At 69.4% G+C, this 53674-nt stretch carries 62 protein-coding genes (2 of these 62 running past the window's edge); 34 read left to right on the top strand and 28 right to left on the bottom strand.

What is annotated here, in order from left to right:
• On the top strand, window positions 1-768 hold the 3' portion of the coding sequence (locus tag SACGLDRAFT_RS01095) for a Gfo/Idh/MocA family protein (protein ID WP_005461051.1). It extends 279 nt beyond the left edge of the window; the window shows 768 of its 1047 coding nt (coding positions 280-1047); the start codon falls outside the window, past its left edge; its stop codon occupies window positions 766-768.
• Window positions 769-1656, top strand: coding sequence for a DegT/DnrJ/EryC1/StrS family aminotransferase (locus SACGLDRAFT_RS01100; protein ID WP_232284043.1), 888 nt, complete (start codon window positions 769-771; stop codon window positions 1654-1656). It begins immediately after the preceding gene.
• Here SACGLDRAFT_RS01100 and SACGLDRAFT_RS01105 read toward each other — a convergent pair.
• The 3 genes from SACGLDRAFT_RS01105 to SACGLDRAFT_RS01115 all read right to left on the bottom strand — a co-directional run bounded on the left by SACGLDRAFT_RS01105 (window position 1587) and on the right by SACGLDRAFT_RS01115 (window position 4250).
• Window positions 1587-2012, bottom strand: coding sequence for a hypothetical protein (locus SACGLDRAFT_RS01105; RefSeq protein ID WP_005461053.1), 426 nt, complete (start codon window positions 2010-2012; stop codon window positions 1587-1589). The two genes, SACGLDRAFT_RS01100 and SACGLDRAFT_RS01105, sit on opposite strands and share 70 nt — an antisense overlap.
• A gap of 61 nt (window positions 2013-2073) precedes the next feature.
• Window positions 2074-3603, bottom strand: coding sequence for an asparagine synthase (glutamine-hydrolyzing) (gene asnB, locus SACGLDRAFT_RS01110; RefSeq protein ID WP_005461054.1), 1530 nt, complete (start codon window positions 3601-3603; stop codon window positions 2074-2076).
• A 65-nt stretch (window positions 3604-3668) separates the two neighbouring features.
• The gene (locus tag SACGLDRAFT_RS01115; RefSeq protein WP_040918355.1) at window positions 3669-4250 is read right to left on the bottom strand and encodes a TetR/AcrR family transcriptional regulator; all 582 of its coding nucleotides are present in this window, start codon (window positions 4248-4250) and stop codon (window positions 3669-3671) included.
• Between the two features lie 103 nt (window positions 4251-4353).
• Here SACGLDRAFT_RS01115 and SACGLDRAFT_RS01120 point away from each other — a divergent pair, with 103 nt between their 5' ends.
• Window positions 4354-5355 (top strand): LLM class flavin-dependent oxidoreductase, encoded by a 1002-nt coding sequence (locus SACGLDRAFT_RS01120; RefSeq protein WP_005461056.1) that lies wholly within the window; start codon window positions 4354-4356, stop codon window positions 5353-5355.
• A gap of 9 nt (window positions 5356-5364) precedes the next feature.
• Here SACGLDRAFT_RS01120 and SACGLDRAFT_RS01125 read toward each other — a convergent pair whose 3' ends face one another.
• Window positions 5365-6036, bottom strand: coding sequence for a YdcF family protein (locus tag SACGLDRAFT_RS01125; RefSeq protein ID WP_005461057.1), 672 nt, complete (start codon window positions 6034-6036; stop codon window positions 5365-5367).
• Window positions 6037-6286: 250 nt separating this feature from the next.
• Between SACGLDRAFT_RS01125 and SACGLDRAFT_RS22610 the strand changes: the two genes are divergently transcribed.
• The gene (locus SACGLDRAFT_RS22610) at window positions 6287-6679 is read left to right on the top strand and encodes a GNAT family N-acetyltransferase (RefSeq protein ID WP_332306645.1); all 393 of its coding nucleotides are present in this window, start codon (window positions 6287-6289) and stop codon (window positions 6677-6679) included.
• Here SACGLDRAFT_RS22610 and SACGLDRAFT_RS01135 read toward each other — a convergent pair.
• Complete coding sequence (locus SACGLDRAFT_RS01135; RefSeq protein ID WP_005461058.1) at window positions 6676-7050, bottom strand: hypothetical protein; 375 nt, start codon at window positions 7048-7050, stop codon at window positions 6676-6678. The genes SACGLDRAFT_RS22610 and SACGLDRAFT_RS01135 overlap by 4 nt on opposite strands.
• A 117-nt stretch (window positions 7051-7167) precedes the next feature.
• On the opposite strand from SACGLDRAFT_RS01135, the gene SACGLDRAFT_RS01140 reads away from it, so the two are divergent.
• Window positions 7168-7611 carry a MerR family transcriptional regulator gene (locus SACGLDRAFT_RS01140; protein ID WP_005461059.1) on the top strand — a complete coding sequence of 148 codons (444 nt, stop codon included), beginning with the start codon at window positions 7168-7170 and terminating at the stop codon, window positions 7609-7611.
• 145 nt (window positions 7612-7756) lie between these two features.
• Here SACGLDRAFT_RS01140 and SACGLDRAFT_RS01145 read toward each other — a convergent pair whose 3' ends face one another.
• Window positions 7757-8698, bottom strand: coding sequence for an ADP-ribosylglycohydrolase family protein (locus SACGLDRAFT_RS01145; RefSeq protein WP_005461060.1), 942 nt, complete (start codon window positions 8696-8698; stop codon window positions 7757-7759).
• Between the two features lie 93 nt (window positions 8699-8791).
• Here SACGLDRAFT_RS01145 and SACGLDRAFT_RS01150 point away from each other — a divergent pair, with 93 nt between their 5' ends.
• Together SACGLDRAFT_RS01150 and SACGLDRAFT_RS01155 are read left to right on the top strand one after the other, a co-directional pair.
• Window positions 8792-10408 (top strand): peptide chain release factor 3, encoded by a 1617-nt coding sequence (locus tag SACGLDRAFT_RS01150; RefSeq protein WP_040918358.1) that lies wholly within the window; start codon window positions 8792-8794, stop codon window positions 10406-10408.
• 47 nt (window positions 10409-10455) lie between these two features.
• Entirely contained in the window at window positions 10456-11343 is an 888-nt protein-coding gene (locus SACGLDRAFT_RS01155) for a spermidine synthase (protein WP_005461062.1), read from the top strand.
• 183 nt (window positions 11344-11526) lie between these two features.
• Here the strand turns inward: SACGLDRAFT_RS01155 and SACGLDRAFT_RS01160 are convergent, their stop codons facing one another.
• Window positions 11527-11721, bottom strand: a complete 195-nt coding sequence (locus SACGLDRAFT_RS01160) for a hypothetical protein (protein ID WP_005461064.1) — start codon at window positions 11719-11721, stop codon at window positions 11527-11529.
• 490 nt (window positions 11722-12211) lie between these two features.
• On the opposite strand from SACGLDRAFT_RS01160, the gene SACGLDRAFT_RS01165 reads away from it, so the two are divergent.
• From SACGLDRAFT_RS01165 to SACGLDRAFT_RS01180, 4 genes are read left to right on the top strand one after another with little or no spacing between them, the layout of a single operon-like run.
• Window positions 12212-14977 (top strand): sensor histidine kinase, encoded by a 2766-nt coding sequence (locus tag SACGLDRAFT_RS01165; RefSeq protein ID WP_005461065.1) that lies wholly within the window; start codon window positions 12212-12214, stop codon window positions 14975-14977.
• 8 nt (window positions 14978-14985) lie between these two features.
• Entirely contained in the window at window positions 14986-15396 is a 411-nt protein-coding gene (locus tag SACGLDRAFT_RS01170; RefSeq protein WP_005461067.1) for a roadblock/LC7 domain-containing protein, read from the top strand.
• A complete protein-coding gene (locus SACGLDRAFT_RS01175) occupies window positions 15393-15764 on the top strand; it encodes a DUF742 domain-containing protein (protein ID WP_005461069.1) in 372 nt (123 codons plus the stop codon). Before SACGLDRAFT_RS01170 ends, SACGLDRAFT_RS01175 begins: the two co-directional genes overlap by 4 nt.
• Complete coding sequence (locus tag SACGLDRAFT_RS01180) at window positions 15745-16338, top strand: GTP-binding protein (RefSeq protein ID WP_005461070.1); 594 nt, start codon at window positions 15745-15747, stop codon at window positions 16336-16338. The genes SACGLDRAFT_RS01175 and SACGLDRAFT_RS01180 overlap by 20 nt, the downstream gene beginning before the upstream one ends.
• A 72-nt stretch (window positions 16339-16410) precedes the next feature.
• Here the strand turns inward: SACGLDRAFT_RS01180 and SACGLDRAFT_RS01185 are convergent, their stop codons facing one another.
• From SACGLDRAFT_RS01185 to SACGLDRAFT_RS01200, 4 genes are read right to left on the bottom strand one after another with little or no spacing between them, the layout of a single operon-like run.
• Window positions 16411-17040: a class I SAM-dependent methyltransferase gene (locus tag SACGLDRAFT_RS01185; protein ID WP_005461071.1), complete on the bottom strand. Its 630-nt coding sequence runs from the start codon at window positions 17038-17040 to the stop codon at window positions 16411-16413.
• 37 nt (window positions 17041-17077) lie between these two features.
• Window positions 17078-18361, bottom strand: a complete 1284-nt coding sequence (gene glcF / locus SACGLDRAFT_RS01190; protein ID WP_005461072.1) for a glycolate oxidase subunit GlcF — start codon at window positions 18359-18361, stop codon at window positions 17078-17080.
• On the bottom strand, window positions 18358-19476 hold the full coding sequence (locus SACGLDRAFT_RS01195) for an FAD-binding oxidoreductase (RefSeq protein WP_005461073.1): 1119 nt from the start codon (window positions 19474-19476) through the stop codon (window positions 18358-18360). The genes glcF and SACGLDRAFT_RS01195 overlap by 4 nt, the downstream gene beginning before the upstream one ends.
• Window positions 19473-20924: an FAD-linked oxidase C-terminal domain-containing protein gene (locus tag SACGLDRAFT_RS01200; RefSeq protein ID WP_040919478.1), complete on the bottom strand. Its 1452-nt coding sequence runs from the start codon at window positions 20922-20924 to the stop codon at window positions 19473-19475. Before SACGLDRAFT_RS01200 ends, SACGLDRAFT_RS01195 begins: the two co-directional genes overlap by 4 nt.
• A gap of 169 nt (window positions 20925-21093) precedes the next feature.
• Here SACGLDRAFT_RS01200 and SACGLDRAFT_RS01205 point away from each other — a divergent pair, with 169 nt between their 5' ends.
• Window positions 21094-21285, top strand: coding sequence for a hypothetical protein (locus SACGLDRAFT_RS01205; protein WP_005461076.1), 192 nt, complete (start codon window positions 21094-21096; stop codon window positions 21283-21285).
• Here SACGLDRAFT_RS01205 and SACGLDRAFT_RS01210 read toward each other — a convergent pair.
• Window positions 21258-22589, bottom strand: a complete 1332-nt coding sequence (locus tag SACGLDRAFT_RS01210; RefSeq protein WP_005461078.1) for a cytochrome P450 — start codon at window positions 22587-22589, stop codon at window positions 21258-21260. The genes SACGLDRAFT_RS01205 and SACGLDRAFT_RS01210 overlap by 28 nt on opposite strands.
• Window positions 22586-22795 (bottom strand): hypothetical protein, encoded by a 210-nt coding sequence (locus SACGLDRAFT_RS01215; protein WP_005461080.1) that lies wholly within the window; start codon window positions 22793-22795, stop codon window positions 22586-22588. Before SACGLDRAFT_RS01215 ends, SACGLDRAFT_RS01210 begins: the two co-directional genes overlap by 4 nt.
• 198 nt (window positions 22796-22993) lie before the next feature.
• On the opposite strand from SACGLDRAFT_RS01215, the gene SACGLDRAFT_RS01220 reads away from it, so the two are divergent.
• Window positions 22994-23470, top strand: coding sequence for a hypothetical protein (locus tag SACGLDRAFT_RS01220; protein WP_005461081.1), 477 nt, complete (start codon window positions 22994-22996; stop codon window positions 23468-23470).
• Window positions 23471-23659: 189 nt separating this feature from the next.
• On the opposite strand, the gene SACGLDRAFT_RS01225 is transcribed toward SACGLDRAFT_RS01220, so the two are convergent.
• The 5 genes from SACGLDRAFT_RS01225 to SACGLDRAFT_RS01245 all read right to left on the bottom strand — a co-directional run bounded on the left by SACGLDRAFT_RS01225 (window position 23660) and on the right by SACGLDRAFT_RS01245 (window position 28877).
• On the bottom strand, window positions 23660-24373 hold the full coding sequence (locus tag SACGLDRAFT_RS01225; RefSeq protein WP_005461082.1) for a DUF998 domain-containing protein: 714 nt from the start codon (window positions 24371-24373) through the stop codon (window positions 23660-23662).
• A gap of 35 nt (window positions 24374-24408) precedes the next feature.
• Window positions 24409-25194 carry a protein phosphatase 2C domain-containing protein gene (locus SACGLDRAFT_RS01230; RefSeq protein WP_005461083.1) on the bottom strand — a complete coding sequence of 262 codons (786 nt, stop codon included), beginning with the start codon at window positions 25192-25194 and terminating at the stop codon, window positions 24409-24411.
• Between the two features lie 8 nt (window positions 25195-25202).
• On the bottom strand, window positions 25203-25832 hold the full coding sequence (gene yczE / locus SACGLDRAFT_RS01235; RefSeq protein ID WP_005461084.1) for a membrane protein YczE: 630 nt from the start codon (window positions 25830-25832) through the stop codon (window positions 25203-25205).
• A gap of 509 nt (window positions 25833-26341) precedes the next feature.
• Window positions 26342-27538, bottom strand: coding sequence for a hypothetical protein (locus SACGLDRAFT_RS01240; RefSeq protein ID WP_005461086.1), 1197 nt, complete (start codon window positions 27536-27538; stop codon window positions 26342-26344).
• A gap of 178 nt (window positions 27539-27716) precedes the next feature.
• On the bottom strand, window positions 27717-28877 hold the full coding sequence (locus SACGLDRAFT_RS01245) for a pyridoxal phosphate-dependent aminotransferase (protein ID WP_005461088.1): 1161 nt from the start codon (window positions 28875-28877) through the stop codon (window positions 27717-27719).
• 29 nt (window positions 28878-28906) lie between these two features.
• Between SACGLDRAFT_RS01245 and SACGLDRAFT_RS01250 the strand changes: the two genes are divergently transcribed.
• A complete protein-coding gene (locus SACGLDRAFT_RS01250) occupies window positions 28907-30202 on the top strand; it encodes a DUF445 domain-containing protein (protein WP_005461091.1) in 1296 nt (431 codons plus the stop codon).
• 55 nt (window positions 30203-30257) lie between these two features.
• Here SACGLDRAFT_RS01250 and SACGLDRAFT_RS01255 read toward each other — a convergent pair whose 3' ends face one another.
• Complete coding sequence (locus tag SACGLDRAFT_RS01255) at window positions 30258-30752, bottom strand: CGNR zinc finger domain-containing protein (protein ID WP_040918361.1); 495 nt, start codon at window positions 30750-30752, stop codon at window positions 30258-30260.
• Between the two features lie 72 nt (window positions 30753-30824).
• Between SACGLDRAFT_RS01255 and SACGLDRAFT_RS01260 the strand changes: the two genes are divergently transcribed.
• The 9 genes from SACGLDRAFT_RS01260 to SACGLDRAFT_RS01300 all read left to right on the top strand — a co-directional run bounded on the left by SACGLDRAFT_RS01260 (window position 30825) and on the right by SACGLDRAFT_RS01300 (window position 35941).
• On the top strand, window positions 30825-31208 hold the full coding sequence (locus SACGLDRAFT_RS01260) for a VOC family protein (protein ID WP_005461095.1): 384 nt from the start codon (window positions 30825-30827) through the stop codon (window positions 31206-31208).
• 36 nt (window positions 31209-31244) lie between these two features.
• The gene (locus SACGLDRAFT_RS01265; RefSeq protein ID WP_005461098.1) at window positions 31245-31646 is read left to right on the top strand and encodes a TFIIB-type zinc ribbon-containing protein; all 402 of its coding nucleotides are present in this window, start codon (window positions 31245-31247) and stop codon (window positions 31644-31646) included.
• An 8-nt stretch (window positions 31647-31654) separates the two neighbouring features.
• On the top strand, window positions 31655-32305 hold the full coding sequence (locus tag SACGLDRAFT_RS01270; RefSeq protein WP_005461100.1) for an AAA family ATPase: 651 nt from the start codon (window positions 31655-31657) through the stop codon (window positions 32303-32305).
• Between the two features lie 56 nt (window positions 32306-32361).
• Window positions 32362-32796, top strand: coding sequence for a helix-turn-helix domain-containing protein (locus SACGLDRAFT_RS01275; RefSeq protein WP_005461102.1), 435 nt, complete (start codon window positions 32362-32364; stop codon window positions 32794-32796).
• A gap of 6 nt (window positions 32797-32802) precedes the next feature.
• Complete coding sequence (locus tag SACGLDRAFT_RS01280) at window positions 32803-33540, top strand: hypothetical protein (protein ID WP_005461104.1); 738 nt, start codon at window positions 32803-32805, stop codon at window positions 33538-33540.
• 61 nt (window positions 33541-33601) lie between these two features.
• Window positions 33602-33898, top strand: a complete 297-nt coding sequence (locus SACGLDRAFT_RS01285) for a DUF2516 family protein (protein ID WP_005461106.1) — start codon at window positions 33602-33604, stop codon at window positions 33896-33898.
• 31 nt (window positions 33899-33929) lie between these two features.
• Window positions 33930-34469 (top strand): YbaK/EbsC family protein, encoded by a 540-nt coding sequence (locus SACGLDRAFT_RS01290; protein WP_005461108.1) that lies wholly within the window; start codon window positions 33930-33932, stop codon window positions 34467-34469.
• A 30-nt stretch (window positions 34470-34499) separates the two neighbouring features.
• Window positions 34500-34940 (top strand): SRPBCC family protein, encoded by a 441-nt coding sequence (locus tag SACGLDRAFT_RS01295; RefSeq protein WP_005461109.1) that lies wholly within the window; start codon window positions 34500-34502, stop codon window positions 34938-34940.
• Between the two features lie 2 nt (window positions 34941-34942).
• A complete protein-coding gene (locus SACGLDRAFT_RS01300) occupies window positions 34943-35941 on the top strand; it encodes an NADP-dependent oxidoreductase (RefSeq protein ID WP_005461110.1) in 999 nt (332 codons plus the stop codon).
• 60 nt (window positions 35942-36001) lie between these two features.
• Here the strand turns inward: SACGLDRAFT_RS01300 and SACGLDRAFT_RS01305 are convergent, their stop codons facing one another.
• The gene (locus SACGLDRAFT_RS01305) at window positions 36002-36958 is read right to left on the bottom strand and encodes a methionyl-tRNA formyltransferase (protein WP_005461111.1); all 957 of its coding nucleotides are present in this window, start codon (window positions 36956-36958) and stop codon (window positions 36002-36004) included.
• A 165-nt stretch (window positions 36959-37123) separates the two neighbouring features.
• On the opposite strand from SACGLDRAFT_RS01305, the gene SACGLDRAFT_RS01310 reads away from it, so the two are divergent.
• Both SACGLDRAFT_RS01310 and SACGLDRAFT_RS01315 read left to right on the top strand, forming a co-directional pair.
• Window positions 37124-38521: a lysine N(6)-hydroxylase/L-ornithine N(5)-oxygenase family protein gene (locus SACGLDRAFT_RS01310; RefSeq protein ID WP_005461112.1), complete on the top strand. Its 1398-nt coding sequence runs from the start codon at window positions 37124-37126 to the stop codon at window positions 38519-38521.
• Between the two features lie 40 nt (window positions 38522-38561).
• Window positions 38562-38756 (top strand): MbtH family protein, encoded by a 195-nt coding sequence (locus tag SACGLDRAFT_RS01315; protein WP_005461113.1) that lies wholly within the window; start codon window positions 38562-38564, stop codon window positions 38754-38756.
• 92 nt (window positions 38757-38848) lie between these two features.
• Here the strand turns inward: SACGLDRAFT_RS01315 and SACGLDRAFT_RS01320 are convergent, their stop codons facing one another.
• Entirely contained in the window at window positions 38849-39574 is a 726-nt protein-coding gene (locus SACGLDRAFT_RS01320) for an alpha/beta fold hydrolase (RefSeq protein WP_005461114.1), read from the bottom strand.
• Window positions 39575-39667: 93 nt separating this feature from the next.
• Here SACGLDRAFT_RS01320 and SACGLDRAFT_RS01325 point away from each other — a divergent pair, with 93 nt between their 5' ends.
• The 4 genes from SACGLDRAFT_RS01325 to SACGLDRAFT_RS01340 all read left to right on the top strand — a co-directional run bounded on the left by SACGLDRAFT_RS01325 (window position 39668) and on the right by SACGLDRAFT_RS01340 (window position 43457).
• Window positions 39668-40258 (top strand): TetR/AcrR family transcriptional regulator, encoded by a 591-nt coding sequence (locus SACGLDRAFT_RS01325; RefSeq protein WP_005461115.1) that lies wholly within the window; start codon window positions 39668-39670, stop codon window positions 40256-40258.
• A 150-nt stretch (window positions 40259-40408) separates the two neighbouring features.
• A complete protein-coding gene (locus SACGLDRAFT_RS01330; protein ID WP_005461116.1) occupies window positions 40409-41488 on the top strand; it encodes a FecCD family ABC transporter permease in 1080 nt (359 codons plus the stop codon).
• A complete protein-coding gene (locus tag SACGLDRAFT_RS01335) occupies window positions 41485-42579 on the top strand; it encodes a FecCD family ABC transporter permease (RefSeq protein ID WP_005461117.1) in 1095 nt (364 codons plus the stop codon). Before SACGLDRAFT_RS01330 ends, SACGLDRAFT_RS01335 begins: the two co-directional genes overlap by 4 nt.
• A complete protein-coding gene (locus SACGLDRAFT_RS01340; RefSeq protein ID WP_005461120.1) occupies window positions 42576-43457 on the top strand; it encodes an ABC transporter ATP-binding protein in 882 nt (293 codons plus the stop codon). Before SACGLDRAFT_RS01335 ends, SACGLDRAFT_RS01340 begins: the two co-directional genes overlap by 4 nt.
• On the opposite strand, the gene purU is transcribed toward SACGLDRAFT_RS01340, so the two are convergent.
• The 6 genes from purU to SACGLDRAFT_RS01370 form a co-directional block, all read right to left on the bottom strand.
• On the bottom strand, window positions 43410-44216 hold the full coding sequence (purU, locus tag SACGLDRAFT_RS01345; protein WP_232284183.1) for a formyltetrahydrofolate deformylase: 807 nt from the start codon (window positions 44214-44216) through the stop codon (window positions 43410-43412). The two genes, SACGLDRAFT_RS01340 and purU, sit on opposite strands and share 48 nt — an antisense overlap.
• On the bottom strand, window positions 44108-44761 hold the full coding sequence (locus tag SACGLDRAFT_RS22615; RefSeq protein ID WP_332306646.1) for a DedA family protein: 654 nt from the start codon (window positions 44759-44761) through the stop codon (window positions 44108-44110). Before SACGLDRAFT_RS22615 ends, purU begins: the two co-directional genes overlap by 109 nt.
• Before the next feature lie 196 nt (window positions 44762-44957).
• Entirely contained in the window at window positions 44958-45626 is a 669-nt protein-coding gene (locus SACGLDRAFT_RS01355) for a lysophospholipid acyltransferase family protein (RefSeq protein ID WP_232284051.1), read from the bottom strand.
• Window positions 45627-45700: 74 nt separating this feature from the next.
• On the bottom strand, window positions 45701-46459 hold the full coding sequence (locus SACGLDRAFT_RS01360; protein WP_005461124.1) for a GNAT family N-acetyltransferase: 759 nt from the start codon (window positions 46457-46459) through the stop codon (window positions 45701-45703).
• Between the two features lie 108 nt (window positions 46460-46567).
• Complete coding sequence (locus tag SACGLDRAFT_RS01365; RefSeq protein ID WP_005461125.1) at window positions 46568-47392, bottom strand: class I SAM-dependent methyltransferase; 825 nt, start codon at window positions 47390-47392, stop codon at window positions 46568-46570.
• On the bottom strand, window positions 47377-47871 hold the full coding sequence (locus tag SACGLDRAFT_RS01370; RefSeq protein WP_005461126.1) for a DUF2505 domain-containing protein: 495 nt from the start codon (window positions 47869-47871) through the stop codon (window positions 47377-47379). The genes SACGLDRAFT_RS01365 and SACGLDRAFT_RS01370 overlap by 16 nt, the downstream gene beginning before the upstream one ends.
• Window positions 47872-47896: 25 nt before the next feature.
• Between SACGLDRAFT_RS01370 and SACGLDRAFT_RS01375 the strand changes: the two genes are divergently transcribed.
• Window positions 47897-48952, top strand: coding sequence for a UDP-N-acetylmuramate dehydrogenase (locus tag SACGLDRAFT_RS01375; RefSeq protein WP_005461133.1), 1056 nt, complete (start codon window positions 47897-47899; stop codon window positions 48950-48952).
• Window positions 48953-48967: 15 nt separating this feature from the next.
• Here SACGLDRAFT_RS01375 and SACGLDRAFT_RS01380 read toward each other — a convergent pair whose 3' ends face one another.
• Window positions 48968-49699 carry an SDR family NAD(P)-dependent oxidoreductase gene (locus SACGLDRAFT_RS01380; protein ID WP_005461134.1) on the bottom strand — a complete coding sequence of 244 codons (732 nt, stop codon included), beginning with the start codon at window positions 49697-49699 and terminating at the stop codon, window positions 48968-48970.
• 87 nt (window positions 49700-49786) lie between these two features.
• Between SACGLDRAFT_RS01380 and SACGLDRAFT_RS01385 the strand changes: the two genes are divergently transcribed.
• The 4 genes from SACGLDRAFT_RS01385 to SACGLDRAFT_RS01400 form a co-directional block, all read left to right on the top strand.
• A complete protein-coding gene (locus tag SACGLDRAFT_RS01385) occupies window positions 49787-50632 on the top strand; it encodes an alpha/beta fold hydrolase (RefSeq protein ID WP_040918366.1) in 846 nt (281 codons plus the stop codon).
• Between the two features lie 4 nt (window positions 50633-50636).
• Window positions 50637-51932 carry a D-inositol-3-phosphate glycosyltransferase gene (gene mshA, locus SACGLDRAFT_RS01390; protein WP_005461136.1) on the top strand — a complete coding sequence of 432 codons (1296 nt, stop codon included), beginning with the start codon at window positions 50637-50639 and terminating at the stop codon, window positions 51930-51932.
• Window positions 51929-52465 carry a type III secretion system chaperone family protein gene (locus SACGLDRAFT_RS01395; protein WP_005461137.1) on the top strand — a complete coding sequence of 179 codons (537 nt, stop codon included), beginning with the start codon at window positions 51929-51931 and terminating at the stop codon, window positions 52463-52465. The genes mshA and SACGLDRAFT_RS01395 overlap by 4 nt, the downstream gene beginning before the upstream one ends.
• Before the next feature lie 490 nt (window positions 52466-52955).
• A protein-coding gene (locus SACGLDRAFT_RS01400; RefSeq protein WP_005461139.1) for a phosphoglyceromutase crosses the window boundary here: on the top strand, window positions 52956-53674 show its 5' portion. The gene runs 40 nt beyond the window's last position; the window shows 719 of its 759 coding nt (coding positions 1-719); the start codon lies at window positions 52956-52958; its stop codon lies off the right edge, out of view.

Consider the following 53674-nt stretch of genomic DNA (forward strand, 5'->3'; position numbering starts at 1 on the left):
GATGCTGGACGGCAGATCATCGAGGCCGCGGCCAGCCGAGGAATTCATGTGCTCAAGGAAAAGCCCTTCGCAACGACCTTGTCCGAGGCCAAGGAGCTCGCGAAGGAATGTGAGCGCGCCGGCATTCATCTCATGGTGACGCTTCAGCGGCGGTTCAATCCCATCTATACGAGTTTCCACCAACTCGCGGACCAGATCGGCACCCCGTTCGTGGTCGATGCGGCGTACACACTGCACATCGCCGACCCGTCCGAAGGTTGGCGCGGCCATGTCAACCGAGCGGGCGGCGGGTGCGTGATCGACATGGGCTATCACCTGGTCGACATGCTGCTGTGGTACTTCGGTCTCCCCGACCGAATCCTCGCGGACATGTCGATCAACGCGCGTCCGGACCGTGACTACGACGCCGAGGACACCGCTCTCATCCACTTCTCCTACGACAGCGGCCTCTACGGATCACTCCTGCTGTCCCGGTTCATCGGGCCGAAGACCGAACAGATCAGGCTCGTCGGCTCGAAAGGGATCGTGCACCTCGAACGCGGACGTATCCAGCGGCTCACCAACGACGGCGAGGTCGTGGAGTCACTGGCACGCGAGCAAGCGTGGCCATCGGCGGCCGTGTCCCAGGTCAACCACTTCTGCCGTGTCGTGGAGGGGCTGCGACCGAACGTCAGCGGCCCTCGCGAAAACCTCGCCCACCTGAGTTTCATCCAGGGCTGTTACGAGTCCGCCCGCACCCGAACCCACGTGAACCCGAAGGAGCTGTGAGTGAAGGCGCTCGCCGTCAACGGTGGCACACCGGTGATCACGGAGCCGGGACCCCATTTCACCTGGCCGCCGATCACCCCGAACACCACCAAGGCAGTACTCGACCAGCTGGAGACCTCCGTCTCCATCTACGACCGCTCAGGCGTTATCGCCGAGCTGGAGGACGCGCTCAAGGACTACTTCGGCGTGCGCCATGCGGTACTCACCAGCTCCGGGACCGCGGCGATCCACTCGGCCTACGCGGCCGCTTACGTCGAGCCCGGCGACGAGGTGATCGTCCCCGCCTACACGTTCCTCGCCACTGCGACGCCGCTGTTGCACCTGGGTGCGATCCCCGTACTCGCCGACAGCGACGAGACGGGCAACGTCTCGGTGGCAGACGTCGAGGAACGCATCACCGACAAGACGACAGCGATCATGGCGACCCACCTCTGGGGCCTTCCCACGGCGGTCGACCAGCTGCGCCAGCTGGCGGACGAACACGGTCTGCTCCTTCTCGAGGATGCCTCCCACGCTCACGGCGCGATCGTGGCGGACCGGAAGGTCGGCACGTTCGGTCACATCGCCGCCTTCTCGATGAACGGGCCGAAGCCGGTCGAACGAACTGCGCTGACCGGCATAGTCACGCATACTTCGACGGGCGTGGCAGGAGCCGGTGGCCGGGAGCTTTACGGCGGTCGGTGCTACCTGTGGCGGAGGCTGGCCGTGTGGTGTGGGGGTTTGCTTCGCCGAGCACCGTATGCCTGCGGCGGTGTCGTCACCGGTAGCCGGCACCGTGGCAGCCCGCGCCCTGCGGCGCCACCGCGGTACGGGCCGCGTCAGAGAGCCAGCAGCAGGACGCCGGTCACCACGAGGGCGATGGTCTTGACCGCTTCGAGCGCCACGTAGACGTAGTGGGCGCGGGAACGCGGCGCGTTCTCACCGGCCAGCACCCGGTCGGAACGACGGGTCAACCGCGGTCGCACGGCGGCGAGCTGCACGACGAGGGTCGAAAGTGCCACCGCGCCGGCCACCAGGGCCGAGGTCTCGGGTGGGTCGACGATCACCGCGACCAGCGCCGTGAGCGCGAGCCCCACCTCGGAGATGTTGAGGGCGCGGAAGACGATCCTGCCGATACCGAGTCCGATGGGGATCGTCACGCCCGGCGCGCGGAACTTCAACGGCGCTTCCAGGAACGAGATCGCCAGCACCATGCCCAACCACACGAACACCGCGGCGGTGGCGATCGCGGGCCCCGGAGTCATCGATGTTCCCTCCCCGGCACGTGTTCATGTGAGGACCCGGCCGATGGGCATGGGTGTTGCCTCACCAGCCCGTGAAGCGACCGATGAGGTGTTCGGGGTCGATACCGGTGAACTCGCGTCGGAACAGGCGGTAGTAGGCGAGTTCCTCGCGGGAGCGCAGCGGGGGCGTCACCGTGTCTCGTTCGGCCTCGAACTCCTCGTCGGACACAGTTGACGCATAGTAGTCGCCGAGCACGTCCTTGGCGCCGCTTCCCTGACCGAACTGTTGCTTCGGCCGCCACAGCAGGTGCTCGGGCAACCAGCCCTCGAACGCCTTGCGCAGCAACCACTTCTCGGCGCGGTCACCGCTGAGCTTCCAGCGGGCGGGCAGGCTCAGAGCGAGTTCGACCACGTCGAGGTCGAGGAACGGGGTCCTCGGTTCGAGGCCCGTGGCGCCCGCGACACGGTCGACCCGTTGCAGGCCACCGATGTGGAGGCCCTGGATGGTGGAGAGCAGTTCCTCGTGCAGCTCGGTGTCGCTGTCGATCTCGCTGTAGTAGCCGTAGCCCGCGAAGAGCTCGTCCGCGCCTTCCCCGATGAGGACCACCTTCACCGAGCGGGCCGCGAGCTTCGACACCAGCAGGTTGGGCACGGAGCTGTGGACGAGCGAGGGGTCGAACGACTCCAGGACCCTGATCACCTCGGGTACCCAGTCGACGAGCTCGTCGTCGGTGTAGACGCGCTCGTGGTGGTCGGTGTCGAGGGCCTCGGCGACCTCGCGGGCGGCTTCGAGGTCGCCGCTGCCCGCCGAGCCCACGGCGAAGGTGGGAAAGCGCCGCCCCGCACGGTGGGCGTGCCTCGCCGCGATGGCGGTGACGAGGCTGGAGTCGAGACCTCCGGAGAGCAGGGCGCCGACGGGCACGTCGGCGGCGAGCAGCCGCTCCACCGCCTTGATCAGGGTGTCGCGGATGGTGGCGAGGACTTCCTCCGAGGGCTCGTCGTCGGAGCCGCCCGGCACGGCGGAGGAGGTCGTGTCGGCGAGCACCCGGAACGGGGTCAGCCCGTTCTCGGGGGTCCAGACGTGACCGGGTGGGAACGGTTCGACGTCGGGGCGTCGGTTCGGGTCGAAGGCCTTGAGCTCACTGGCGAAGATCACGGTGTCGTCGTGCCTGACCCAATACAGCGGCGCGAGGCCCATCGTGTCGCGGGCGGCGAAGAACCCTCCGCCGAGCTCGGCGCCGGCGAACGCGAACACGCCCCACAGCCGGGACAACGCCGCCGTCCCGTCCGCCTCGATGAGGTGCAGCGCGCTCTCCTGGTCGGCGCGGGTGCGAAAGACGTGACCGCGGTCCTCCAGCTCGGTGCGCAGCCGCTCGTGGTTGTAGATCTCGCCGTCGCCGACGAGCCAGTACTTGCCCGCCGGGTCGCACAGGGGTTGCGCGCCGCCCTCCGGGTCCACCACGGCGAGCCTGCGGTGACCGAGCCAGGCGTGATCGAGTGCGTGGCTGCCCTGCCCGTCGGGGCCGCGATGGGCCAGCCGATCGAGCATGCGCATGCCTTCGAGCGGGTCGAAAGGGCCGTGTGCGGCGACGATGCCGGAGATGGTTCTCACCTGCCCTCGTTGCCGGTGCTACCACCGAGTCTAGGAGCGTCCGGTGGGTTTCGCCGGTCGTCGACTCACGCGCCCAGGGCCGGACCGTGGCGCAGTCCGGTGAGCGCGATGTCGAGACAACGGGACACGGTCTCGGCCGGGAGGTCAAGCTCCACCAGCCTGCCGAGCGCGGCGAGCAGGCCGAGGACGTCGTCGGGAGTGACTCCCTTGCGGAGGGAGCCTTCGGCGTGGGCGGCGGCGACGAGCTCCACCACCAGGGGGCGCACGTACTTGCGACACCCGGACAGGCCCGCGGCGTCGGTGGTGGCGGCGAGGTTTTCCAGCAGCGCGCGGTCGCGCCGCTGGTAGGTGAGGGCCTCCGAGACGAACGTGGCCAGCGCCTCCCACGCGTTCGCCCGTGTGCGGGCCGAACACCGGGCCGCCTCCACCCAGTGGGTGTAGCTCTCGGCGAGCAGGGTCTCGACGAGCGCGTCCTTGGAGGGGAAGTGGCGGTACAGGGTGCCCATGCCGACCCCGGCGCAGCGGGCGATCTCCCTGACGTCGACGGACCGGCCGCGGCTGGAGAACGCGTCGGCGGCGGCTCGCAGGATCGCCGCGCGGTTGCTGAGGGCGTCGCGGCGTCGCGGCGTGCCGACCTGCTGAGTCATGGCTCTCATCGTAGGTCGCCTCGGGAAGAGGAACAGGTGTTCCGGCGTCAGTACAGTGGAGCGGAGCAAGTGCTCCGCCTCGCCGTGTCGAAAGGGATTCCCCGTGACCGTCAACTACTCGATCCTCGACCTCGCCACGTTCGGCAAGGACGAGACACCGAGGCAGGCGCTTGAGGCGAGCGTGGCGTTGGCCCGCCGCGCCGAGGAGACCGGGTACCGGCGCGTCTGGTACGCCGAGCACCACAACTTCCCCTCGATCGCGTCCTCGGCCACCAGCGTGGTGATCGCCCACGTGGCGGCGCACACGGAAAGCATTCGGCTGGGCGCCGGCGGTGTCATGCTGCCCAACCACTCGCCGCTCACGATCGCCGAGCAGTTCGGGACGCTGGAGACGCTGCATCCGGGGCGCATCGACCTCGGCCTCGGCCGCGCGCCGGGCACCGACCAAAAGACCCTGCGTGCGCTGCGCCGCGACCCGACGTCGGCCGACTCGTTCCCGCAGGACGTACAGGAACTCGCGGGTTACCTGCGTGGTGAGTCGTTGATCCCCGGCGTCGACGCTGTCCCCGGCAAGGGCACGAACGTGCCGCTCTACATCCTCGGTTCCTCGCTGTTCGGCGCGCAGCTCGCCGCCGCGCTCGGGTTGCCCTACGCGTTCGCGTCGCACTTCGCGCCCGACGCGCTGAAGCAGGCCGTGGCGATCTACCGGGAGCAGTTCCAGCCGTCGGAGCAGCTCGCCGAGCCGTACGTCATCGCGGGGGTCAACGTGATCGCCGCGGACGACGACGAGTCCGCGCAGGAGCAGTTCCTCACCATGAAGCGCCAGCGCGTGAGCCTGTTGCTGGGGCGGGGCCGGACGTTCACCGACGAGGAGGCGGACATGGTGCTGGCCTCCCCGCACGGTGCGCAACTGCTCAACATGATCAAGTACACGGCCGTGGGCACGCCGGAGAAGGTGCGGGAGTTCCTGGAGGACTTCGCCCGCCACGCGGACGCCGACGAGCTCATCACTGCGCACCAGTCACCCTCGGTGGAGCAGCGGATTCGCTCGGTGGAGCTGTTGGCGGAGGCCGTGGGACTGAAGCCGCGAGCCGGGGAGGCCTGAGAACGGCCATCAGGCCGACCGCAGCAGCCGCGCGGTGTATCCGGCGTCGACCAGGCGACGGTAGGCGGCGTCCACCTCGGGCGGCACGTCCTGCGGGATCGTGAACCCTCGCTCGACGTAGGCGGTGACGCGCTGGGTCTCGCCCACGAGCATGTGCACCACGCGCTCCGGGTCCTCGATCGTCGGCAGGTAGTCGTCCAGCGACGTGTGTGACGCCGAGCAGCGCACCTCCAGCTCCGGCCACAGCTTCCGGCAGGTCGCGTACGCCCTGCGCTGCTGGTACGGCTTGCACACCAGGGTCGCCGTGCGCACCGGTAGGCCTCGGTCGGCGAGCAGCCGCCGGGTGAAGGTGATGTTCTCGCCCGTGTTGCGGGCGTGCGGCTCCACCAGCACGGCCTCGTCGGGCACGCCCAGCTCCAGTGCGCGTTCCCGGTAGTGCACGGCCTCCCCACGGGGGAAGCGGGCCGCCGTCGTGGGCGCGGTCGCCCCCGTGAACACCACTACCGGGAACCGGCCCTCCCGGTAGAGGGCCGCCGTGTGGTCGGCCACACCCAGGTCGTGACTGCCCAGGCCGATCCCCACGTCGCTGCGGTGGGGAGTGTGGTCCAGGACGAGGTAGTGCCACAGTGTCTCGGCCTCGGCTCTTACCCGGTCGGGCAGTGCCGTGTGTCGTCGTGCCATGCCGTAGAGGTACCGCGGAAAAGTGAGTGCGTCACGTCCGCCGGGTGTACGACCATACGGAGATGCTGGTGGACCACTTCCCCGTGCTCGGGCTCACGGGGCGGACACCGAGGCTTGAGCTGCGGGTGCCCGACGACGCCGACCTGGACGCGCTCGTCGCCGTGGCGTTGCGGGGTGTGGCCTGCTCCAACGCCACTGGTGGACGCTCGCGGAGTGGAGCCCCGACAACTGGTGTCTCGATCTCTGCGTCGTGCACGACGGCACCGTGGTGGGGATGCAGGTGCTGCAGGCACGACAGTTCGCCGTGACCCGACAGGTCGGCAGTGCCTCGTGGCTCGGTCTGGAGTACCGGGGCCGGGGCATCGGCACCGAGATGAGGGCGGCGGTTCTGCACCTGGCCTTCGCCGGTCTCGGCGCCGAGGAAGCGGTGTCGGGAGCCTTCGAGGACAACACCGCTTCCCTGGTCGTGTCACGCAAACTCGGGTACCGGCCCGACGGTGTGGAGCGTCATGTCGTGCGAGGAGCCTTGGCCGTCGAACGCCGGATGCGGCTGAGCCGGGAGGACTGGGAGCGCCACCGGACGGTCGACGCCATGATCGAGGGACTCGCGCCCGCGCTGCCCTTGTTCGGCGTCGAGGGCTAGGAGTCGGTTCCGGTCAGTTCCTTCAACGCCGAGCGCACGCCCGACAGGTGGGTCGGCCACGCTTCCTTCACGGCCTGCCACGCAGCGCGCAACGACACGTTCTCGGCGAGTACGAACACCGGGCCCTCGCCCCATCTGCTGGCCACCACGGTGCCGACGCGGTCGGCCTCGTCGGGCAGCGGGGCACCACCCGGCAGGAAGTCCACGGTGAGGGACGCACCCGAGCCGGTGCCCGTGACATCGTCGGTGACACCTCGCATGGCCGCGCGATAACCGCGCAGGACGCTTCTCCGGTGGTGTTCTGCCGGGAACGGGCTGGCGGGGTGGGCGGCGTTGTACGCCTCCACGGAGTCGAACATTTCTGGTGTCACAAAAGTGAATCCTACCCTGACGTTAGGGCAAGTTTGCGTGCACTCCTCGACTTTCCCGCAGTTTGCTAGTCCTTTGTGGACGATCTGCGTTCAAGATCGAAAAGGAGTACGGTGATCATGTCACCGGCCGAGGAAGTGAGGGTTCATCGCGTGGATGAGCACATGCGCATCGGTGAAGTGTCCGCCCGGACGGGCCTTTCCCTGCGCACCATCCGCTACTACGAGGAAGTCGGACTGGTGACCCCCAGCGCACGCAGTCAGGGAGGCTTCCGGCTGTACACGGAGCCGGACGTCGCCCGCCTGAATCTCGTCCGCCGGATGAAGCCCCTCGGGTTCCAGCTCGACGAGATGAAGGAACTGCTCGACCTTCTGTACCCGGCACAGCGGGACGGCGTGCCGGCGCCGCTCGACGAGCACGAACTGCGTAGGCTGCGCGAGTTCACCGAACGAGCCGAACGTCGTTGCGAACAACTGCGGGCCACCCTCGACACCGCCGAGGACTTCGCCGCCATGCTCCGCGACAGCCTTGCCCGTCACCTGGAGCGAGCCCGCCACCCCTGAAGTTACGCACGCGTGTCCGCACTTCCCGTACGCGTGTCCGCAGGTTGTGCACCCGTGTCCGCAGTATCGGGACGTACGAGCCGTACACGAACTGCGAACACCCGTACGCAACCTGCGGACACGAGTGCACCGGGTGCGGACACGGTTACGCCAGGTGTTCGGCGTAGAGGTGGAGGTCCTTCGCGGCCTCCAGGCGGGCCGTGGCGTGGGTGGGCAACGCGGCGTAGCCGCTGTGCGCGCCCGCGAGAGCGCCCGCCATCGCGGCGACGGTGTCGGTGTCCCCGCCGGCCAGGATGGCGAACCGGAGGACGGCGTCCGGGTCGCCGGAGTGCCGCAGGAACGCCAGCAGGGCCAGCGGCACCGACGCGGTCGCGGACACGTCGTTGCCCAGCTCCGCCGCGGCCTCCGCGGGGTCGGCGTTCCGCTCGGCCAGGTCGACCACGTGGTCGATCTTGTCCTCCCACGACGTCGAGGACACGGCCTGACGCACCGGCCGCACGAACTCCTTGGGCCGCGCGGGTTCGGTGGAGGGCAGCGCGAGCGCGAGATGGGTGGCCACCGCCTGGCACACGGCGCCGTGCAGCGCATCGGGATGGGCGTGGGTGACCTCGGTGCTGCGCCGGGCGAGTTCCGTGACCTCCCGGACGTCGCCGCCCACGAGCGCGACCGGCGCGACGCGCATCGCGCCGCCGTTGCCGAACGACCCTTCGGGGAACACCGCGCGGATCGCGCTGCGCCACGGCTCGCCGGACACGATGAGCTCGAACGACTTGGTGACACCGCCGCCGTAACCACGCCACGGTTCGTCGCGCCACGCCTCGGCGAACTCCCGCGCGAGCACGTCGACGTCGATCAGGCTCTCCGTCGTGCGGGGTCTGTCGCCGACTCGGTGCGCGAGGTGCCGGGCGAGTACGAGCGTCAGTGCCGTGTCGTCGGTGTGGCGGAGCTGGCCGGTGCCGTCCCGCGTGGTGACGATGTCAGTCTCGGTGACCTCCCGGCGGCCCTCGAAGGGAGCACCGAGACAGTCACCGAGCGCGAGTCCGAACAGCAGGCCGCGTGCCTTGTTGATACGGGACATGTCGTCCATCACGTGGTTTCCTCGCTGTCGTGCCGACACCCCTCGGACACCTCGCCGGTACCCTGGGTCGGGTATGTGCACTTCCGATCGGGACAGCTTGGCATGAGTTCTCGTGCGAGCGCAGCTACTTCTCCGGATTCCGACGTCGTGGCGCAGGCGCGCCGCCGCCGGTCGTTCGCCGTCATCAGCCATCCCGACGCGGGCAAGTCGACCCTGACGGAGGCGTTGGCACTGCACGCGCGTGTGATCGCCGAGGCGGGCGCCGTGCACGGGAAGGCGGGCCGGCGCGGCGTGGTGTCCGACTGGATGGAGATGGAGCGCGCTCGCGGCATCTCGATCACGTCGGCCGCCCTGCAGTTCGCCTACGGCGACACGGTGGTGAACCTGCTCGACACACCCGGTCACGCGGACTTCTCCGAGGACACCTACCGGGTGCTCTCGGCCGTCGACTCGGCGGTGATGCTGCTGGACGCCGCGAAGGGTCTGGAGCCGCAGACGCTGAAGCTGTTCGACGTCTGTCGCCACCGCGGCATCCCGGTGATCACGTTCATCAACAAGTGGGACCGTCCCGGCCGGGAGGCTCTCGAACTCTGCGACGAGCTCACGCAACGCCTCGACCTGGCCCCGATGCCGTTGACGTGGCCGGTCGGTGAGGCGGGCCGGTTCCGTGGGGTCCTCGACGTCCGGGACGACGCGTTCGTGGCCTTCGAACGGACGGTCGGAGGGGCGACCGTGGCGGAGGAGCACCGGTTGTCCGCCGAGCGGGCCGCGGAGGAGGTGGGGGAGGACTTCGCCCGCGCGAGGGAAGAGGTGGAACTCGTCACCGCGTCGGGCGGGGAGTTCGATGCCGCCGCCTATCTGCGGGGCACCGCCACGCCGGTGTTGTTCGGTGCCGCGGTGCTGAACTTCGGGGTCCGGCATCTGCTGGACCTGCTGGTGGAGCTGGCGCCCAGGCCGGAGCCCAGGGTGGACGTCGAGGGCAATCCGCGTCCGCTGAACTCCGAGTTCTCGGCGTTCGTGTTCAAGGTGCAGACGGGCATGGACCCGGCGCATCGCGATCAGGTGGCGTTCGCGCGTGTGTGCTCGGGGGCGTTCGAGCGGGGCATGGTGGTCACCAACGCCACCACGAAACGGCCGTTCGCCACCAAGTACGCTCACCAGGTCTTCGGGCAGCAACGTTCCACAGTGGATGTCGCGTATCCCGGTGACGTGATCGGTCTGGTGAACGCCTCCGCGCTACGGGTCGGTGACACTCTGTACTCGGGAAAGCCCGCGGTGCGGTTCCCCGGTCTGCCGAGCTTCGCCCCGGCGCACTTCGCGGTGGCCCGGCCCGCGGACCTCAGCAAGGCCAAGCAGTTCCGCAAGGGGGTGGAGCAGCTGTCCTCGGAGGGCGTGGTGCAGTTGCTGACCTCCGATTCACGGGGCGACGCGGCTCCCGTGTTCGCCGCGGTGGGGCCGATGCAGTTCGAGGTCGCGGCCCATCGCATGGAGCACGAGTTCAACTCCCCGGTGAAGCTCGATCGGCTGCCGTACTCGACGGTGCGGAGGCTGGTCGACCCGGCGCAGCGCGCGCTCGTGGACGCGGGCCGCAACAGTGAGGTCCTGACGCGGGCCGACGGCACCGACCTGGCGTTGTTCGTCGACGACATGAGCATGCGACTGCTGCTGCGCCGGCACCCCGAACTTCGGCTGGAGACGTTGGTGGCGTCCGGCGCCTGAACCCCTATCGTGCTGGCGACGAACGCGAGCGAAAGGAAGTCGAGTCGTTGCCGGAACTGAGGGAACCCCTGACACGGGGGTTGTCGCAGGTATGGGAACTGGAGCGCGTGCTGTGGGAGGGTGACACGGCGTTCCAGCACGTCGTCATCGCCGAGACCTCGCAGGGCGTCTCGTTGTTCTGCGACAACGATCCGCAGAGCACCGAACTCGCCCAGCGGCACTACCACGAGGCCTTGTTCGTGCCCGCCGTCCTGCTCGCCGACCGCGTCGAACGGGTGCTCGCGGTGGGCTCCAGCGAAGGCGTGATCAGCGAACTCGCGGTGGCCGCGGGCGCGACGCACGTCGATCACGTCGACATCGACCGTGAGGTGGTCGAGCTATGCGCGAAGTACCTCCCCTACGGGTACACGCCCGAGGCGCTGGACCGCGCGGTCCGTGGTGAGGGCCCCGTGAAGATGCACTACGACGACGGCTGGGAGTTCGTGCGCCGCGTCGCCGAGTCGGCCGAGGAGGAGTCGAAGTACGACGTCATCGTGGCCGACCTGCCGGGGGAGCGGGACGACGAAGCCCAGCACAACCGCCTCTTCGGCACCGAGTTCCTGCGTTACTGCGCGCGGGCGCTGCGTCCGGGCGGGGTCGTGACGTCGCAGGTCGGGTGCCCCACCCTGTGGTTGAACACGATGCTGCGCCGGGCCCACGCGCGGTTCGGCGAGGTCTTCGGCACCGTTGCCTACTACGGTTCGGACGAGTTCGACTGGGCCTTCCTCGTGGGCAGGTCGGACGTCGTGGCCGACCCCACTGCGCGCATGGTCGAGCGGTTGGCCTCGTTGCCGTATCGGCCGGTGACCCTGGACGCCGACGCCCTGCGAGCGGGTAGTGTCCTTCCGTACACGATTCGTCACTCACGGCAGTCGGGAGGCACTCGGCCCGCGTAGCGAGCCGGCGCCGGGCCCGTCACGAGCGGCCCGGCGCCGGACCTCGGAAGTCCATCTCGGACAGTCGGAGATCGGTTCGCCGGTCTCGACCGTGCCGGGGCGGCCCGACGGGCGGGTTCACCGGTGCCGTCCGCCCGTTGGCGCGGCTTTCGCGTTCGGAAAACCCCGCTCGTCGGGCGCCGTTCATCGAGTGGTGAGAGCCGCGGCCAAGCACCACACGGCGGCCGCCGCCAAGGCTGCGGCCAGCACGCCCGGCCACCACTCCGAGGTGGAAGCGGCCAGGAACGCCTGTATCGCCGCCGTCGTCGCGAACGTCAACGCGAGGACGAACAGGGTCGTGCGGATGGTCGGCCACGGCCTCGTGACTCGTCGCGGCATTGACACCGACCTCCTCGGTGCGGGACGTGCGAGGTATCGCTCCGCCCGGCTTGGGAGTTACGTCCGAAGTCGAAGGGGGCCGGAAATGTGGTCCACACCGCTGACGGGCTCCGGCGAGGCGCGGTGAGACGGAGCACAGTGACGGCTCGCGCGCGAGTGGCCGACACAGTGGTTGAACAGCGGAAACCCGCCCGCCGGACGCCTGCGGTCCGGACGAGCGCGAGGCCGAGGCGAAGACGCATGTCACACGTACCTTTGCCCATTTCGTCGCTCCGAATAGAGTCCGGGCGGGAACACCTCCGATGAGGCGGGCCTCATAACTGGCGTGACCGGTCGCTTCCGACGTGACCAGGCGGAAAAAAGTCATATTGACTCACGCGAAGACCACTGCTTAACCTCGCGCTAAGCGATGGCTTAGCGCTGTTGAAGAGCGCGTGACGTCCGCTGCACAGGTTGGGGGCCCAGTGAGATACGTGTTGTTGGAAGGGCCTTGAGCGCGTTGTTGAACAAGAGTGCCGCCTCACACCGTGGGCGTTCGACCATTCGCACCCGAGTGCTCGCCATTGCCTTCATCCCGAGCCTCGTCTTCCTGCTCACCGGTGTGGTGCTCGCCGGATACCTGATCTTCGACGCGATCCAGACCCGGTCCTTCACCACGAAGGTCCACGAAGCCGCCAGGCCCGCCGGTGTGTTGTTCGCGAACGTCCGCGAGGAACGCAGGCTGACGCTGCAGGAACTCGCCATGACGCGGTCGCTGCGGGCGGAGTTGACGGAGCAGCGCGAGCGGACCGACGCCGCGGCCCGTGGCATGGCCGACGACCTGCGCGGCATCGCCGAGGACGCCCCGGAGAACGTCCGGCGGCACGTCCGCAGCGCCGAGGAGCGGGTCGCGCAGCTCGGCGAGTTCCGGCAGCGCGTCGACACGGAGAAGGTCTCGCTGCAGGAGGCGTACGACTTCTACAACGGGATTATCGACGCCTACGTGCTCGGTCTCAACGGTGTCGCGCAGGAGACGCCGAGTGCCGAGACGGCGTACAAGCGCATGGTGGCGATGCCGCTGTTCGTCAGCGCCGACTCCATGTCGCGTGGGGACGCCCTCGCCGCCGCCGGTATCGCGGGCGGTGGGCTGACGGAACAGGAGTTCCGCACCTACATCGGTCAGGTCGGTGCCTACCACTCCACCCTGGAGCAGGCGGTACCCGACATGATCCCCTCGGTTCGCGAGAAGTACGAGGCGTTGGTGGCCGGCGACGCCTGGAAGACGCTGACCAGCGTCGAGAACGCGTTCCTGCGGGGCAACACCACCGACCTGCCCGTGGCCGAGACCGAGTGGCGTGCCGCGGCGGCCGAGGTCGGTGCGGCGTTGTGGGACCTCTACGTCGAGCAGAGCACGGAGGCCACCGAGCTCGCTCTTGACGAGGCGGACTCGACGCTGTACACGTCGATCGTCGCGGGCGCGGTGATCATCGTGATCGCCCTGGGCGCGTTCTTCCTGGCGTGGCGGTTGTCGGACGGCCTGATCAAGCGACTCGTCGCGCTCCGGGAGGCGACCCTGGAGGTCGCCGAGGAACGCATGCCCCGCATCGTCGAGAGGCTCCGGAAGGGCGAGCAGGTGGACCTCGCCTCCGAGGTCTCCTACCTCGACCACGGTGACGACGAGATCGGCCAGGTGGCGGAGGCGTTCAACCAGGCGCAACGCACCGCCATTGCGGCGGCCGTCGACGAGGCCAAGACCAGGGAAGGTACCCAGAAGGTCTTCCTCAACATCGCCCACCGCAGCCAGGTCATCGTGCACCGGCAGCTTTCGGCGCTCGACGCCGCCGAGCGCAAGCAGGAGGACCCCGACCAGCTCGACCTGCTGTTCAAGCTGGACCACCTGTCGACGCGGGCGCGCCGCAACGCCGAGAACCTGATCATCCTGGGTGGGGAGCAGCCCGGTCGGCAGTTCCGCAACCCCGTGCCGGTGGGCGACATCGTGCGCGGTGCGATCGCCGAGACCGAGGACTACAAGCGCGTCAGCATGGGCAAGCTGCCCAGCTCCGCCGTCGCGGGTCCCGCCGTCAGCGACTTGGTGCACCTGCTCGCCGAGCTGATCGACAACGCGACGTCGTTCTCGCCGCCGCAGTCGCGGGTGGAGATACGCGGTGAACTCGTGGGTCGGGGCCTGGTCATCGAGATCGAGGACCAGGGCATCGGCATGGAGGCCGAGGAGCTGGAGCGGCTCAACGAAATGCTGCGCACGCCCCCGGACTTCAGCTTCATGGCGCTGTCGGAGGAACCGCGGCTGGGGCTGTTCGTGGTCGCCAGGCTGGCGGCGAAGCACGGCTTCTCCGTGACGCTGCGCGAGTCGGCCTACGGCGGCACCCGTGCGATCGTGCTCGTGCGCGCCGATCTGCTGAGCGAGGTCTCCGACGACGAGAACCGCACGCCGCCCTCAGAGGCCGCCGAGACGCGGGAAAGCGACGCCCCGGTGGCCCCCGTGAGCCGCAGGCCGAGGGCGCTGCCGATGCGCAACGGCAAGGAGAAGGTCAACGGCGCCTCCTCGGCCACCGTGACCACGACGCTGGAACCGCCGTTCCCCGACAACCCGGAAACGGCCACCGTCCGCCGCGCGCCCGTTTCGCCGCCGAGCGAGCCCAAGCAGTTGCCCGTGGGCGGTGACGAACGTCCCGAACTGCCCCGGCGCAGGCGCCACGAAGAGGAGCAGCCCGAGAGCTCGTCGGACGACCGCTCCGAGAGCACCGTCGAGGCCGTGCAGGGAGAACTGCTGGAGGAAGACGTGCTCGAGTGGACGCCGGACTCGCGAAGCGGGGGCAGGCACGCCGAGAAGGACACGGAATCGGAGCCGACCCGGTACGTGCCCAAGCTGCCGAGGGAACTGCCGAGGGCGAACCGGCCGGCGGGAGACTCCCGGCCCCGGCACCAGGCTCGACCGGGCCACGACAGGCCCGCTCACGAGCGACCGGCGCAGCCCGCGGGTCCGGCGAACACTCGTCCCGGCTCGGCCGCACCGTCCGCCGAGGGCGGTCTCGACGCGGGGCGGCCACCGCTGCCGCGTCGCCGCAAGCAGCAGAATCTCGCGCCGCAGCTCAAGGACGACACGAGCACCCTCAATCTCGCAAGCGTCGACGATGCCGCTGGGAACGAGGACTACGACACCACGCCCGAACAGGCCCGCAGCAGGCTCTCGGCGTTCCAGCAGGGAACGCGCCGAGCCCGGCAGCACCAACCCGGCCCCGACGAGTCTGGAGACTGAGGAACACCATGGCCAACTCGGTAGTCAACGAACTTGACTGGCTGCTCGACGATTTGGTGAGCCAGGTCGCTGGAGCCGACCGGGCCGTCGTCCTGTCGGCCGATGGACTTTTGATCGGCCGATCCAGTAACTTGTCCGAAGAGGACGGTGAACACCTGTCGGCCGTCGCGTCCGCCTTCCAGAGCCTCGCCAGGGGCACGGGGCGGCACTTCGGAGGAGGGCAGGTGAGGCAGACGGTCGTCGAGATGGACCACGCCTTCCTGTTCGTCACGGCGGCCGGGCGCGGTGCTTGCCTCGCGCTGTTGACATCGGAGGACGCGGACATGGGCATGGTGGCCTATGCGATGAACATGATGGTGAAACGCGTCGGTGCGGTGTTGAGCGCAGCGCCACGGGTGGAGCACCACATCACGTCATGAGCAGCAACGGCGAGGAGATGTGGTCGGACGAGCGCGCGGGGCTCGTGCGCTCGTACGTCGTGACTGGCGGCCGGACCCGGTCGGACAATTACGGCCTCGATATGATGACGCTGGTGGTGGCGCTGTGCACTCCGGCTGAGGCCTCGCATCTCCCCGAGGAGTACGCGAAGATCGTTCGGTTGTGCCAGCACCCGATGTCGGTGGCAGAGGTCGGAGGTCACATCGACCTCCCCCTGCCCGTGGTGAAGGTTTTGCTCAGTGATTTGATCGAGCAGAACTACGTGATCTTCCGTAAGGCTGCGCCCCCGACCGAAACACCAAACAAGCACGTACTGCAGGCGGTTCTCGATGGCATCCGCAAACTCTGACGACCGGCGCCTGAGGGCGACAGCGGTGAAGCTGCTGATCGCCGGGGGCTTCGGTGTCGGCAAGACGACGATGGTGGGCTCGGTGAGCGAGGTACCGCCGTTGCGCACCGAGGAGATGTTGACGTCGGCGTCGGAAGGCATCGACGACCTGTCCGGTGTGGAGGCCAAGAGCACCACCACGGTGGCACTGGACTTCGGGCGTATCACCATCAGCCCGGACCTGATCCTGTACCTGTTCGGTACGCCGGGTCAGGACCGGTTCTGGTTCATGTGGGACGAGCTGGCCCAGGGCGCGCTCGGCGCGGTGGTTCTCGCGGACACGCGCCGGTTGGAGTCCTGCTTCCCCGCTGTCGACTTCTTTGAGCGCAGGGGACTGCCGTTCGTCGTCGGGGTGAACTGCTTCGACAACGCCTACCGGTACGGCACCGAGGAGGTGCGTGCGGCGCTCGACGTGGGTCCGAACGTGCCGGTGCTGCTGTGCGACGCCCGCGACCGCGAGTCCACCAAGCAGGTCCTCGTCACCCTGATCCAGCACGTGATGGCCTCGGCGAACATGGTCCCCGCCGCCTACTGACATCGTGTCCGCAGCCTGCGCACGCGTGTCCGCACTTCCGGTACGCGTGTTCGCACTTCTCGCACGCGATGCTCAGCTCACCGGCCGTGCCGTCACCTGAATCATGGGGCTGACGGGCACCCAACGCGGGATCTCGGAGAACTCCTCCACCTCGTCGAGCTCGAACTCGCCGTGGCGCCGCAGGGTGCCCAGGGTATCCCGGTTGGGATGACACCCCGCGCCGAAGACCTTCCACACCGGTGTGACGAGGTCCTGCCCCCGCGCCAGTCGGCCGGTGCCCCGGACGTGTTCCAACAGCACCAGCTTCCCGTCGTCGCGCAGCACTCGCCGAGCCTCCGCCAGTGCCGCGTCCGGATCGGGGACGGTGCAGAGCACGAGCGTGAACACCACCGCGTCGGCCGAGGCGTCGGCGAACGGCAGCGCCTCGGCCGACGCCTCGGCGATCTCGACGGGAACGCTCGTGGCGGGGGCGCGGCGAGCCAGCCGAGCCCGCATGGCCGGGTCCGGCTCCACGGCCACGATCCGTTCGGCCGACCGGAGGTAGGGCAGATTGGCGCCGGTGCCCGCGCCGATGTCGCAGACCGTCCCCGTCAGACCGTGCAGCAGTGCCTCACGACGCTTCCCGAGGAAGCCTCGCTCGGCGGCGGCGTTCAGTCGGTCGTAGAACCCCGCGAAGATTCGATGACCTCGCACGCCTCCCACGCTAGCGCCCGAACGCCAAGATCGTCGGTCGGCGCGGCTAGGCCCCGGTTCCGTTGATCGCCCGATCGAGCAGTTGGATCGGATGCATCATGGGGACGTCGTCGAGGTAACGGCGGATCTGCAGCAGACAGCCGGGGTTGGCCGTCACCAGCAGGTCCGGCGCGACCGCGCGGACGTTGTCGGCCTTGCGCTCGCCGAGTTCGGCGGCGGGTTCGGGCTGGACGAGGTTGTAGATACCCGCCGATCCGCAGCACAGCTCGGCCTCGGGAAGATCCACCACCTCCAGGCCGGGGATCGTGCGCAGTACGGCTCGCGGTTGCTCGCGTATTCCCTGGGCATGGCCGAGGTGGCAGGCGTCGTGGTAGGCGACCTTCGCCTCTATCCGGCGCCTCGGGGCTCGGGGTTCCAGCTCGGCGAGCAGCTCGTTCACGTCGCGCACCTTGGCACTGAACTCCCGTGCGCGCTCGGCCCACTCGGGGTCGTCGGCCAGTAGGTGCGCGTACTCCTTCATCGACGACCCACACCCCGCCACGTTCACGACGATGGCGTCCACCGGCAGTTTCTCGAACGTGGCGATGGTGCGTTTGGCGTGCTCGACGGCGTGTTCCTCGCGACCCGCGTGCAACCCCAGCGCACCGCAGCACCCCTGTCGCCTCGGCGTCAGCACCTCGCAGCCCTCGGCGGCGAGCACCCGCTGCGTGGCGGCGTTGACCTCGTGGAAGAACACGTCCTGCACACAGCCGGACAGCATGGCGACCCGCCGCCGCACCGGTCCCTTCGCCCGGACCCGTCGGGGCAGTGCCGCGAACGCCTCCCGCAACCGGACCGGTGGGAGCAGGGCCTGCATGGCACGCAGCCGTGGCGGAAGCACGCGCTCGACCAGCTTCGGCAACCCGGACCTCTGGTAGACCAGCCCCAATACCGCCGCGGCGCGCAGCCTGCGCCGGTAGGGGAACAACGTGAAGATCGCGTTCCGGAACAGGCGGTCGGACATCCGCCGTTCGACGTTGCGCTCGATCTGCGGCCGGGTCGCCTCCAGCAGCCGGTCGTACTGCACCCCGGACGGGCACGCGGTCACGCAGGCCATGCAGCCCAGGCACGCGTCGATGTGCTGGGTGAACGACCCCTCCAACCCGATCTCCCCGCGTTCGGCGAGGTCCATCAGGTAGATCCGGCCGCGCGGGGAGTCCATCTCCTCGCCCCAGAGCTGATACGTGGGACACGTCGGCAGACAGAATCCACAGTGCACACAGTCGTCGAGCAACTCCCGCGACGGTGGGTTGTGCGGGTCGAATGCCGACTGTCCGGATGGCTCGGTCACGGTGTGGCCTCCCGATCATCCAACCACGACCCGAGACGGCCGGGACACAACCGTCCCCGCGGGTCGAGTTCGTTCTTCAACGCCCGCAGCACCCGCACCGCGGAGGGAGTCTGTCCCCACGGGCGTACGCCGTTCGGTACGGCACGTCGCACCACGGAGGTGCCCCGGACGGCCGTGACGGCGTCGTGCACCGCCTCGATGCCGGAGTCGGGAACGGACAGGGTCGCCACCCCCGTGCCGAGTCCGACGGCCGCCCCGGTGACGTCCACGTCGCTTGCGTCGAGTACGTCGGGCAGTTTGCTGGGGCGCACTCCGATGCGGACGCTCGCCGCCTCCACGAGTTCGGCGTGCCTCGCCCACACCGTGTCGGCGGCGTCCTCGGAGAGCACGGTGCCGCCCAGCTCCGCGGCGAGTTCCCGCGCTCGGATCTCGGTGCCCTCGGCGGTGCCTTCCAGACGGGCGAGCAGCATTCCGTCGAACCACTCCAGGGCCACGGGCTCGCTCTGGCCGGACAGCACCGAGACGGCGTGCCGCGCGGCGGTGCGCAGGGGAGCCTCGACGCACACCGTGCGGGTGGCCGAGGGGATCGGGTGCACGCGCAGCACGATCTCGGCCAGCAAGCCCAGCACGCCGTAGGAGCCGTGCGCGAGTTTCGCCAGGTCGTAGCCCGCGACGTTCTTGATGACGTGGCCGCCGGTGCGGGCGACGGTGCCGTCGGCGAGCACGATCGTCGCTCCGATGACGAGGTCGCGAAGCGAGCCGTAGGCCAGCGACAGCGGGCCGGAGTCGGCCGTGGCGACGAGGCCGCCCACCGTGGCGCCGCGCTGGACCCTGGCCGCGTCGAACGCCACGCGCTGGCCGTGCGTGGCGAGTTCGGCCGCGAGGTCGCGCAGTGGTGTTCCGGCCTTGACCGACACGGTCATGTCGGCCGGGTTGTAGGTGAGCACTCCCGTCATCCGGGTCGTGTCGAGCACCGTCGGGGTGGGGCGCGGTGGGTCCGCCCAGTCCGCCGCCGTCGCGGCGCCGCGAATCTCGACGGGACCTCGCGTGTCGGCGAGCGCCTCGTGCGCCTCGCGGAGGTCGGTGGGCGCGAGCATGGTCGGCGTCGCTGTCATAGCCGTTCGATCACTCCTGCCTCCTCCAGCGGGTGTGGCCGGTAGGGTCCCGGAGCTTCGCCGCAGAGTCTCGGCGTGGGCAACAACTTGCCCGGATTGCACAGGCGCCGCGGGTCGAACGCCGAGCGCACGCGGTCCATCGTCGCGAGGTCGTCGGTGCCGAACATGCGAGGCATCGAGCACGCCTTGTCGGTGCCGATGCCGTGCTCGCCGGACAGCGAGCCACCCAGCTCGACGCACAGCTCCGCGATCCGCTTGGCCAACGCCTCGGCGCGGTCCTGCTCGCCCGCGGCGGCGTCGTAGAGCACCAGCGGGTGCAGGTTGCCGTCGCCCGCGTGGAACACGTTGGCCACCCGCAACCCCTCCGCTCGGCCCATCTCCTCGATGCGGCCCAGCACCTCGGCGAGACGGGTGCGGGGCACCACGCCGTCCTGCACGAAGTAGTCGGGGCTGATGCGGCCCACGGCGGCGAAGGCGGCCTTGCGCCCCTTCCAGATCCGGGCGCGTTCGGCCGTGTTGCCCGCGATGTGCAGCCGGGTGCAGTGGTGCCGTTCGCAGATGGCCTTGACCTGCTCGAACTGTGCGGCGCACTCGGTGGCCGGGCCGTCGAGCTCCACCACGAGCGCCGCGGCCGTGCTCAGCGTGTACCCGGCGTGGACGGCCTGCTCGGCGGCCTGGATGGCGAGGTTGTCCATCATCTCGACCGCGGCGGGCACGATGCCCGCGGCGACGATGTCGCTCACCACCTCACCGGCGTCGCGTACGGAGTCGAAGTCGGCGAGCAGCGTGCGGACCGTCTCGGGTACGGGCAGCAGCCGCACCGTGACCTCGCAGACGATGCCGAGGGTGCCCTCCGAGCCGATGAACACGCCGCGTAGGTCGGGACCGAGTTGCTCGCCCGTGTCGCCCCCGAGGGTGACCACCTCCCCGTCGGGCAGCACGACGGTCATCGACAACACGTGGTTGGTGGTGAATCCGTACTTCAGGCAGTGCGCGCCGCCGGAGTTCTCCGCCACGTTGCCGCCGATCGTGCAGACCTGCTGGCTGGACGGGTCGGGCGCGTAGTAGAGCCCGTACGGCGCCGCCGCCTTGGTGATGTCGAGGTTGGTGACGCCGGGCTGCAGGGTGGCGCGCCGGTTGACCGGGTCGACCTCCAGCACCCCACGCAGTCGCTGGAGCGAGATCACCACGCCGTCGGCGACGGGCAGCGCGCCTCCGGACAGGCCCGTCCCGGCGCCTCTTGCCACGTACGGCACGCCGTGGTCGTGGCACGCGCGCACGGCGGCGGCAACGCTCGCGGTGTCGGTGGGCAGGACCACGAGCTCGGGGACCACGCGGAAACCGGTGAGCCCGTCGCATTCGTAGCTGCGCAGACCGACCGGGTCGGAGATGACGTTGTCCTCGCCGACCGCGGCGGCCAGTGCCGAACGCACCGTCGCGTCGAGCATCAGCATCCACCCGCTTTCCGCGTTACGGAATGACATTGCCGCTCTAAGGAAACGTTACCGCTCGGCGGGGGTTGGTCAAGACTTGCGTTTCTCGTCCCGGTGGTGGTGAGCGCCTCGTTGCGGGCGTGTCGCGCGCGGTGGTTCCGGAGCGGGGTGGTACCAAGTCCGCATGAGCTGTGTGAGCTGTCGGACGGGTCTCGACCACTGCCATGGCACGGTGGTGCTGCACGTCGACGGTGGTGCCGAGTGCACCGATCCCGACTGCGCGGACGTTCAGCTCGTCCGCCACACGCTCGTCATCCGGTGCGCAGACGTCGAGAGCGAGTGCGGCTGCTACGAGGAGCTCAGGCTCGCTTCGTGAGGCTTGAGGGCGAACCGCAGGCCGAAGTCGTTCACGGTCGCGGGCAGCCGCTCGTGCGTGTGGGTGCGTGAACTCAGTGTTTTCGGTGCCAGCAGGCGGTACTCGCCGCGGGCGAGCAGTTCCGCCAGCAACGTGCTGGTGACCAGCAGCACCAGATTCTCTCCGGGGCAGCGTCCCGGTCCCGAGCTGAACGGGACCAACGCCGGGAAGTCGGGTGCCCGGCCGTCGAGCCAGGCTTCGGGCGCGAATCGGTCGGCGAACGGCACGAGGTCGCGGCTTCGGTGGAAGTACGGCGCGAAGACGACGAACAGTGTGTTCGGCGGCAGCTGCGTGCCCCGCCAGGAGGTGGCCGTCGTGCTCTCGCGCAGTATCACCGGAGTCGTCGGCCACAGCCGCACCGTGTCGAGTACGCAGGCCCTGAGAAACGGTCGTGTGCGATCGTCTTCGTTCAGCTCCGCTTCGGCCGCCGCGGCCCGGTCCGGGTGCGTGGCCAGGAGGGCCAACGTGCGGAGCGTGACCATGCCCGCGGCGTCGAAGGCGAACAACCAGTGGGGCACCTGCCCGTGCGGGTCCACCCCTTCCTCGGCGGGGTGAGCCGCGATCGTCGCGGCGAGGCTGCCCGGCTCGGCCCGGTCGAGGTAGGTGTCCAGCCGCTCGCGGAACCACTCCCGACGCCGACGGGCCTTGGGGGCCAGAAAAGCCCAGTTCCCGCGCAGGCGCAGCGTGGCGAGCGCGTCGGTGACCCCGGTGTCGTCGCGTGCGGCGTCCCCGAGCACCAGCCGCCGCACGATCCGCCACCAGGTCCGTTGGAAGCGGCCCCAGTCGAGCTCGGACGTGTCGGCCGGCAGCGAGCGCGTCTCCTCCCGCACGATCTGCCGGACCCGGTCGGCGAGCGAGTGCTCGGCGCGGGAGGCCTCCAGGACCGCCTCGTTGTAACGGCGGCGCGGGGCACGCTCGGGCATCGGGGTGGCCAGCACGGCGTGGGGTTGGAAGTGCCCGAGGGCCGTGCGCTTTTCCCGAGTCGCGGGGGTGAAGGGAGCCGGGGTGCCCGTCAGCACTCGGCTCACGTCCTCGGGGTCGAGCAACACCGCGACCCGACGACCGGGCACCCGCAGCAAGACGGGCCCGGTACCGTACCGGGCCCGAAGCCTGTGCAGTGCGTGTATGGCGACGCTGTCGAGCCGTAGCCGGTCAGCCAGCGCCATGACGCGGGGCCTGCGCTTGAGCACGCCACCCGCGAGCGTCGGCACGAAGACCTCGCCGGCGACCCTGATCGTGTCGAGGAGGCCGGCTCGGTGGGTCATCGAGTGCGCTGGGTGGGCACGGACCGGCCTTCCTCGGGCGTCAGTCCCAGCGCTTCGAGCAGTTCGGCGCAGTCCTTGGCGTCCAGCGCGGCCGAGGCGACGGCACGGACCGCCCTGCGACGTTGTTCGGGGTCGGGTTCCTCGGTGTACGGCAGCACGGGCCGGGGGTTCTGGCTCGGAGCCGTCGAGGTGTGCGTCATGTTCACGAATACTCCTGCTCGGTCTCGTCGGCGTGCGCGAGATCAACGGTCGGTGAGGCGAGAAAACAGCACCGAAAAACGGTGCCGTTCCCGCCGTGAATGACACGTACCCACTGGGCGGCGGCGTTACACGTCTGGTTTCCCGCCGCAGGTGACTGGGTACGAGCGGTGAAGTGACTCGCCGGTCACGGAAAGGAGGCTGACGTGGGTACCGACGCTTATCTCGCGTTCATCGCCCTGGGTCTGATCATGATTGTGGTGGACGGGCAGATGCTGTACCACAGCGGCAAGCGTTATTTGTCCGACGTGGATTCAGAAGGTGACTCCGTCCACTCGATGGCCAAACTCGTCACCGTTCTGTTCCACCTCGTCATGTTCGGTTTCCTGGCTTTGCTGTCGGTACTGAGCTTCGATTTCGGCGGGAACGTCCTCCGCGCGATCATCGGCAACCTCGGCATCCTGCTGTTGCTGCTGGCCCTCGTGCACGCGGTGACCATGGCGGTCATGTCCCAGATGCACGAGGCGCGCGTCGTCGACGAACGGTACGCACGTCTTTCGCCGCCGCGGACGACCACCAGCACGAACATCCAATTGCAGAGAAGTGCCTTGGTGACGCCCGTTTCGGGGCAACCCGGTGGCGATCCGCGCCTGAGTCCGAGCATCGAGGACCAGGTGAACTGATCGCCGCGGGCGGGTTCGCGGCTCCGGCCGTCGTCGAGTTCTCCCGAAAACGGTCGGCTCCGAGCGAATCGCGGATTCGGTGTGGCCCACCCGACAATATTGCACACGGTACGCGGTCGAACGCGAATCGAATACGAGCCGAATGCGAACGGATGGGCGACACCGATCCGTCGATCGGGTTATCCGTCATTATCGGGGGGCTCGCGACAACACGGCGCGGTTCGCGCACGACAGCAGGGTCGCGAGCAATACGAAATCCGCGACGAACACGAAACGTTGGAGCAGTCCCTCCGGCAGTGAGTCGAACAGAAGCAGCAACGTCGACAGCGGTGGGACGCCGATCGTGACCTTGTCGGCGAGATAGGTGGCGCCGAAGAGGGCGAGCAGCGCGATCGCGATCCACACGAGGCGCGCCAACGTGCGCCGGGTGTCGCGGAGCGCGTTGTCGGTGTCCCGCAGCTGGTCGAGCAGACACAACGCGATTCCGGGTATCGAAAGGAACGCGATCAGGCTCGCGTACTGGTGGATCACGCCGCTCCTCGGGTCGATCTCCGAGGTGAACGTCGCCGGGAACATCGCCGCGGCCACGAGGCCCACCGCCGCGGCGAAGACGAGGATGGTGGCGGTACGGCTGACACCGAGTCCGGAGGCCAGCAGCGCGCCTCGCATCGCCACGATGCCGACGGCGAAGGACAACAGGCTCGCCTCCAGCATCCCCTGGCCCTTGTCGGTGAAGGCGTAACGGCTGATCGGGTCGGTGATCGGGTTGAACGAACTGACGATGTGAAGGACTACCAACGTGAACAGCGCCCACCCCAGGGAGGCGGTGGCAGCGAAGGTCCAGGCACGCACCCGCGCGGGGGCGTCCTCGGTGGATGCCGCTTTTGTCCCCAGTTGCCCCATGACCGCGAGTGTCCTCGCATCACGGAGCGTTGTCCTCAGGGATAGTCCCTGATTGTTACCTGGTCAGCGGCGAAATCGATCACAACGAGAGCTTGATCGTCGTGCCGTTTCGATCGTGGCCAACGATGGCACTCGGAGTCCTCGATCTCCGCTCGTCGCACCGCGTCCAGGGCCGCTTGGGCGCCCTCGTCGCGGGACAGCCGCAGCAGACCGGGCCAGTCGAACACCCCGTAGGGGTCGACGCCCACCGCGACGCCGTCGGTCGCGAGCACCGCGGCCTCGACCTCCGCGCGCGGCCAGTGACGGCGCAGCGCGCGGGACGCCGCTTCGGGGACGGCTTCGGCCACCCAGAATCCGTCCTCGCTGTTACGGAGCCGATCGACCGCGGCCCGCGTACGGAGCGCTCCCGCCTTGCGAAGTCGCTCCAGCCGGTCGTCGTACACCACGTCCGGCCCGGCGGCGGTGAACGCCACCACCGGGCTGTCGGCCAGCACCAGTGCTTCGACCCGGTCGGACGTCCAACGCAGCATCGAGACCGTGCTCGACGGGGAGTGCCGTGGCGTCAGATTCTGCTCCTCGGCCACCTGCGCGATCGACTTCGCCAGCACCGCAGCGAGGTCCTCGTGCGGGTCCAGGTGGTCTTCGAGCGCGCGGGCGAGGAGCCGGGAGTACCAGCCCCCGCTCGGGACACCGGGCCGCATCTCGGTCGCGCCGTCCAGGACGACCACGGTGTCGTCGGCGACGACGACCCGGTCCTCGGTGGGGCGGGGCAGGCCGTCCACACCCACGCCGGGGCGTTCGGCGATGTCGATGCGAGGCATGGGGCGAGTCACCTGTTCTTCGGCGACCATGCGAAGTACGGGAGGAAGAACTGGGTCAGCGGGCCGATGGCCAGCGCGTAGAGCACGGTGCCGACACCCACGGTGCCGCCGAGCAACCAGCCTGCCGCGAGCACGACCACCTCGATGACCGTCCGTACCAGCCCTACCGAGACGCCCGTGCGCGCCGAGAACCCGGTCATGAGGCCGTCCCTCGGTCCGGGTCCGAGACGAGCGCCGACGTAGCTGGCCGTCGCGACGCCGTTCAACACGGTGCCGCCGAGCAGCAACGTCACCTGCCACGCCAGGTGATGCGCCTCGGGAAGCACGAACCTCACCAGGTCGACGACCACGGCGATGACGACGACGTTGGCCACGGTGCCGACACCGGGCCGCTGCCGCAGCGGAATCCACAGCGCGAGCACCACCACGGCCGTCAGCGCGGTGACCGTGCCGAAGCTGAGCGCGGTGCGCTCGGCCACGCCTTCGTGCAGCACGTCCCACGGGTTCAAGCCCAGCCCCGAGCGGGTCATCATCGCCATGCTCGTGCCGTAACAGACCAAGCCCGCGAAAAGCTGGGGCAGCCGACGGGCGGGGTCCGTGGAGACGGGAACGGGACTGAGTTCGACGGGGGCTTTCACCGATGCCACCCGGCCAATATGCGAGAGAACGGATCGGCTCACCAGAGCCAATCCACGGGCCATTGGCCCATTCGGAAGTGGGCTACGACACAGGTTGTGGGGAACGCCGGTGCGCCGGATGCGAAGCAGGGCCGTCACTCCAGGGAAAAGGACGGTGGCATCCGGCGCACCGGCTCGTCACCGTGCCCGGGGGTGGGGGCACGGGCGCCGCGGGTCGTTCCCGGCATCGCCCCTCGCCATGCCGGGAAGACCCCTCGGCTCAGGCGCGCGTCGGTGCGTGGTTCTCGCCCGGCGCGGTGAGCGAGAACCGCCGACGCGCACCCGTGGGCCTCGAAACCACGGGGGCATCGTGGAACCGAGACCATGACCCGTCACGGCCGGGCGCGGTCGGCCGAGCGGGAAGAGTGGAATACACGGGACAACCTCTCGGTAAACGGCGTTGGGGAACGTGACCGCTACCGGTGACACCCGTCGTGACGACACACGGGTGGCCGGTTACCGAGGTCGGGTCAGTCGGGAGAGGTGGTGGGCAGCGCGGCTTCTCTGCTGACGCCGGCGACGCCGTGATCGCGGCTGCTGCCCAGCAGGCGGAGTTGCGTCACCGTGGGGAAGGCCCCCAGGATGCCGTGCTCGCCGCGGTGGAGGTGCTGAAAGCCGTCCTGCAGCGACGCCGTGGTCGACTGCGCCGTGGCGGGCGCCGGAGCGGCCGGCGACGGCGCTAGGGGGCCGAGGGGGCGTGGGGAGCGACCGTCCCTCGCCTCGGTGTCCCCGGACTCCGAGGGGGTCCAGCGGGAGGTGTCGGCGCTCTCGGTCGCCCGGTCGGTTCGGAGGTGCGATCGAGGACCGGCGGGTGGTTTCGCGGGTTCCCTCGGCGCGGTGACGGGCTCGACGCGGCGTTCGTCGGGCCGGTCGGGGCGCCCGTCGGGATGTGCGGGCGCGAGGGGAGAGACGCCGATCGGAAGCCGGGGCAGGGTGATTCCGGGGAGCACGTCCGTCGGCGAGCGGGTGATGGGCAGCGCGCCGGGGACGTCGACGACGCCCTCGATCGTGTCCTGGATCGGCTCGGTGATCTCCGGCAGTGCGGTGAACAGCAGTCCGGTGAGGTGGCCGGTGGTGTGGACGAGGCCCTTCGTGGTGGACAGCAGTGTGGTGGTGGCCGCCGACAGCAGCGTCGGCTTCCGGTCCGCCTCGGGCTCCGGGGAGCGGGGCGGAGCGGTGTCGGCCTCGTCGGGGAGGTCGGTGTCGGGCAGCTCGGCGGTGTCGGAGGCCCGGTCGCCGTTGCCGACGTGGTCGCCACCGGTGCCGTCGTCGCTCGGGACGGTGGGTTCGGTGCCGGACGGAGCGGGGTCGACTTCGTCGGTGACGGGCTCCGTGCTCTCGGGGAAGTCCTCGTCGGTGTCTTCGTCGACGGTGCCCTCGTCGACGTTCCCGTCGAGGTCGCCCGCGGGGTTTTCCGGAGCGGGCAGCGCCTCGCACGTCGGGAGGTCGGCCCGTGTCAGCGGCCCGTGCTCCCGCGTGCCGTCGGCCTCATGGGAACACGTCGATAGCTCGGGGGGCTCGTCCTCGGCGGCGGCGGCGCCCGCGATGAGGGCGGACACCAGCCAGCCGCCCGCGACGAAGCCGAGCACGAGGAGGAGTCGACGGACGACGGCGGTGCGCACGCCGTCGTGGTGAGCGCGCGCGGGGGCGGTCGTCGGAGAGCCCATAGCTCTCACCGCCACCACCACCTGCCTGTTTCGTGCGTACGTCGTCGTCTCGGTCGCTGATCACCGCAGCTGATCACTGCTTGAGCGCGACCCGGCTACCCCGTGAGTGCCATTTTTAGCATCGCGGGTGCTCGTTTCACCCCGTCGGTGTGCGATCCGCCCCGGACGGTGCAACCCATTACAAGGTACGCAACCGCTCAATCGCTTCGTCGAGCACCTCCTCTCGTTTACAGAAAGCGAAACGCAACAGGTGGCGCCACTCTTTAGGGTGATCTGTAAACACACTTACAGGTACTGCCGCAACCCCGGCTGTTTCTGGTAGACGCCACGCGAGTTCCTCCGCATCGGTGAAACCGAGTGGACGAACGTCGGCGCAGACGAAATACGTGCCCGCGCCCGGCCGCACCCCGAAGCCCGCGTCGGCCAGGCCGGCACACAACCGGTCGCGTTTGGCCCGGAGCGACTCCCGAAGGGATTCCACCCACGGCAGTTCGTGCCGCAGCGCGTAGGCGACGGCTGGTTGCAGCGGTCCTCCGGAGACGAACGTGAGGAACTGTTTCGCTGCCCGAACCGCCGAGGTGAGTTCCCTCGTCGCGCAGACCCAGCCGATTTTCCATCCGGTGCAGTTGAACGTCTTGCCCGCGCTGGAGATCGACACCGTTCGCGACGACATCCCCGGAAATGCGGCCAACGGGAGATGTTCGGCGTCGTCGAAGACCAGATGTTCGTAGACCTCGTCGGTGACGGCGAGCAAATCGTGCTCGACACACAATTCCGCGAGCCCGGCGAGTTCGGTCCTCGTGAAGACGGTTCCCGTGGGGTTGTGCGGGGAGTTCACCAGGATCGCCTTCGTGTTCGGTGTAACGGCCGCGCGTACGGCGTCGAGGTCGAGTGCGAACCGGTCGCCGTCCGGTACCAACGACACGACTCGCCGGGTGGCGCCCGCCATCGCCACCGCCGCGGCGTAGGAGTCGTAGTACGGCTCGATGACGATCACTTCGTCGCCGGGGCCGGTGAGGGCGAGCAGGCTCGCCGCGATGGCCTCGGTGGCACCCGCTGTGACGAGGATCTCCCCATCGGGATCGTACTCGGTGCCGTAGCGCGCGCGGTGTGCCGCGATCGCCTCCCGCAGTTCGGGACGCCCCGGGCCCGGTGGGTACTGGTTGGCGCCGGAGAACAGGGCCTTTTTCGCCTCTTCCAACATGCCCTCGGGGCCGTCGGTGTCGGGAAAGCCCTGGCCGAGGTTGATCGCCGAGGTTCGCGTGGCGAGCGCGGTCATCTCGGCGAAGATCGTGGAAGTGAACGGTCGCAGGCGTTCGACGAGTACAGGTTCACGCACGAGGGCTCATCCTCACGGACAATCGCGGCATGGAGCAAACGAGGTCCACTGCCGTCCCCCTCGGCCCGCCGGGAGCCTTCGAGCGGGAGGAGAGCAAGCGGCGGGGCCTACGCCGGATGAAGCTGGTGGCGCTGAGCTTCCTGCTCGGTGCGACGGTGATCTTCCTGCTGACCACGTGGGCGCAGGCCGAGGGCTGGCCGGGCTGGGTCGGTTACGTCCGCGCCGCCGCCGAGGCGGGCATGGTCGGCGCGCTGGCCGACTGGTTCGCGGTCACCGCGCTGTTCCGGCATCCGTTGGGGCTGAAGATCCCGCACACCGCGATCATCCCGAACAAGAAGAACGTGCTCGGCAACAGCCTCGGCGAGTTCGTGGGGACGAACTTCCTCGCGGAGTCGGTGGTGCGCGACAAGCTGCGCCGGGTCGAGACGTCGAGGCGGGTCGGCGAGTGGTTGGCCAAACCCGAAAACGCGGAGCGGGTGACGGCGGAGCTGGCCACCGTCGTGCGCGGTGCCGTGACGGTGCTGCGGGACGAGGACGTGCAGGCCGTGATGGAGCAGGCGGTCGTCAAGCGTGTGCTCGATCAACAGTGGGGACCGCCCCTGGGCAAGTTGTTGCAGCAGGTGCTGACCGACGGCGCGCACTACCGGCTCGTGGATCTCGTCGTCGACCGGGCCTACGAGTGGGTGCGTGACAACCACGAGACCGTGCTGCGGGTGGTGTCGGAGCGGGCGCCGTCGTGGTCGCCGAGGTTCGTCGACGCGATGCTCGCCGACAAGGTCTACGGCGAGGTGTTGTCGTTCGCGTGGGCGGTCAAGACGGACGTCAACCATCCGATGCGACTGGCGTTGGACCGCTTCCTCGTCGAGTTCGCGGGCGACCTCCAGAAGGACCCGGACACGATGGCGCGCGCGGAGGCGGTCAAGCAGCAGTTGGTGGAGCACCCCGAGGTGCGCAAGGTGATCGACTCGGCGTGGACGACGGCGAAGGAGATGTTGCTCAACGCCGCCGAGGACCCGTCGAGCGAGCTGCGCAGGAGGGTGTCGACCGGGCTGGCGTCGTTGGGGGAGCGGTTGCAGTCCGACCCCGCGTTGGCGGCGAAGGTTGACGGCTGGGTGGAGGGTTCGGCGGCGTACGTCGTGACGAACTACTCCCGCGAGATCACCACGATCATCACCGACACGGTCGAACGGTGGGACGCCGAGGAGACCTCCCGCAAGATCGAGCTTCAGGTGGGGCGCGATCTGCAGTTCATCCGGATCAACGGCACCGTGGTGGGCGCGTTGGCCGGGTTGGTCATCTACACGGTGGCGCAGGTGTTGTTCTGAGATCGTCTGCTCGATCGGGTGAAGTTATCCACAGATTGGGGAGTTATCCACCGAGTTATCCACAAGGTTGCTCCATCTGGGTGATGGACAGGGTGGAGCGTCGTCGGAACGTCCGAGCCTTCCGTCGATTGCCGCAGACCCGCATCGAGCACCACGTGCGGGAGCGGTTGCGGGATCTGTCGTGGAACGCCCGGCGGCAGTCGTCGGCCGGGCAGATCTTGATGCGGTTCCGCTCGCCGAGCACGGTGAGTCGCGCAGCGGCGGCGTACACGGCGGCCACGGCGGTGCTCGGCTCGAACGCCACGCCGCCGGCCGAGGGCGACGTCCTCACGGGCACGTGGACGGTGGGGGCGACGTCGTCCGCGGCGCGGTCCCCGGCGGCGGCGCGCAGTGCCTCGCGGGCGCGGGTGGCCTCCGGTAGCGGGTCGGCGGTCAGGCCGCGGTCGGAAGCCCAGGTCCGCCACGTCTCCTCCGAGCCCAGCACGTCTGTGTCGGCTTCGGCGTCTCGGGTGTTGAGGAAGTCCAGTACCAGCGACACGTCCGGGTCCACGGCGCCAGTGTAAAGCGGTTGTCACCTCGATGAATAACCTCCATAATCCGGTCACTGGTTACGGGAGGCGTGATGGGTGGCACGATCAAGCTGGACTGTGTGGTGCTGGACTGCCCCGACCCGGTCGGGCTGGCTCGCTTCTACGGCGAGTTGCTGGGCTGGAAGCCCGACGAGCCCGTCGTCGAGGCCGACGGCGGCGAATGGGTGACGCTGCGGAACCCGGACGGTGGAGTGCATCTGGCCTTCCAACGGGACCCGGACTACCGGGCGCCGACCTGGCCGTCCAACGAGCGGGCGCAGATGCTGCACCTCGATTTCCACGTGACGGACTTCGAGGCTTGGCATCGGCGGGCCGTGGAACTCGGCGCCACGGTGTTGCGGGACCGGGATGCCACGTTCACGGTCTACGCCGACCCCGCGGGGCATCCTTTCTGTCTGTGCCGGAACGAGAGCTGAACGCCGCCGGCGACGTGACTCCGCCGGAAGATCGAAATGCGTAGTCTGGGGCGCGTGATCTGTCCCAAGTGCCAGAACGTGATGACGACGGTAGACAAGAACGGCGTCCACATCGAGCAGTGCGGTGGGTGCCGGGGCATCTTCCTGGACCGGGGGGAGCTCGAACAGATCGTGCGTGCGGAGAGCTCCTTCTACGCCTCGGCGCCCCCACCGCCCTACAAGCCGCCCTCGGCTCCACCGCCACCGCCCGCGGCCCCGCCCCAGCATCACGGCGCGCACGGCTACTACGGCGACTCGCCGCGCCCGTACCACGGCGGACACGGAGGGCACTACGCGGACTCGCCCCGTCCGTACCACGGTGGGTACTACGACTCGCCCCGCCCGTACGGACACGGACACCGGCGGAGGAAGAGCTTCCTGGAAAGTCTGTTCGACTGACGCCGGGCGTGCTGGACCTCAAAGTCTGTCCCACCTGCGGTGAGCGGGCCGAACTTCCCGTCGTCGAACAGGACCGGCTGGTGTGCGCGAGGTGTGGGCATCGCGCCGGGTTCCGGCGGTTGCCCCTGCTCGCCCTGACGGGGCCCAGCGGCGCGGGCAAGTCCACGGTGGGCCCCGAACTCGCGCGTCGGCTGTCCGACGAGGTCGTGGTGCTGGAGCAGGACGTGCTCTGGACGGGGGCGCTGCGCGACGACGTGGACGGGCATCCCGCGTTCCGCTCGACGTGGTTGCGGATGGCCGCCATGATCCATCAGAGCGGCCGTCCCGTCGTGTTGTGCGGAACCGTGGTGCCCCCGGAGTTCGAGTCGCTGCCGGAGCGAGTCTTCTTCTCGCGCATCCACTACCTGGCACTCGTCGCCGACTCCGACGTGCTGGCTCGACGGTTGCGGCGTCGTCCCGCGTGGCGGGGTTGGGACGAGCCGAGGATCGCGGAGATGCTGGCGTTCGCCGAGTGGTTGCGTCGGGAGGGGCCCTCGATGTCTCCGCCGGTCGAGCTGTTCGACACCACCGCCGTGTCGTTGTCCGACTCGGTGGAGTACGCGGAGAAGTGGGTGCGGCGGGTGCTCCGGGCGGAGACCACCCGATCGAGTGCAAACTGAGCGCTTGCAGTAGTTAGCACCCGGGCGTAGCGTCGGTCTCGGAGGTGCGGGACGTCATGACGCGGACGTCGGAGCGAGACGACCACGCGGGGGGCCCGATGGATCGGGTCGCCGATCTGGGCAAGGACATCGGTTCCTACATTCGGCAGCAGCGCAACAACGCCAAGATCTCGTTGCGGCAGCTCGCCAAGCTCGCCGGAGTGTCGAACCCCTATCTGAGCCAGATCGAGCGGGGACTGCGCAAACCCAGCGCGGAGATCCTGCAACAGATCGCCAAGGGGCTGCGCATCTCCGCCGAGGCGCTGTACGTGCAGGCGGGGATTCTCGATCGCCCCGTCGGCGGTCCCGTGGTCGACGCGATCCGTGCCGACACCTCACTCACCGAGCGGCAGAAGCAGGTGCTGCTCGATGTGTACGAGTCGTTCCGTCGGGAGAACCGGGGGACGGCCCCCACCGGTGATTCGAGCGAAAGCCCAGCCCACAAGGAGTGAGTCACGATGGCGACCACACGCACCGAGGATGTCCGCAAGGTGATGAACACGGCGATGGAGCAGGTCAGGACGTCGCTGCTCGCCGCGCTCGGCGCGGGCAGCCTGGCGGGCCGCGCCGTCGCGGATGCCGTGTCGAAGGCGCGGACGCGCGTCACCTCCAGCAGTGAGGCCGCCAAGAAGAACGTCGAGGACCTGCCGTCGGAGCTGGAGCAGCTTCGCGACCGGTTCGACCCGGCCGAACTGCGCAAGCTCCTCGACGAGTACGCCGAGTCGGCCACGAAGCTGTACCGGAAGCTGGTCTCGTCGGGCGAACAGACGTGGGAACGCACGCTCGAACCGCAGGTCAAGCGCGGCATCGAGCAGTTGGAGGAGGCGCTGCGGACCGCGCAGGAGCGGGTCGACGGTGTCACCTCGGACGCGCGGGAGCGCGTGGACGCGATGGTGGCGATGCTCACCCGCCGGGCGCGCGAGGCCGAGCGGACGGTCGATTCGACGGTCGTCGGCGAATCCTCGGAGGACAAGCCCGGCCCGGTGAAGACCGACGCCACGCGGACTTCGGTGAAGACCCGCAAGGACCGGCCCTCGGGCGAGCGGGCGGCGGAGGGAACGCAGCCCGTGACGCAGAAGGCCGCCTCGGCGCGGAAGAAGGCCGTGAAGCCGAGCACCTCCACCACGGCTCGGGCGTCGAGGACCCGCCGTACCACCGGGTCGGAAAGCGCGGACTCCCCGATCGACGAGTCGTGACGGGGTCCGTGGCCCTCGTCGAACCCTCGGCCCCGCCGATGTCCTGACGTAGTCTGGTGTCGTGCCGCTACTCGCCTACTACATCGTCAGGGTCATCGACTGGGCCGGGGTGCTCGTCGGCCTCGTCGCGTTCGTGCACGCCGTGATGCAGAGGTCGGACGCCTACACGGCCGCCGACCGGTTGACCAAGCCCGCGTGGCTGGCCATCACGGCCGGTTCCACGGCGGCCATGCTGTTGTTCCAGTTCTACGGCGCCGGCATGATCTTCTGGCTTGCCGCCCTGGTGGCCAGCCTCGTCTACCTCGTGGACGTGAGACCCAAGCTCATCGAGGTGCAGCGCGGCGGGTCGAGCTGGTGAGCCGGAAGATCCGCTGAAATAGTCTGAGGGCGTGAGTAGCTGGACGATCGCCGGGACGCTCACGCCGGTCCCGGCCTCCGAACACCCCGAACTTCTGGCCGAGCCCGTCGCCAAGGCTTTGTCCACGCTCGAAGGGCCGGTCGGCGTGGTCGAGATCGACCCGGAGCTGGCCGACACCGCGGCGTTCTGCGAGGCGTACTCCTCGCCGATGTCCGCGTCCGCCAACTGCGTGATCGTCTCGGGCAAGCGGGCGGGTGAGGTCCGCTACGCCGCCGCCTTGGTGCTGGCCACCACGCGCGCGGACGTCAACAACGTCATTCGCCGCAGGCTCGACGTCCGCAAGGCGTCGTTCGCGCCAATGGAGGAAGCCGTGGAGCTCACGGGCATGGCCTACGGCGGCATCACCCCCGTCGGATTGCCCTCCGAGTGGCCGATTCTCGTCGACCGGGCCGTGGCCTCCTCTCCGGAACTGGTTGTCGGCAGCGGTATCCGGGGTAGCAAGTTGTTGGTCACCGGTGCCGCTCTGGCCGCTCTGCCCGGTGCCGAGGTGATCGACGGGCTCGCCAGGTGAGCGGGCGAATTCGCGGGAAGGGGCAGTGTCATGGGTAGGGTCACGGCCACGGCCGAGCGCACGATCGACGCGCCCGCCGAGAAGGTACGCGAGCGGCTCGCCGACTACCGGGAGGTACGGCCTCGCATCCTCACCGAGGACTACCGCGACTACGAGGTCGTCGAGGGTGGTGAGGGCGAGGGCACCGTGGTGCGTTTCAAGCTCCAGGCGACGAAGAAGCGGGTGCGCGACGTGCGTGCCACGGTGAGCGAACCCAGCCCCGGCACGCTGGTGGAGACCGACGCGAATTCGAGCATGGTCACCACGTGGTCGGTGAGGCCGGACGGCAATCGCAGTGTCGTCCGGGTGGAGACTACGTGGCAGGGCGCGGGTGGCATCGGTGGGTTCTTCGAGAAGACGTTCGCCCCGAAGGGACTCGGGCGGATCTACGACGGCGTGCTGGCAAGGCTCGCCGGGGAGGTACGAGAGTAGCCATGACAGCGACGGAAGTGCGGCTCGCATCGCGTCCCGAAGGGGCACCGACGCTCGACAACTTCGACGTGGTCGAGGTCGACGTGCCGAAGGCGGGGCCGGGACAGATCCTCGTGCGCAACACGTGGCTGTCGGTGGACCCCTACATGCGGGGCCGGATGAGCGCCGCCAAGTCGTACGTCGCCCCGTTCGAGGTCGGCAAGGTGATGGACGGCGGGGCGATCGGTGAGGTGATCGAGTCGAACGCCGACGGGATCTCGGTGGGCGACGTGGTGCTTCACGGGCTCGGCTGGCGGACGCACGCCGTGCTCGATCCCGCCGGGGCGCGGGTGCTGGACCCCGAGGTGGCGCCGGTGCAGGCCCACCTGAGCGTGTTGGGGATGCCGGGGCTCACGGCGTACGCGGGATTGTTCGACGTGGCGGGCATGAAGGAGGGCGACACGGTGTTCGTCTCCGGCGCCGCCGGGGCCGTCGGGTCGCTCGTGGGACAGCTCGCCAAGCTGCGCGGGGCCAAGCGCGTCATCGGCAGCGCGGGTTCGGCCGAGAAGGTGCGCTGGCTGCGGGAGGAGCTGGGGTTCGACGCCGCGTTCAACTACAAGGACGCGCCCGTGCGAGAGCAGTTGCGGGAAGCGGCGCCCGACGGCGTGGACGTGTACTTCGACAACGTCGGTGGTGAGCACCTCGAAGCGGCGATCGGCGCGCTGAACGTACATGGTCGGATCGCCGTCTGCGGCATGATCTCCCAGTACAACGCCACCGAGCCGACTCCGGCTCCGCGCAACCTCGCGCAGATCATCGCCAAGCGGTTCACGATGCGCGGGTTCCTCGTCGGCGACCACGCGCACCTGCGCCCGAAGTTCCTCGACGAGGTGGCCCCGTTGGTGCGCGAGGGCAAGATCGTCTACACCGAGACCGTGGTGGACGGCATCCAGCGGGCCCCGCAGGCCTTCCTCGACCTGCTTTCCGGCGGAAACACCGGAAAGATGCTGGTCCGGCTCTAGAGTTCGGTCCTGCTCGCCGGTGGCGGAGTGGGCTCACGGGCTCGCTCCGCCACCGGGCGTTCACCTCACTTCTTCCGGATGACGCGTGAGGTAGCCGCCCATCGTTCGGAAGAACTCCGTGGCGGCGTGTTCGACGCCGTCGTCGGTGCGTAGTCGTTCGATCGCCAGTCCGCGGTTGCGTCCGTACCGGGCGTCGGCCCCGGCGACGATGACCACGCCGTTGCCCTCGCGGATGAAGATGCGGCCGGGGGTGCCCCCGTAGCTCTTCTCGGTCACGAACGCCCGCGTGATCCTGATCCGTTCGCCCCGGTAGTAGGTGAAGGCGTTCGGGTACGGGTCGGACTGGGCGCGCACGAGTCGTTCGATGTCCTCGGCGGGCCAGTTCCAGTCGATGCGGCTGTCCTCCTCGGACCGTTTGTGGAAGAACGTCGCCTTGCTGCGGTCCTGCGGCCTCGGTCGCGCCCGCCCGGACGCGATGAGGTCGAGTGACTCGGCGACCAGCGGTTCGATGAGAGCCACGGTCTTGTGGAACAGGTCGGTGGCGGTGTCGCGGGGTCCGACGGGCACCGCTTTCTGTGCCACGATCGGGCCCGCGTCGAGCTCGGCGTCCATCATGTGCGCGGTGACGCCGACCTCCTTCTCCCCGTTCAGCAAGGCCCAGATGAGGGGGGAGAAGCCGGCGTAGGCCGGGAGCAACGAGTCGTGCACGTTGAGCGTGCCGTGCTTCGGCAGCTCGAAGATCTCCGGTGGAAGCCATGTACGCCAGTTGTTGGCGACGATGAGGTCGGGGGAGAGCTCGGCGAGCCGGGCGGCGAGTTCGGCGTCGGGCCGGTTGCGTAGTTCCACCGGAATGCCCGCTTCCGTGGCGAGGTCGGCCACGGAGTCGGCCCAGATGCGCTCGTAGGCGTGGTCGGAGGGTGGATGCGTCACGACGAGCACCACCTCGTGTTCGGAGTCCATCAGCGCACGCAGGGTGCGATGCCCCCAGGTCTGGTACCCGAACATCGCGATCCGCATCGGCCCCTCCAGGCTGTCGACGGCAAACGGGCCATAGTTAAGCAAGGCTTGCCTAACTATGCAAGACCGTTGAGAAGGGTGGATCACCCACGAATGGGCGAACTAAGGTCGAGCTAACTTAGGTTAGGGTTACCTGGGTTCGAGTCGTCGACCGATGGGACATGTATGTCGAAGGAATCGCGAGATGCGCGAGAAGTCCTCGACCTGCTCGGTGTCGGGTTCGGACCGTCGAACCTGGCGCTCGCGGTCGCCGTGTTCGAACACAACTCCGCCGTTCCGGAGCGGGAGCGTTTGCGTGCAAGGTTCCTGGAACGGCAGCCCGACTTCGGCTGGCACAGGGGAATGCTCATCGAAGACGCCACCATGCAGGTGTCCTTCCTCAAGGACCTGGTAACCCTGCGCAACCCCGCCAGCGACTTCAGCTTCCTGTCCTACCTGCACGAACAGGGAAGACTCGTCGACTTCGTCAACCACAAGACGTTGTTCCCGCTGCGGGTGGAGTTCCACGACTACTTCCGCTGGGCGGCCGAGCGGGTCTCCCACCTGGTGTCGTACGGGACCGAGGTCACGGGTGTGCGTCCCGTGGTGGTCGACGGTCGGGTGGAGTATTTCGAGGTGTCCACTCGCGACGGTGTGAGGTACGCCGCTCGCAACCTCGTGGTGGCGACCGGCCTCGTTCCCCGTCTTCCGGAGGGCCTGAGCGCGTCCGATCGCGTGTGGCACAACAGTGAGTTGCTGCACAAAGTGGATCACGTCGCGAGTGCGTCGCGTTTCGTGGTCATCGGCGCGGGGCAGAGCGCGGCCGAGACCACGGCGCTGCTGCACGAGCGCTTCGCCGAGGCGGAGGTGTGTGCGGTCTTCTCGCGTTACGGCTACACCCCGTCGGACGACAGTCCCTTCGCCAACCGAATCTTCGACCCCGCCGCGGTCGACGAGTTCCACGGCGCTCCGCGCGAGGTGCGTGAGCAGTTGTTGGCCTACCACGCGAACACGAACTACTCCGTCGTGGACGTCGAACTCATCGAGGACCTCTACCGCAGGCACTACCGCGAGAAGGTGCTCGGCAGGCAGCGGCTGCGCTTCCTCAACGCCTCCCGAGTGGTCGAGACGCTGGAGACGGACGACGGGGTGCGCGTCACGGTGGAGTCGCTCACCACGAGGGCACGCACGGTGCTCGACGCCGACGTCGTGGTCTGCGCCACGGGATATCGCCCCGACGACGTGACGACGTTGCTCGGCGAGGCCGCCACCCTGCTGCGTCGGGACGCGGCGGGCAGGCCGGTGGTGACCAGGGACTACCGGTGGCTCACCGAGTCCGACGCCGACGCCGCCGTCTACGTCCAGGGCGGTGTGACCGAACACAGCCACGGCATCACGTCGTCGCTGTTGTCGAACAACGCCGTGCGGGCCGGGGAGATCCTCGACTCCATTCGAGGTCGGACCCTCGCTTCGGGGAGCGGGCGGGTCGGGGTCACCGGCTCCGACGGGGCGGAAATGCGCGCGGTGGTGGGTGTGGAGCTCGCCGGCGCTTCCGAGGGCAACGAGCTGCGGCACGTCGGCTGACGAGACCGAGGCCGACCGGCGGACGAGTGAGGAGGAACCGGTGACGAATCCGTTCGACGATCCCGAAGGTCGCTTCTACGTGCTGGTGAACGACGAGGGGCAGCACTCGCTGTGGCCGTCCTTCGTCGAGGTGCCCGCGGGCTGGCGAGTGGTGTTCGGCGAGGCCGACAGGCAGGCCTGCCTCGACTACGTGGAAACCCACTGGACGGATCTGCGCCCGGCCAGCCTGAGGTAACCAACCCGGCGTGTCCGCAGCTTGCGCACGCGTGTCCGCAGCGTATGCACGCGTGTTCGCACTCGGCGTACGCGTTCCGGTGACGCGACGGGTCACACCGGTTCCCGAGCCGCCGCCGTCTCGGCGGCCTCCTCCACCAGGCGCGACACGGTGTGGGGCGCGTTGAACGACACGAGGTGCCATGCCTTCGGCACGATCACCAGTCGTCCGTCCATGCAGGTGTCGAGGAACCGGCGTTCGTCGACCCGCAGGTGATCGCGAGCGCCGTTGACGAGCCACACCGGACCGGGGTACCGCCCCAGTTCCCGGAGCGGTTCGAACCCGGCCAGGGCGTCGAGCGCGTCGGACATCGCCTCGGTGGCGAAATCCCGCTCGGCGATCACGGCTGCTGCCTTCCGTCCCACGCCGGCGGTGAAGATCCAGCGATTGAGCCGGTGGCCTCCGTCGGGAAGCGCGCGGAAGAACCGCCCCGCCGCACGCAACGGCGCCATCCGTGCCGTGGTGGGAATCGCGGTGCAACCCAGCGCGACCAGCCCGGCGACCCGATGGCCGAGGCGCGCGGCCGCCGCGATCCCGACGTACCCGCCCAGGGAGAGTCCGGCGACGAGCGCGCGGCCACCGAGCGCGTCGATCTCCTCGGCCACCGTCTCGACGGCGGACGCCATCGTGAAGCGCCGTCCGCGCCGGTGGCCGTGTCCGGGTAGGTCGGGGGCCGACACGGGGCGGTGCCTGCCGACCTCGTTCAGCTGCGGACGCCACATCGTGCCACTGAGGCGGATGCCGTGGACGAACACCACGGGCAGTGGGGCGTCGGTCATGGACCTCCTCTCGAATGCAACGCAACGTTGCGTTGCGTTTGGAAGGTAGCGTGCTCGCGTGGCGCTGGACAAGCGTTTGCGTACGCTGCGAACGTGGCCGACAAACTTCCCGGAAGCCGGCGTCCCGGACGCGGTCCCCGGCAGGCGCAGGAGATCTACCGCGTCACCCTGGAACTGCTGGCCGATGGTGGCTACGACGGGTTGACCGTCGAAGGCGTCGCGGCCCGCGCGGGGGTGAACAAGACGACCATCTACCGCTGGTGGCCGGACAAGGACGCGCTGCTCGGCGCGGCGATCGTGCAGTCTGCGCTGCTGCGGTTCGACGTTCCCGACACGGGAAGCCTGCGCGGTGATCTGAGTGAGCTCGTGCGGCGTCTGGTGGCTCTCATGACGGGGGCCGCGTCGGGGGTCGTGGTCGCCGCGTTGGCCGCGGTCGCGAGCAGGCCGAGTCTGGCGTGGCTGGCGAGGGAGTTCGTCACCGATCGGCTGGCGGGGGAGCGAGCCGTGTTCGAGCGAGCCGTCGAGCGCGGGGAGCTGTCCGACTCGGTGGACCCGGAGTTGATCGTCGATCTACTGGCGGGGGCCGTGTGGTCTCGGGTGATGTTGCGGCAGTCCCCGGTGTCGGACGACTTCGCCGATCAGGTCGTGGAGGTCGTGCTGCGAGGGTGTGCCGACCGGGGGTGAGTCGTGCATGGCCTGCGGACACGCGTACGTTGAGTGCGGACACGCGTTCACGAGCTGCGGACACGCGTGCATAACCTGCGGACACGACCTTGTAAAGGTTAGGCTAACCTAAGCTGGACCGTTTGTTGGTGGTTCGGTTAGCCTCACCTTATGCCGCCGGTCGTGCTCGCTGACCCCGCTTCGGAAATCGAACCGGGGGACAGCGCCGTCTCCGCCCGGCGTTGGTCACGCGTGCTGCGGGTGGGCGGTCTCGTGGTCCTCACCGTCGCGCTCGCCTTCGTCGCGCTGTTGAGCGTGTGGCTCGGGTCCAAGGACATCCCTTTCGGTGACACCTGGGACGTGCTGCTGCATCCGGAAGCCCTGGCGGGCTCGGACACGGCGGTCATCATCCACGACTACCGCATCCCCCGAACCCTGCTGGGGATCGTGGTCGGTGCCGCCCTGGGGCTCTCCGGCGCGCTGATGCAGGCGTTGACCCGCAACCCGCTCGCGGAACCGGGACTGCTCGGGGTCAACACGGGTGCGTCCACCGGCATGGTGGTGGCGATCGCCTTTCTCGGCATCACGTCGGTGCTGGGCTACGTGTGGTTCGCCCTGGTGGGAGCGGCGCTCGCCTCCCTGGTGGTCTACGTACTCGGTGCCACGGGCCGCGGCGCCGCGAGCCCGGAGCGGCTGGTGCTGGCGGGGTCCGCGATCACCGCTGTGCTCTACGCCTTCAACACCGCCGTGCTCCTGTCCGATCCGCAGGCCTACGACGAGTACCGGTTCTGGATGGTCGGCTCGCTGGCGGGGCGCTACTACGACGTCTTGCTGCCCGTGCTGCCGTTCGTCGCGGTGGGGGCGGTCATCGCGTTACTGCTGATGCGCCCGCTCAATGCCTTGGCGATGGGCGACGACCTCGGCAGATCCCTCGGTGTCCGACCGGGCCTGACCAGGGTGTGCGGCGCCGTCGCGGTGACGTTGCTGTGCGGTGCGGCCACGGCCGCCGCCGGGCCGATCGCCTTCGTGGGGCTCGCGGTGCCCCACGCGGTTCGGCTGGTGGTGGGGCCGGACCAGCGTTGGGTGCTGCCGTACTCGCTGGTGGCCGCGCCGTTGCTGCTGGTGGGCTCCGATGTGGTCGGACGTGTGCTGGCGCCGCCCGCCGAGGTGCAGGTCGGCATCGTCACGGCGGTCATCGGGGTGCCCGTGTTCTGCCTGTTGTGTCGACGACGGAGGCTGGCCAGCCTGTGAGCCACGAGAACGCCACCGGGACGCCCGCCGCCTCAGCCCGCCCCGTCACCGGCCGGGTGCTGCGAACACGCCGCGAGGCCGTTGCCCTACGCCTGCCCACCCGCTCGCTCGTCGTGGGCTCGGTGCTCGCGCTCGGCATCCTCGTCACGGCGACGATCACCTTGACCACGGGCGAGTTCGAGCTGTCGCTGTCCGAGGTGCTGAACGTCCTGGTGGGCCGGGGCGAGGGGGCCGCCGACTTCATCGTGGGCACCCTGCGCCTCCCCCGGCTGCTCACGGCGTTGTTCGTGGGCGCCGCGCTCGCGGTGAGCGGGGCGATCCTGCAGACCCTCACACGGAACCCACTCGGCAGCCCCGACTTCGTCGGTTTCACCAACGGCGCGTCCACGGGCGCGCTGGTGATGATCATCGTGGTCGGCGGCACCATGACGCAGGTCGCGCTGGGAGCGCTCGTCGGCGGGCTCGTGACGGCGCTGCTCGTCTACGCGCTGTCGTACCGCCGTCGAGGTGTGCAGAGTTACCGGTTCGTGCTCATGGGCGTGGGCGTCAACGCCCTCGCGTTGTCGGTGAACTCCTACCTGATCACCGAGGCCGACATCTACGACGCCGTGAGCGCACAGGCGTGGTTGATCGGTAGCGTCAACGGCCGGGGCTGGGAGCACGTCGCCGCGTCGGGGCTGGCGTTGGCGGTGTTGCTGCCCGTGGCGCTGAGTCAGTCCCGAGCGTTGTCCATGCTCGAACTCGGTGACCACACCGCCTCCGCGCTCGGGGTCGGCGTGCAGCGCAGCAGGGCGATCCTGATCTCGGCGAGCGTGTTGCTCGCCGGATTCGCCACCGCGGCGGCGGGACCGATCTGGTTCGTCGCGTTGGCGGCACCGCAACTCGCGCGAAGGCTGACGCGTGGTGCCGCGCCGGGGTTGGTGACCTCGGCGTTGCTGGGAGGGCTGCTGCTGACGGTCAGCGATCTGGCGATGGACCGGTTGTTCCCCGCCCAGCAGCTTCCCGTCGGCACGGCAACGGGCTGCCTCGGCGGGCTGTACCTGGTGTGGTTGTTGGCGTCCGAGTGGCGCGGAAAGGGCAGGTACGCGTGACCGAATCGACTTCGGCGCACAGCGAACACGGCACCGGCGGCAGGCTGCGTGCGGAGAACCTCACCCTCGCCTACGACGACGCCGTGGTGGCGCGGGAACTGGGTGTCGAGATCCCGGACGGGTCGTTCACCGTCATCGTGGGGCCCAACGCGTGTGGCAAGTCGACGCTGCTCAAGGCGCTGGCCCGCATGCTCAAGCCGGAGGCCGGGGCGGTGTATCTGGACGGGCGGACCATCACGAGCTACCGCTCCCGTGAGGTGGCCCGGCGACTGGGCCTGCTGCCGCAGAGCTCCATCGCCCCCAGCGGCATCACGGTGGGCGACCTGGTGGCCAGGGGCCGCTATCCGCACCAGCGGCTGTTGCGGCAGTGGTCGTCGCAGGACGAGGCCGTGGTGGTGGAGGCCATGCGCCGTACGGGAGTGGCCGAGCTGGCGAACCGCCTCGTAGACGAGCTGTCGGGTGGGCAGCGGCAGCGGGTGTGGCTCGCGATGGTGCTCGCGCAGCAGACCTCGATCCTGTTGCTCGACGAGCCGACGACGTTCCTCGACATCGCCCACCAGATCGAGGTGCTGGAGCTCTGCGCCGATCTCAACGCCGACGGCCGCACGCTGGTGGCGGTGCTGCACGACCTCAACCAGGCGTGTCGTTACGCCACCAACCTGATCGTGCTCGCGCCGGGAGGGCGCGTGGCGGCGCAGGGCGACCCGTGCGAGATCGTCACCGCCGAGCTCGTCGCCGACGTGTTCGGGCTGCCGTGTCGCATCGTGGACGACCCCGAGACGGGCACGCCGATGATCGTGCCCGCCGCTCGGCGCCGCCGTTCCGGCGGTTCAGAAGACCACGGTGCGGTTGCCGTGCACGAGCACGCGGCTTTCTAGGTGCCACCGCAGGCCGCGCGCGAGCGTGATCTTTTCGATGTCGCGGCCCTTGCGCACCATGTCCTCCACGGTGTCGCGGTGATCGACCCGGATGACGTCCTGTTCGATGATCGGTCCCGCGTCGAGGTCGGCCGTCACGTAGTGGCAGGTGGCGCCCACGAGCTTCACGCCCCGCGCGTACGCCTGGTGGTAGGGGCGGGCGCCGACGAACGACGGCAGGAAGCTGTGGTGGATGTTGATGGCCCGGCCCGCCCACGCCTCGCACAGCTCGGGGGGCAGGATGCGCATGAACCGGGCCAGCACCACGGCGTGCGGATCGTGTTCGTCGACCAGCTTCGCGATCTCGGAGAACGCCGCCGTGCTGTCGTCGTCGAAGGGGATGTGGTGGAACGGGATGCCGTGGGCGCGCGTGATGTCGGCGAGGACGTCGTGGTTGCCGATCACCGCCCGCACGTCGGCGTCGAGCTCACCGGACGCCACTCGGCCGAGCAGGTCGTACAGGCAGTGACCTTCCTTCGTCACCAGGATCACCACACGACGGCGCTCGCCGGTGTCGTCGATACGCCAGTCGGTCTCCGACCCCAGTGACCGCGCCACTCCCGCGAACCGGGCCCGCAGCTCGTCGACGTCGAACGGCACCGAGTCGGCCTTCACCGCCTGTCGGGTGAAGAACCAGCCCGTGTCGGGGTCGGTGTGGTAGGCGGCCTCGACGATCCAACCTCCGATCTCGGCGAGGAAGGAGGAGATCCGGGAGACGATTCCCCTGCGGTCGGGGCAGCCGAAGGTGATGACGTACTGGCGTTCCTGCACGGTTTGCCATTGTCGCTGGTCATGTCGGTGACATGGCCGGTGGGCCGGGGATTCGTGACGGGGGAGACGTCACGGGTCGGCAGCGCCCGCCGCACGAGTTCGGCGACCCCCACGGCGGCGAGGCCGATGCCGAACGCCACCAGCATGCCCAGCGCCGGGTCGTTCGAGAACGCGGAGCCCGCGAGACTTCCCACGGTGACGGCGTATCCGGCCCACACGGCGCAGCCGACGGCGTCGAGCACGACGAACCGCCGGAGCGGGAAGCGGAGGCTGCCGGTGGCCAGTCCGGTGGCCACCCGACCTCCCGGTACGTAGCGGGCCGCGACGACGATGGCGGTCGCGTGGCGATGCACGGTCGTCCTCACCCACTCGTAGCGGCGTCTGCCCTTCTCGCCCGCGAGCACCCGGTCGAGGGTTCGCGGCCCGGCGAGCCTGCCGATTCCGTGGCCCGCGACGTCCCCCGCCAACGCCCCACCCCGCCGCGACGACGGCAAGCAATGCCAGCGAGGCGGGGTCGGGGCCGAGCAGCACGGCGACGGCCATCACCGTGCCCTCGCTCGGCATGAACGGCAGGAGCGCGTCGAGTCCGGCGACACCGAACACGACCACCCACAGCCACGGCGAGCCGGCCAGCCCTTCCACGGTGGACAGGAGGCCGTCCAGCCACTCAGACATGCACGCGCTCCCCACTCACCACCGCGCGTTCCGCCTGCCGGGCGAGCAGGCGACGGTCGCCCACCGGCTCCAGTACGGGGTGGATGACCACGCGGAGCGTGAGGTCGTCCGCCTGAGCACGCGCGCCATCGATCGGGCGAGTGTGTCCTCACCCACGAACGCGGACACGGTGCTCGCGCGACCGCCTTGGAGGTACGACAGCGACACCGGGCGGACGGGGGCGCCCGCGTCGAGCGCGGCCTGGAACGCCGCGTGCCGGAACCGGCCGCCCGGTGCGGAGCAGAACGTGGTGGCCTCGGGGAACACGACCACGGAGTGGCCCGAGCGCAGCCGGTCGGCCACGGCGGTGACGGTGGTAGGCAGCGCGCGAAGCGACCACCGGTCGACGAACACCGTGCCGTTCCGCCGCGCGACCGACGACACCCACGGCCAGTCCGCGACCTCGCGTTTGGCGAGGAAGCCCACGGGTTCCAGAGCGAACAGTCCCACGACGTCGAGCCACGAACGGTGGTTGGCGACGACCAGGGTGCCGACCGCGCGGGGGGCGCTCAAAGCGGGTGCCGTCGCGTCGCCGCGCACGTCGAGAGCGACGTCGAGGGCGTCGAGTACGCGGGCGGCGCGTTCCCGCAGCGAGCCCGCGCCGCTCAGCGCCCTCCCCAGCGCGGCGATTCGGCGGGCTGTCACTCCGGCCGGGACCGGCGGTACGGCGTGCCGGACACAGTCGTCCGGGGTACACGGGGAGTACGCGCGGTAGGGGTTCATCGCGAGTCCCCACCGAGGTAGTGGCGCAGATAGCGGTCGTTGACCCGGTCGAGCGCCAGCAGGACGAAGAAGTCGGCCACGTCGAACTCCGGGTCGTGCGCGGGTGGCCCGCACACCCACGCGCCGAGCCGCAGGTACCCGCGCAGCAGTGGTGGGACGGCGGCGTACGACGCGCGGGCGCTTGCCGGGACGTGCTCCACGGGCCAGGGCCGGTGCGGCCGTACCCGCCAGGGGTGCGGGGCCAGATGCTTCTGCCGCACGAGCCGCCAGGTGTCCGTCGCCGCCTTCCCTTCGTCGGCCAACGGCACCGAGGCACATCCGGCGAGGTAGCGGTGCCCGGACAACAGGGTGTAGCGCGCCAACGCCGCCCACATGAGGTTGATGACCGTGCCGTTGCGGTGGTCGGGGTGCACGCACGAGCGGCCCACTTCGACCATCGTGTCTCGCAGAGGGGCTAGGGCGGTGAGGTTGAACTCCGTTGCCGAGTACAGTCCTTCGCTTCTTCCCGGCGGCAGGATCCGGTAGGTGCCGACCACCTCGCCGGTGACATCGTCGGTGACGAGCAGATGGTCGCAGAGCCGGTCGAAGTCGTCGACGTCCAGAGCCTCCCGGCCGCGCGGCGCCGGGAACGGCAGTCTCGCCCCGAGCTCGCCCGCGAAGACGCGGTGGCGCAGCCGTTGCGCGGCGCGGACCTGCTCGGGGGTGTGGGTGATCGACGTCGTGTAGGTGCGTGGGGGTGCGCCGTTCGTCGTCATGAGGTCTCCTCGTTGTAAGGACCTCATCGAGACTGGCGCGCGGCGAACCCGGTTGAGAAGCGCGGCGAACGCATATCCGGGGAATCTCGGGGACGGTGTGGCCGTCCCCTACCGGTTGCCCCGACCATCCGGGTGGGGGCTTCTCCCGGACACCGTGTGCCACGGGACCGTCACCTCGCCGAGGCGCCAGCGGTTGCGGCCGCCCCGTACCGGCCAGCCCCGCTCGGTGAGCAGCCGTATCGTCTCCGTCCAGCGGGCTCGGGGCCCGAACGCGCCGTAGGGGGCCGCCGCGGCCCAGCATGAGTCCAGGGTGGACATCAAGTCGTGAATGGCCTCGCCCTCGACGTTGCGGTGGATGAGGGCCTTGGGAAGGCGTTCCGCCAAAGTGGATGGGCGCGGCAGGCTCGCGGTCCGGCAGGACAGGGTGAGCGTGCGGGGCCCGTCGTGGGTCAGCGTGACCCACGTGCACAGTCTGCCGACCTCGTCGCACGTGCCTTCGACGAGGACCCCGCCCGGCGTGATGGCCGACAGCATCGCCTCCCACGACGGGGCGACGTCGGCCTCGGAGTACTGCCGGAGCACGTTGAAGGCGCGCACGACGGTGGGGCGGGTGCCCGCGAGTTCGAACCCGCCCCTGCGGAAGTCGAGCCGGGGTGGGTCGGCCACGGCCTTGCCCGCCGCGACCCGTTCGGGGTCGAGTTCGAGGCCCAGCACCCGCACGTCGGGTCGTAGCGTCGCCAGTCGTTGGGCCAGTTCCACCGTGGTCACGGGGGAGGTGCCGTATCCGAGGTCGACGACGAGGGGATCGGCCGCGGCCGACAGCGCCCCGCGCACCAGGGGCTCCCACAGCATCCAGCGATCGATCCTGCGCAGTCGGTTCGGGTTGGTGGTGCCTCGGGTGGGGGAGCCGATCGGTTTCAGCCCGCGAGCCATTGCTTCGTGGCCAGGGCTTCGGTGTCGAGCAACTGCGTCACCTGCTCGGCCACGAAGTTCTCGATCTTTCCTCCGACGAAGGGGATGCGCACGGACACCTCGCCGCGCGTGGTCTGGACGCATCCGTCACCGCTCGGCACCAGCTCGACGTCCGCGGTGATCCGGCCGGGGACGTCGGCGACGGCGACGGTGATGGTCCCGGTGTAACGGTCACCCTGGCGGGTCCAGACGTGCTCCCGCCGCACCGTGAGGTCCCCCGAACGCAGGGTGCGCACGAGGGAGGGCAGTTTGTCGGCCGGGATGCCCTGGAGGAGCGTGTACCGGGCGCCGTGTTCACTCGTCTCGTGGTCGCGCAGCTCGGCGCGATCACCCCCGATCCGCGCGAGCCGCGCACGCAACGCCCGTTCCTCGGTCTGCGCGGCGTAGGTGTCGGCGGCACTGTGGGGGAACGTCGCCCGATGCTCGATACGGGTGGCCATGCGGGGGACAGTACCGTTTGAGGACGTGAGCACTGTCGAAACGGTCGGCCGGAACTCCCTGCGCGAGCACACGACCCTGCGGCTCGGTGGGCCCGCGCGGCGATTCGTCGTGGCCGAGACCACCGACGACCTCGTGGCCCACGTGCGGAAGCTCGACGAGGAGGGCGAGCCGGTGCTGCTCGTCGGCGGTGGCTCGAACCTGGTCGTCGGTGACGCCGGTTTCGACGGCACCGTCGTGAGCATCGCCACCACCGGATGGAGCGACGACTTCCGGACGGTGGCGGCGGGGCAGGACTGGGACACCTACGTGGCCGCCACGGTGGCGGCCGGACTCGGCGGCCTCGAATGTCTTTCGGGCATTCCCGGCCGGGCCGGGGCCACGCCCATCCAGAACGTCGGCGCGTACGGCTGTGAGATCAGCCAGGTGCTCGAGTCGATCGAGCTGTACGACCGCCGGGACCGCGAGGTGAGGACCGTTCCCGCCGACGAACTGGGCTTCGCCTACCGCACCAGCGTGCTCAAGGGCACCGATTCGGGTGTCGTGCTGTCGGTGCGCTTCCGGCTCGCGGACGACGGCCTCTCGGTGCCCGTCCGCTACGCCGAACTCGCCCGCAGGCTCGGCGTGGACATCGGGGAGCGGGTGCCGGTGGCCAGGGTCCGCGAGGCGGTGCTCGCGCTGCGGCGCGGCAAGGGCATGGTGCTCGACCCGGACGACCACGACACCTGGAGCGCGGGGTCGTTCTTCACCAACCCCGTCGTGCCGGAGGCCGAGCTGCCGCGGGTGCTCGAACGGATCGCCGACGTGGTCGGCGCCGAGGCGGCCGTTCCGAAGTACCCGGCCGACGGTGGGGTCAAGCTGTCCGCCGCCTGGCTCATCGAGCGGGCCGGTTTCGGCAAGGGACATCCGGGGCCGGGAGGCCGGGTGTCGTTGTCCACCAAGCACACGCTGGCACTCACCAACAGGGGCGGGGCCACCACCGCCGACCTGCTCGCCTTGGCGAGGCAGGTCCGCGACGGTGTGCTCGAACGGTTCGGAGTCGAACTGCGGCCGGAACCCCTGCTGGTGAACTGCGAGCTGTGAGGCCCGTGCCCGCGCTCACTGCCGATGGACTCGGCTGCCGTTGTACTGCGCCGTCGGCTTGATCACGATCTGGTCGAGGTTGACGTGCGGCGGGCGGGTCGCGGCGAACGCGATCACCTCGGCCACGTCCTCGGCGGTCAACGGCGTGAGCCCCTCGTAGACCTTGGCCGCGCGTTCGGTGTCACCGTCGAAACGGTTGACGGAGAACTCAGTCTCCACCATTCCCGGAACGATCTCGGTGAACCGCAGTGGGTCGCCGAGGTGTTCCGATCTCAGGGTCCGGTGCAGTGCCGACTGGGCGTGCTTGGCCGAGGTGTAGCCGGCGCCGCCGTCGTAGACCTCGTGGCCCGCGATGGAGGTGACGGTGATGACGTGCCCGTCCCCGGAGTCGAGCAGTTTCGGCAGCAGGGCTTTGGTGACGCGGAGCGTTCCGAGCACGTTCGTCTGCCACATCCACCGCCAGCGTTCCTCGTCGGCGTGCTCCACGCGGTCGAGCCCCTTCGCGCCGCCCGCGTTGTTGACCAGCACGTGGCATTCGGGGATCTGGGCGGCGAACGAGGTGACGGACTCGGCGTCGGTGACGTCGAGCGGGAGCGCGGTGCCGGAGAGTTCCTCCGCCAGCGGACGCAGCCTGTCCAGCCGCCGGGCACCGAGGACGACGTGGAAACCGGCGGCGGCGAGAGCCCGCGCGGACGCCGCGCCGATACCGGCGCTGGCTCCTGTGATGACTGCCGTTCGGGTGTTCATGACACCCGATGCTGCCAGGTAATGTGGGCGTGCTCATCGGCGGTTCGCGGTGTGGCAGCGGCTTGCGGAGGAGATTTGACGAGGCGGATGAGGTCGGAAGTCGTCGGTGCGTCAGGTGTTCGGATCGGAGTACGGATCGACGGCGATCGCGACGCTCCCGCGCTCGTGTTCGTCCACGGCTGGGCCCAGTCGGGGCGGGTCTGGGACCCGCAGTTCGCCGACCCCGAGCTTCGCGAGCGGTTCCGGTTGATCGCCCCCGACCTGCGGGGACACGGTGACTCCGACGTGCCCGAGGGCGGCTACGACGACCCGCGGGCCTGGGCGGACGACCTTGCCGCCGTGCTCTCGTCGGCGGGTGGCGACGCGGTGGTGGTGGGCTGGTCCTACGGGGGCCTGGTCATCACCGACTACCTGCGCGTCCACGGCACGCGCGGGCTGGCGGGGATCGTCTTCGTCGGTGCCATCACCGAGATCGGCAAGGGGCGTCCCGGAGGGCGCGTCGGACCGGCGATGGCGGGTGCGTTGCCCGCCGCGTTGTCGGACGACCTCGACGTGGCTCTTCCCGCGCTCAGGTCGCTGGCCGAGGGGATGGCACACCGGCCGGTTCCCGGCGAGGTCGCGCAGGCACTGCTGGGTGCCAGCTTGGCCGTTCCGCCGAGGGTCCGCAAGGCGCTGTTCCGCAGGGACGTCGACAGCGCCGACGTGCTCGCCTCGGTCGACGTGCCCGTGCTCGTGGTCCACGGCACCGACGACGCCGTAGTGGACGTCACGGCGGGCGAGTACACGGCCGGGAAGATTGCGGGGGCATCGACGCGTTGGTGGCCAGGGGTGGGCCATCTACCGTTCGTCGAGTCCGCGCGGGAGTTCGACGCCACACTGCGGGGGTTCGCCGAACAGGCCTTCGAAGGCGTCCTCGGCCGAGCAGAAAGGTGATTCGGTGACGATCTCCCGACACCGGGCGGCCCTCCGGCCGCGCCGGATCGCGGTGCTGTCCGTACACACCTCGCCGTTGGAACAACCCGGCACGAACGACGCGGGCGGCATGAACGTCTACATCTCCCAGACGGCGGTGGAGATGGCGCGTCGTGGAACGAGTGTCGAGGTGTTCACGCGAGCGACGTCGTCCGACCAGCCGCCCGTGGTGGAGCTTGCGCCCGGTGTGATCGTGCGGCACATCCCGGCGGGGCCGTTCGAACCGTTGACGCGTGGTGAGCTGCCGTCCCAGCTCTGCGCCTTCACCTCGGGTGTCCTGCGTACCGAGGCGTTCCAGGAGCCGGGCCACTACGACTTGATCCACTCGCACTACTGGCTGTCCGGGCAGGTGGGCTGGCTGGCCCGCGAGCGCTGGGGCGTGCCGCTGGTGCACACCGCTCACACCTTGGCGAAGGTGAAGAACGCCTCGCTGGCGGAAGGGGACACCCCCGAGCCGCGCACCCGCGTCATCGGCGAGGAGCAGGTGGTGGCCGAGGCCGACCGGCTGGTGGTGAACACCGCCGTGGAGGCCGAGCAGCTCGTGCGCCTCTACAACGCCGATCCCGGCGCCGTGCGCACGGTCTCGCCGGGGGTGGACCTGGAGCGGTTCCGGCCGGGCAGTGTCAGCGCCGCCAGGGCCGCGTTGGATCTGCCCGGCGACGCGGTGGTATTCGCCTTCGCGGGCCGTATCCAGCCGCTGAAGGCGCCCGACGTGCTGCTGCGGGCCGCGGCCGTGCTCGTCCGTCGCGATCCCGACCTGCGACGCAGGCTCGTCGTGCTCGTGGCGGGAGGCCCGTCGGGCACGGGGCTGGAACACCCCACGGCGTTGCGGAAGCTCGCCGCCGACCTCGGTATCAGCGACCTTGTCCGCTTCCTGCCGCCTCAGGGCGGACAGGACCTGGTGAACGTCTACCGTGCCGCCGACGTCGTCGCGGTACCGAGCCACAACGAGTCGTTCGGCCTGGTCGCCCTCGAAGCCCAGGCCTGCGGCACCCCCGTGGTCGCCGCGCGGGTCGGTGGCCTGCCCGTCGCCGTCGCCGACGGCGAGTCGGGCGTGCTCGTACCCACCCACGCCCCCGAGGACTGGGCCGACGCGCTCGCCGGGGTCGCGCTGCGGCCGGAGGTGCGGGCGGCGTTGGCGCGCGGCGCTCGTCGACATGCGGCACGGTTCTCGTGGCAGCGCACCACGGACGCGTTGCTGGACACCTACGCGGAGGCCACGAGGGCGTTCCGCGGCACGGCACTGGAGGTGGCGGTGTGACCGGTTCCGAACACGGCAGCCGGGTGGATGCGTTGATCCGGTCGACACTCGACGCGGCAGGTCTCGAGTACAACCGGCGCCGGGAGGGGGTGTACTTCGTCACACTGCCGGGCACGAAGAAGCTCCAGACCAACTGCTGGCTGATCGCCAGGGAGCACTCGCTGGCCGTGGAGGCGTTCGTGTGTCGGCGGCCCGACGAGGCCCACGAGGACGTCTACCGGTTCCTGCTGCGTCGTAACGCGAAGCTCTACGGTGTCCACTACACCATCGACTCCGTCGGTGACATCTACCTCGTCGGCCGGTTCGGATTGGACGCCGTCACCGAGTCGGAACTCGACAAGGTGCTCGGTCAGGTGCTGGAAGCGGCCGACGGCGATTTCAACACGTTGCTGGAGATCGGCTTCGCGACCTCCATCCGGCGGGAGTGGGATTGGCGGGTCTCGCGCGGGGAATCGCTGGCGAACCTCAAGGCATTCGAGCACCTGGTGCGGCCCGAGTCCCCGCATACGCCGGGTTCGCTCACGTCGGACTGATCGACCGCGGGACCCGACGGGAACTTGAGGGTCGTCGTGATCGTTTAAAGAAGTAGGACCACGGGGTGTCGCGGGGCGGCTCGAGGGAGGGGGGAGTCGCGAACTCGAGCCGCCCCGCTGACGTTCCCGCCGCGTGGACCCGGTGGCGAGGGGGATGCCAACGGGGCCGGCGGGGCGCAGCTCGGCAGGGGGGAGACGAGCTGCGTCTCTGCCCGGCTTCGGCCGGGGAGTGCGTGGTGACCGGCCGAGCGGGTTGTAGTCAACTTGTCAGACTCAGGTCTGTAATCACAAGACTACGCACTACCCCAATAGGGTGAAATTCGCCCCCTTGGTTAACGCGTTGCAATTCTCTTCACGGAGATGACACGTCGTTGGCAGACTGCCTAGGGATCGGGTGAAGATCAATTCCACTGTGGGCAACCGTCGGTAGAAAAGCCCGGCCGGCGCGCGGCCCCGACCACCCGAACGGCGGCATGGCAGGCTTGGGGTTATGGCCGAACTTGGAACCCTGGTGCTGCTGCGACACGGGCAGAGCACGTGGAATGCGGAGAACCTGTTCACGGGCTGGGTCGACGTCCCGCTCTCCGAGCAGGGCGAAGCCGAGGCCCGGCGGGGCGGCGAACTCCTCGTCGAGGCGGGCCTGCTCCCCGACGTCGTCCACACGTCGCTGCTGCGTCGCGCGATTGCGACGGCGAACATCGCCCTCGACGTCGCCGACCGCCACTGGATCGACGTGCGCAGGAGCTGGCGCCTCAACGAACGGCACTACGGCGCGCTCCAGGGCAAGAACAAGAAGCAGACGCTGGAGCAGTTCGGCGAGGAACAGTTCATGCTGTGGCGGCGTTCCTACGACACCCCGCCGCCGCCCATCGAGGCCGACAGCGAGTACAGCCAGGAGGGCGACCCGCGCTACGCCGGACTCGGCGACGAGATGCCGAGGACCGAGTGCCTCAAGGACGTAGTGGCGCGCCTGCTGCCGTACTGGGAGTCCGCGATCGTGCCCGACCTCAGGGCGGGCCGGACGGTGCTCGTCGCCGCGCACGGCAACTCGCTGCGCGCCCTGGTCAAGCACCTCGACGGCATCTCCGACGCCGACATCGCCGGGCTCAACATCCCGACGGGCATCCCGCTGCGCTACGACCTCCGCGACGTCGACGGCGACCTGAAGCCGACCAACCCCGGCGGCACCTACCTCGACCCCGAGGAGGC

This window comes from Saccharomonospora glauca K62, assembly GCF_000243395.2.
GTDB classification, from domain to species: Bacteria; Actinomycetota; Actinomycetes; order Mycobacteriales; family Pseudonocardiaceae; genus Saccharomonospora; species Saccharomonospora glauca.

What these genes read in the sequence shown, in the direction of transcription:
- SACGLDRAFT_RS01105 (WP_005461053.1), bottom strand. Translation starts at nt 2,012, where the DNA reads ATGACTCCGGGGCCCGCGATCGCCACCGCCGCGGTGTTCGTGTGGTTG.
- SACGLDRAFT_RS01115 (WP_040918355.1), bottom strand. Translation starts at nt 4,250, where the DNA reads ATGACTCAGCAGGTCGGCACGCCGCGACGCCGCGACGCCCTCAGCAAC.
- SACGLDRAFT_RS01125 (WP_005461057.1), bottom strand. Translation starts at nt 6,036, where the DNA reads ATGGCACGACGACACACGGCACTGCCCGACCGGGTAAGAGCCGAGGCC.
- SACGLDRAFT_RS01140 (WP_005461059.1), top strand. Translation starts at nt 7,168, where the DNA reads ATGTCACCGGCCGAGGAAGTGAGGGTTCATCGCGTGGATGAGCACATG.
- SACGLDRAFT_RS01145 (WP_005461060.1), bottom strand. Translation starts at nt 8,698, where the DNA reads ATGGACGACATGTCCCGTATCAACAAGGCACGCGGCCTGCTGTTCGGA.
- SACGLDRAFT_RS01150 (WP_040918358.1), top strand. Translation starts at nt 8,792, where the DNA reads ATGAGTTCTCGTGCGAGCGCAGCTACTTCTCCGGATTCCGACGTCGTG.
- SACGLDRAFT_RS01160 (WP_005461064.1), bottom strand. Translation starts at nt 11,721, where the DNA reads ATGCCGCGACGAGTCACGAGGCCGTGGCCGACCATCCGCACGACCCTG.
- SACGLDRAFT_RS01170 (WP_005461067.1), top strand. Translation starts at nt 14,986, where the DNA reads ATGGCCAACTCGGTAGTCAACGAACTTGACTGGCTGCTCGACGATTTG.
- SACGLDRAFT_RS01175 (WP_005461069.1), top strand. Translation starts at nt 15,393, where the DNA reads ATGAGCAGCAACGGCGAGGAGATGTGGTCGGACGAGCGCGCGGGGCTC.
- SACGLDRAFT_RS01180 (WP_005461070.1), top strand. Translation starts at nt 15,745, where the DNA reads ATGGCATCCGCAAACTCTGACGACCGGCGCCTGAGGGCGACAGCGGTG.
- SACGLDRAFT_RS01195 (WP_005461073.1), bottom strand. Translation starts at nt 19,476, where the DNA reads ATGACAGCGACGCCGACCATGCTCGCGCCCACCGACCTCCGCGAGGCG.
- SACGLDRAFT_RS01200 (WP_040919478.1), bottom strand. Translation starts at nt 20,924, where the DNA reads ATGCTCGACGCGACGGTGCGTTCGGCACTGGCCGCCGCGGTCGGCGAG.
- SACGLDRAFT_RS01205 (WP_005461076.1), top strand. Translation starts at nt 21,094, where the DNA reads ATGAGCTGTGTGAGCTGTCGGACGGGTCTCGACCACTGCCATGGCACG.
- SACGLDRAFT_RS01210 (WP_005461078.1), bottom strand. Translation starts at nt 22,589, where the DNA reads ATGACCCACCGAGCCGGCCTCCTCGACACGATCAGGGTCGCCGGCGAG.
- SACGLDRAFT_RS01225 (WP_005461082.1), bottom strand. Translation starts at nt 24,373, where the DNA reads ATGGGGCAACTGGGGACAAAAGCGGCATCCACCGAGGACGCCCCCGCG.
- SACGLDRAFT_RS01230 (WP_005461083.1), bottom strand. Translation starts at nt 25,194, where the DNA reads ATGCCTCGCATCGACATCGCCGAACGCCCCGGCGTGGGTGTGGACGGC.
- SACGLDRAFT_RS01240 (WP_005461086.1), bottom strand. Translation starts at nt 27,538, where the DNA reads ATGGGCTCTCCGACGACCGCCCCCGCGCGCGCTCACCACGACGGCGTG.
- SACGLDRAFT_RS01250 (WP_005461091.1), top strand. Translation starts at nt 28,907, where the DNA reads ATGGAGCAAACGAGGTCCACTGCCGTCCCCCTCGGCCCGCCGGGAGCC.
- SACGLDRAFT_RS01260 (WP_005461095.1), top strand. Translation starts at nt 30,825, where the DNA reads ATGGGTGGCACGATCAAGCTGGACTGTGTGGTGCTGGACTGCCCCGAC.
- SACGLDRAFT_RS01265 (WP_005461098.1), top strand. Translation starts at nt 31,245, where the DNA reads ATGCGTAGTCTGGGGCGCGTGATCTGTCCCAAGTGCCAGAACGTGATG.
- SACGLDRAFT_RS01275 (WP_005461102.1), top strand. Translation starts at nt 32,362, where the DNA reads ATGACGCGGACGTCGGAGCGAGACGACCACGCGGGGGGCCCGATGGAT.
- SACGLDRAFT_RS01280 (WP_005461104.1), top strand. Translation starts at nt 32,803, where the DNA reads ATGGCGACCACACGCACCGAGGATGTCCGCAAGGTGATGAACACGGCG.
- SACGLDRAFT_RS01295 (WP_005461109.1), top strand. Translation starts at nt 34,500, where the DNA reads ATGGGTAGGGTCACGGCCACGGCCGAGCGCACGATCGACGCGCCCGCC.
- SACGLDRAFT_RS01300 (WP_005461110.1), top strand. Translation starts at nt 34,943, where the DNA reads ATGACAGCGACGGAAGTGCGGCTCGCATCGCGTCCCGAAGGGGCACCG.
- SACGLDRAFT_RS01305 (WP_005461111.1), bottom strand. Translation starts at nt 36,958, where the DNA reads ATGCGGATCGCGATGTTCGGGTACCAGACCTGGGGGCATCGCACCCTG.
- SACGLDRAFT_RS01310 (WP_005461112.1), top strand. Translation starts at nt 37,124, where the DNA reads ATGTCGAAGGAATCGCGAGATGCGCGAGAAGTCCTCGACCTGCTCGGT.
- SACGLDRAFT_RS01320 (WP_005461114.1), bottom strand. Translation starts at nt 39,574, where the DNA reads ATGACCGACGCCCCACTGCCCGTGGTGTTCGTCCACGGCATCCGCCTC.
- SACGLDRAFT_RS01330 (WP_005461116.1), top strand. Translation starts at nt 40,409, where the DNA reads ATGCCGCCGGTCGTGCTCGCTGACCCCGCTTCGGAAATCGAACCGGGG.
- SACGLDRAFT_RS01360 (WP_005461124.1), bottom strand. Translation starts at nt 46,459, where the DNA reads ATGACGACGAACGGCGCACCCCCACGCACCTACACGACGTCGATCACC.
- SACGLDRAFT_RS01365 (WP_005461125.1), bottom strand. Translation starts at nt 47,392, where the DNA reads ATGGCTCGCGGGCTGAAACCGATCGGCTCCCCCACCCGAGGCACCACC.
- SACGLDRAFT_RS01370 (WP_005461126.1), bottom strand. Translation starts at nt 47,871, where the DNA reads ATGGCCACCCGTATCGAGCATCGGGCGACGTTCCCCCACAGTGCCGCC.
- SACGLDRAFT_RS01380 (WP_005461134.1), bottom strand. Translation starts at nt 49,699, where the DNA reads ATGAACACCCGAACGGCAGTCATCACAGGAGCCAGCGCCGGTATCGGC.
- SACGLDRAFT_RS01385 (WP_040918366.1), top strand. Translation starts at nt 49,787, where the DNA reads ATGAGGTCGGAAGTCGTCGGTGCGTCAGGTGTTCGGATCGGAGTACGG.